This is a genomic window from Streptomyces sp. Inha503, assembly GCF_047215865.1.
GTDB classification, from domain to species: domain Bacteria; phylum Actinomycetota; class Actinomycetes; order Streptomycetales; family Streptomycetaceae; genus Streptomyces; species Streptomyces lycopersici.
In genome coordinates, this window is the sequence record NZ_CP178360.1 from 11124355 (window position 1) to 11180079 (window position 55725).

The window sequence follows — 55725 nt, forward strand, 5'->3', positions numbered from 1 at the left end:
GTTCGGCGAACAGCCGCTCGGCCGGAGCGGTTTCCACGACCTGGCCGGTCCGCATGACGGCCACCCGGTCGCAGATGTCCGCGACCACGCCGAAGTTGTGTGTCACCAGGATGAGACCCATCCGCCGCTCCCGCTGCAACTCCCGCAGCAGATCGAGCACGTCCGCCTGGACGGTGACGTCCAGCGCCGTGGTGGGTTCGTCCGCGATCAGCAGGTCGGGGTCGCAGGACACGGCGCCCGCGATGAGGACCCGCTGCGCCATACCACCGGAGATCTGGTGCGGATAGGCCTGGTAGACGCGCTCCGGCTCGGCGATGCCGACCCGCTCCAGCAGGGCCAGGGCCTTCTCCCGCGCCTCCCGTGCCGTCAGCTTCAGATGCCGCCGCATCGGGTCGATGAGCTGGGTGCCGATGCGGAAGGCCGGGTCGAGGTTGGACATCGGCTCCTGGGGGACGTAGGCGATGCGGCAGCCGCGCAGCGCGTTCCGTTCCTTGCGCCCGAGCCCCCGCAGATCGCGGCCGTCGAAGCTCAGCCGGTCGGCCTCGCTCCGGGCTTCCGGGGGCAGCAGTCCGAGGACCGCGAACGCCGTCTGGCTCTTGCCCGAGCCCGACTCGCCGACCAGACCGACCACTTCACCACGGCGTACGGTGAGCGACACCCCGTCCACCACGGTGCGCTCGCCGTCCCGGGCGGGGTAGGTCACCCGCAGGTTCTCGACCGCGAGGAGGCTTTCGTCCCCGCCCTCCGGGCGAGCGCTGGGCCGTGCCGCCCTGGGGCGTCCGGGCCGCCGCGCCGCCGGGGCGCCCGTCTCCAGGAGCGCGTCCCGCAGGGCGTTGGCCAGCAGACCGAGCGCCGCCACGGTGATTACGATCGCCAGGCCCGGGGCCACCAGCAGGGAGGGCTTGGTGTACAGGTTGGCGAACGCGTCGTTGAGCATCGCGCCCCAGCTGGCCTGCCCGGCCGAGCCGAGGCCGAGGAACTCGATGCCCGCCTGGATGACCACGGCCACGCCGAACATCTGCGCCGACTGGACGATGGTGGGCGCCTGCACCACCGGCAGGATGTGCCGGCGCACGATACGGGTGTCGCCGAGTCCGGAGACCCGGGCGGCGTCGACGTACAGTTCCTCACGGACCGAGGTGACCGAGGCCCGTACGAGGCGGAAGACCCCGGGCGCGAGGATGATGCCGAGCACCGCCATCGTCGCGTTGGTGTCGGGGCCGATCGCGGCGATGGAGACCAGCAGCACCATGATGGCGGGCGCGGCCATGACGAGGCTCGCCAGCCAGCTGATGACGGCGTCGGTCCGGCCCCGGTAGTAGCCGGCGAGCAACCCGGTCGGCACACCGATCAGCAGGGCGACCGCGACGGCGATGAACCCGCCGAGCAGGCTGACCCGGCCGCCGTACAGCAGCCGCGCGAGCACGTCCCGTCCGACGCTGTCGGCGCCGAGGAGGTGGCCGCCGCCGGGTGCGGCGAAGGCGTCGGCCAGCGTGGCGCGGGTGGGACTGGCCGAGGTGAGCAGGGGCGCGCAGACACTGGCCGCCACGATGAGGGCCAGCAGGACCAGGCACACCACCGCCATCGGATGGCGGAGCAGCCGGCCCAGCGGATAGCCGCGTCCGCGGGTGGTGCCCGGCGTGGAACCGGGTGTGCCGGGGGTATCGCCGGTCGCGGAATGTGTCATCGGACACGCACCTTCGGGTTGAGCCAGCCGTAGGCGAGGTCCACCAGCAGATTGACCGCCACGACGATGAGGACGAGGTAGACCACGACGCCCATGACCAGGGGCGTGTCGCCGTTGACGGTCGCTGTCACCGCGGCGGAGCCCACTCCGGGGAGTCCGAAGACCTTCTCGATGACGACGGCGCCGCCGACCAGGGAGATGAACTGGAGGGAGAGCACGGTCAGCGCCGGGGGCGCCGCGTTGCGCAGCACATGCCGGAAGAGCACCCTCCGCTCGCTCAGCCCCCGGCTGCGCAGCGTGCGCACGAAGTCCTCGCGCAGTACGTCGATGACCGCCCCGCGCACCTGCTGGGCGGTGGCGGCGATGGCGCCGATGGCGAGTGAGACGGCGGGGAGGGTGATGGACCGGAGCCAGTCGGAGGGGGAGGAGGCGAGCGGCACGTATCCGGTGGCGGGGAGCCAGCCCAGCTGGACGGCGAGGGTGGCGGAGAGCATCAGCGCCATCAGGAAGCTCGGCACCGCGTACCCGACGATGGCGGTCGCCTGGACCACCCGGTCGAGCCATCCGCGCCGTACGGCGGCGGCGATGCCGAGCACCGCGCTGAGGACGGTGGCCAGCAGGAGCCCGCTGACCACGATGGACAGGGACACCGGTGCCTTGAGCACCAGGCTTTCGGAGACGGAGTCACCGCCGAACCAGGAGGTTCCGAAGTCGCCCCGGACCGCGTGGGACAGCCACTGTCCGTACTGGCTGATCCATGGCCGGTCCAGGCCCAACTCATGTCTCTTGGCGGCGATTTGCTCTGGTGTCGCCATCGTGCCGGCGATGGTGCGCGCGGCGTCGGCCCCGGTGAGGCTCATCATCGCGTACGCCGCCGTCGCGAGCACATAGAGGAGCACCAGACCGGCCGTGACGCGGCGTACGAGAAAGGTCAGCATCGCGTTCGTTCCTTCCGCGTCAGCCGGCGGGGGCCATGTTCGAGATCGGTACCGCGGAGACGAAGGCCCGGGGCGTCACCTTGATCTTCTTGGAGTTGCCCTGGACGGCGTCGAGCACATCCCAGGGCGCGTTGAAGGCGTTCTCCTGGAGGTGGGAGTTGATCTCGCGGAACGCCGCGGTCTGCGCCGCGCCCCGGGCCTTCTGCGCCTTGTCGATCATGCGGTTGAGCTTCGGGTCGAAGTCCTTGGCGGGATTCCAGGCTGCGCCCTTGGTCAGCTCGGACTGGATGAAGTCCCAGGGCTGGCCGGACTGGAGCTTGAACCATGACATCGGGTACTCGCCGGACTGGAGGGCCGTGAACAGCCGGGTGAACGGGATCTTGTCCACCTTGACCTTGATGCCGATGTCCTCCAGGGCCTGCGTCATGACGACCTGCTGGCTCGGCGCCACGGAGGAGACGTCGGGCATGGTGACGGTGAAGCCGTGCGGGTAACCCGCCTCGGCGAGCAGTTTCCTGGCCTTTGCCGGGTCGTAGGCATAGTTGCTCTCGAGGGACTTCTCGTACCAGGTGGAGCCCGCGGTCGCCAGCTGCGAGGTGGCCGTGGCATAGCCGAGGTTGAGCTTGTCGACGATGGTCTTCCGGTCGAAGGCGTGGTTCAGGGCCTGGCGCACCTTCACCTTGCCCAGGGCGGGCACGGTCCTGCCGGTGCGGTCCCAGATGTAGAGGCCCTCGACGCTGTCGGCGTGCGCCCGCACCTCAAGGCCGCGGCTCTTGGCGTACTGAGCGGTCTGCGGGGTGATACGGGCCCAGTCGACCTGCCCGCTGAGCAGGGCGTTCAGCCGGGCCGTGGGATCGGTGATGTTCTTGATGACGATCTTGTCGAAGGGGTACGCCTTCGGGTTCCAGTAGTCCGGGTTGCGGGTGAAGGCGTAGGTGCTGCCGTTGGTCGTGGCGGCCTTGTCCAGGACATAGGGGCCCGAGCCGACCGGACCGCCCTTCGCCGTCAGGTCCCTGGGGCTGGCGATCATGCCCGAGGGGTCGCCGAGGTTCGCCACGAGCTGGGGGTCGGGCGCCGACAGATGGAGGGCCACGGTCCGGGGGTTCACGACCTCGACCGAGTCGATGGCGCGCAGTTTGCCGGCGGCCTCGTTGGTGCCCTGCTTGGTGTGGAGCAGGTTCTTCTTCACGGCCGTCGCGTCGAGCGCGGTGCCGTCGGTGAACCGCACGCCCTTTCTGAGCCTCATGGTCAGCGCGGTGCGGTCGCGGTCATAGGACCAGGAGGTGGCCAGGTTCGGGTGGGGACGGGCCTCGGGGTCCAGCCGGACCAGGGAGTCGAAGACGGGCTCGTAGTACTGGATGTTGTCGCCCAGGGCGGCGGAGGCCAGGTCCCAGCCGGTATGGGCGTTGCCGATGGACAGCGTCAGCGTGTCGGCTCCGGTGGCGGACGCCGTGGCGCCGGAGCGGCCGCACGCCGACACGGCCACGAGGGTGAGGGCCACCCCTGCCATGACCATTCTTCGCATGTCGTCCTTCTGCTCTCGGGTGCCGTGCTCAGCGCTGCCGCCGGGCCCACTCGCCGCAGAGCCGCACACTCTCCTCGGGGGTGGCCTGGGCGCCGCGGTCGACCTCGATCACCAGCCAGCCGTCGAACGTGGCGGGCAGCGCGGCGAGGGTGGCGGGGATGTCGACCGAGGCGTGGCCGGGCTCGGCCCACAGACCGGCCAGCACGGTCTGCTGGTAGGTCCATGCCCCGGCGCGGCCCCGCTCGGCGACGTCGGCGTGGAAGTCCTTGATGTGGAGGGCGGCGACCCGGTCGCCGTAGTCGCGGATGAGGCCGATGACATCGGCACCGGCCCAGCCGAGGTGGCCGATGTCCGGGCCGAAGGAGAGGACGTCGGCGTCCACGCCGTCGAGGATGAAGCGGGTCTCCTCCTCGGTCTCCGCCCAGGTGCCGATGTGGGGGTGGAACGCGGCGGCGACACCGTTCGCCCTGGTGGTCTCGCCCATGCGGGCGAACACCTCGCGCACCCGCGCCAGCCGTTCGGGAGTGGCCTCCGCGCCCACGGCCGGGCGGTGCACACGGGGGGCCTGCTTGTTCATACCGGTGGCCACGAAGACCGTGGGCAGGCCCAGTTCGGCCATCTGGGTGCTGACGCGGTCGGTCTTGTCGAGCAGTTCGCGCAGGCTGCTCTCGTCCTCCGGGAGGGGGCCCGAGATATAGCCCGGGGCGGGCGCCAGACCGTGCTCGGCGAGCAGCCGGCCGTATTCGGCGGCCGTCATCCCGGCGGGCACGTCCGCGTGTACGGCGGCGATGCCGGCCTCGCGGATGACCTTGAGGCGCTCTGGCAGCGGCGGCGCCAGAGCGGGGTCGATCCAGCCGTCGTCGGTGGCGATCCACTGGAGGGGGTTGATCGCGATCCTGTCGTGGCGGATGGTCATGAGGGTCCTTTCCCTGAGGGCGGGGCGGTGGGACGGGCGGGTGTCAGACGGTGAAAAGGGGCTGGGGGCGCTCGCAGGAACTGCTCAATGTCACGGACCGGCCCCGCTGGGCGGAGCCCTCCAACGCGCAGAGCCCTTCGAGCACATGGAAGGCGAAGGCGGCGTTGGCGCGGTGCGGGCCGCCCTCGACGGCGTTGGCGAGGTCGCGGACGCCGAGCCCGCGGCGGGCCTGTTCGCGGGTGCCGACGGCGCCGAAGAGTTCGAGGGCCGGTTCCAGGACCGTCCAGTCGCCGTCCCCGTGCCGCCGGAGCCGCACATCGCCGTCGAAGTGGTTCGGGTTGGCCAGCGAGAGGGTGCCCTCGCTGCCGTAGACCTCCAGGTACGGCAGATCGCTGTCCCAGACGTCGAAACTCATCTGGGTGGTGGCGATGACACCGGAGGCGAAGGTGAGCACCGCACCGGTGTGGGTGGGGATGGTGACCTCGACGGTGTCCACGGTCCGTTCGGGCGCGGTGACGGTGCGCTCGGGCACGCCGATGCGGGCGGCCGCCGAGACAGTGGAGACGGGGCCGAGGCAGTTGACCAGGACGGCCAGGTAGTACGGACCCATGTCCATCACCGGGCCGCCGCCCGGCTGGAACAGGAAGGCCGGGTTCGGGTGCCAGGTCTCTGCCTTGCTGTGCCCGATGAAGGCGGAAGCACCGATGGGCGTTCCGATCAGGCCCGAGTCGATCGCTTTGCGTGCCGTCTGGGCGGCGCTGCCGAGGAAGGTGTCCGGCGCGGATCCGAGGACACGCCCGGTGCGGGCGGCCGCCGCGAGGACCGCTTCGCCGTCCGTGACCGTGGTGGCCAGCGGCTTCTCGACGTAGACGTGTTTGCCCGCTTCCAGGGCCGTGATGATCGTACGGGCGTGGTGGACCGGCGGCGTCAGGTTGACCACGATGTCCACCGAGTCGTCGGCGTACAGCTGGCGGTCGTCACCCCAGGCCGGGATGGAGTGGTCGGCGGCCGCCTGCTTCGCCCGTGCCACATCGATGTCGGCCACCCGCACGATCTCCAGCTCCGGGTAGCGGGCGAGACCGGTGACATACCGGCCGAATATGTTGCCGCTGCCCAGGATGCCGATGCGATGGGTCTGTTTGGCCATGGAGGTGGGTTCCTCTCCCGGGAGTGGTGCGGGGATGGTCGGGTTTGCCGGTGATCCGCGAACGTCCGTGGTGCGGTGGTGCCTTGCCGGGCCCCGCGGTGTCGCGCCGGGCGGTCCACCGCCCTTGACTTCGGGAACGGGGGCGCCAGGGGACCGCCCGCTGCCTGCCGTTGAGTAAGGCGTGTTCGCGTCGCCTAACACCTTCGTTTAGTTCGGTTACCCCAAACAAGAGGCGGTTGTTAATTTTTCTTGCAAACTAATAACGTCTTAAAGGAGGGCTGTTCCGGGGTGATCCACGACGGCTAGGTTGGGGAAATGCGTGAAGGTGACGGTTATTCCGCCGATCAGACGCTGCTGCCCGCGGTTCCCGCCGGACTGCGCAGGGTGCTGGACCTCGTGTTGGCCGGTGAGGCGACCAACCGGGCCGAGATCGCGCGCCGCAGTGGTCTGGCCCGCTCCACGGTCGGCCAGCAGGTGGACCAACTCCTCGGCCGCGACATCCTGGAGGAGATGGAGTCCGGCGAATCGGTGCGCGGCCGGCCGCCGCGGCTGCTGACCCTCAGCCCGCACGCGGGGACCATCGCCGTCGCCGACGTGGACACCCTGGACACCAGGATCGCGATCGCCGACCTCGGCGGACGTCTCATCGCCCAGGACACGGTGGCCGTGCGCATCGACACGGGGCCGGAGACGGTCCTGGAGGTGGTGTGCGACCGGCTGCACGCCCTGTTGGAGCGGTCGGGGCGCGACCCGGACCGGGTGCGTCAGGTGGTCATGGGGCTGCCGGCTCCCGTGGACCGGGAGCGCGGTTGCCCGCTCAGGCCCAACGGCATGCCGGGCTGGGACGGCTACCCGGTCGCCGAACGGCTGCGCGCACGGTTCCGGGCCCCGGCCCAGGTGGACAATGACGCCAACCTCATGGCCCTCGGCGAGGCCGTTCAGGCCCGGGCCGAAACCCCGGTGCTCTGCCTCAAGATCGCCAACGGGATCGGAGCGGGGCTCATCAGCGCGGAGGGCGGGATCTACCGCGGCGCGGACGGCGCGGCCGGCGATGTCGGCCACATCCGGTCCCTCGGCGGCGGCACCGCCCTGTGCACCTGCGGCAATGTCGGCTGTGTGCGCGCCATCGCCTCTCACCGCGCCGTCCTGCGGACCCTGGACATCCCCGAGTCCACCGAGGAGGACCCGCTGCACGGGGTTCACGAGCTCGCGGAGCGCGTCGCGAACAACGACCCGCCCGCCGTCCGGGCCCTGCGGCAGGCGGCCACCGAGATCGGCGAACTCGCCGCCATGCTCGTCTACATGTACAACCCCCGCACCCTGATCCTCGGCGGCCCGCTCAGCGACCTGCGCGACGACCTGCTCTCCGGGGTGCGCGCCGTGGTGTACCAGCGCGCCCTGCCGCTGGCCACCCGGAATCTGATCATCACCACGACACGGCTCGGCGCCGCCTCGGCCCTGCACGGGGCGGTGGCCCTCGCCACCGGGGACGTCTTCAGCGAACGGGGGATAGCCCGGCTGCTCGTCGACTGAGAGCCTGTGTGACACAGGCTCTGAGGGCTACGGCTCGGTGCGGTACGCCTCGATGACCGCGAGACGGGTGGTGACGGCCTCCGAGGCGTTCCGCAGCGCCGCCAGCGTACGGGGGGCGTTGTGGCGTGCCGTGGCGGCGACGACCGACAGCGCGCCCAGATAGGCGCCGTCCCGTGGCCCGCGCACGGGCACGGCCACGGCGGAATAGCCGAGCCGGTGCTCCTCGGAGTCGGTGGCGTAGTCCTGCTCCTTGATGCGGGCCAGTTCGCCCGGGAGCCGGTCGGCGGTGAGGGTGCGGGCGGTCATCCGGCGCATATGGGGGGCCAGCCGAGTCAGCGGGTACTGGTCGGGCAGCAGGGCCAGGGTGAGTTTTCCCGGGGCCGTGCTGTGCAGCTGGAGCAGCCGTCCGCCGATCGAGGCACCGGCCCGGTTGCGGTGGCGGCCGGCGTTGTCGATGCACAGCAGGTCGGTGCCGTTCGGCACGGACAGGCTCACCGGGCTGTCGAGGGCCTGCGCGAGGTTCTCCATCACCGGCCGCGCGGCGTGGCGCAGGGTGCGCTGCCGGGGTGCGCGCAGGCCGATCGCGTACAGCAGCAGGCCGAGCCGGTAGTGGGAGCCGTCCCGCTCCAGCAGCTCGCTGGCGACGAGATCCTGGCACAGCCGGTGCACCGTGGCCTTGGCGACCCCGGTGCGCGCCGTCAGCTCCGTGAGGCTGAGGGAGAGGTCGCCGTCGCCGAAGGCCGACAGGATCAGCCCGACCTTGCCGAGGACGGACTTGGGGGACCGCCCGTCCGGCTCGGCCTCCTCGCCGTTGCCACGAGGCACCGCCGCAGTCGTCACGACATGCCCTCCTCACCTGCCGGTGTGCCTCGATCAAGGCCGCCATATGTGCTGAGGATGGCCAATATAGATATCTTTTTGCCTGGTAGGAATGGTGGAAGGGGTCGGAGTTCGGCGGGGGGCAACCCGGTCTCGCGGCCGGTGACCCGCTCACCGGCCCGCCACCAGGGCCGTGTCCACACCCAGCGGGCCGACCGACCCGGCGCCACCGGGGGTGCCCAGCGGGGTGTCCCGGCCGGGCAGGGCCTCCTCGAAGAACCGCCGGTTGTCGGCGCGGTGCTCGGGGTCCGCCTTGCGGTCCACGGTGATCGCCTGCTCCGGGCAGGCGACCTCGCAGGCGCCGCAGTCGATGCACTCCACCGGGTTGATGTACAGCTTGCGCTCACCCTCGTAGATGCAGTCGACCGGGCACTCCTCCATGCAGGACCGGTCCATGATGTCCACACAGGACGCGCCGATGACGTAGGCCATGTCAGTTCTCCTTCTCGGTGGAATGCCCGGGGAACAGCGCCGCCTCCGGGTCGATGACCGTGGCGGCGTTGTTGACGGCGGTGGCGGCCTCGCCGAAGCCGACGGATATCAGGCGCACCTTGCCCGGGTAGTCGGTGATGTCGCCGGCCGCGAAGACACGGGGCAGGTTGGTGGCCATGCGGGTGTCCACGGCGATCCGGCGCGCCTGGAGTGCCAGGCCCCACTCCCGCAGCGGGCCGAGGTCCGCGAGGAAGCCGAGCGCCGCCACCACGGTCTGTGCCGGAAGGCGCGTGGTGTCCTTGGTGGTCCGGTGGCGGATCTCGACCTCCTCCAGGTGTGCGGCGCCGTACAGGCCGCTGACCTCGGAGTCGGTCAGAATGTCGATGCCGAGCGCCTGGACCTTCTCCACCGACGCGCGGTGGGCGCGGAACCGGGCGGTGCGGTGCACCAGGCGGACCGAGCGCGCCACCGGGGCCAGCAGGGCCGCCCAGTCGAAGGCGCTGTCGCCACCGCCGACGACCACCACGTCATGACCGGCGTGGGCGGACGGGTCGGGCACGAAGTACACCTGACCGCGGCCGAGGAAGTCCTCCCCGGCGGGGAGCGGGCGGGGGGCGAAGGTCCCCACGCCTCCGGTGATCACCACGGCCCCGGCCCGTACCTCGGTCCCCCGGTCGCTGCGGACCACGGGCAGGCCGTCACCGTCGTAGTCCAGCGCCACCGCGCGGTGGCCGAGGAGGTAGCGGGCACCGTGTGCCTCGGCCTGCGCCACCAGGCTGTCCACCAGGTCACGGCCACGCACCGAGGCGAATCCGGCGATGTCGAAGATGGGCTTCTCCGGATACATCGCGCTGATCTGGCCGCCCCGCTGGGGCAGCACATCCATCACGGCCACGCGCAGGCCCCGGAAGCCCGCGCAGTACGCGCCGTACAGGCCCGACGGTCCGGCGCCGATGATCAGGATGTCCGTCTCGACCACCGCCGCGTCCTCCGCGGCGACCGGCTCATCGTTGAGAACGCTCATGGTCGAGGAGCGTAGGCAGGCCGCGATCACGGTCCAATGGAATCGGTCCGCCTGCCGGGACAACGCCGCGGAACCCGCTCGGGCGCCGCGCTCCGGACACGCGGAAGCGGCCCCGGCCACCGAAGCGGCCGACATACCGAAGCGGCCCCGGACACGCGGAAGCGGTGGCACCCAAGGCCCCCCGCAGCCCTGAGTGCCACCGCTCCCGCGCCCGTACGCGCCGGGCCGTCACCCCGCGCGCGTCACCTCCACCGTCCCCGTGACGCACTCCGAACCGTCGGCCCTGAGGATGCGCGCGTCGAGCCGGATCCGCGCCCCCTCGACCGACGACACCGTCGCGGCCCAGGTCAGCAGCTCACCGGCCACCGCCGTGGCGACGTTGCGCCACGCCACCGACTCCAGCCGGGCGCCCGGCCCGGCCCACTCCAGGGCGTGCCGGGTGAGCATCTCGCCGTGCAGCGTGGACTGCACGACCGCGTCGGGAAACCCCTCCGTTGCCGCGTACGCGGCGTCGTAATGGATCCGGTGGGCGTTCCACGACACGGCGCTGAAGCGGAACAGCTGCACACTGGTGTGGGCGTACCGTCGCCGCGGACACTCCGCCCCGACAGCGGGCGCCGTCATCGGTCACCTCCGGTGGCGTCGAGCACCACGATCGTCTCGTCCACGGCCGTCAGCTCGCTCCCGTCCGGGGACAGGAACCGGGTGCGGACGCCCAGCAGGACGAACTCACCCGACCGCCCGCGCTTGTGCCGCGCGGAGACGACCGCACGGGCCGCCGTGATCCGCGTCCCGGCCACCGGCGGGCGGACCAGACGCACCGACTGGCCGCCGTGCACCTGGCGCACCGGTAGCCCCTCGGTGCACGGCGACTCCCGCAGCGCCAGGCCATCCGGCCGCAGTTCGTCCTCCGGGGGACCGTCCTCCCAGCTCATGGTGGCCGCGAGGAACAGGTCGGGCGCCTCGACGGGCATGCCGTCCGCCTCCAGGGCGCGGGCCCGGCGGATGTACCCGCCGTCGTTGAGGGCGGCCGCGTAACGGCAGAAGTCCTTGACCGTCGGGGTGCCGCAGTCCTCGTCCCGCCACCGGTCGATCAGCTCCCGCGCCCGTGCCAGCACCTCTTCCAGGGCGGGGGAGGACACGACGGGGGCGGTCACAGCGCCGACCTCAGCGAGCGGCTGATGCCGAGACCCGCCGTACGCAACGCGCTGGCGTGGGCGATCGCGTCGACCCGGTAGGTCGGCGCCGTGATCGACAGGGCCCCGGCGAGGGTGTTCTCCCGCCCGAAGACAGGTACCGCCATGCTCATATAGCCGAGCCGCACCTCCTCCGCCTCCGTGGCGATGCCCTGCTCGCGGACGCGGTCCAGCTGGCCGCGCAGCCGGCCCGGCGAGGTGATGGTGTGGCGGGTGAACGGCTTGAGACCGTTCCTGACCACCTCGCCGAACAGGGTGCCAGGGGAGTGGGCGAGGATCGCCTTGCCGGTGGCCGTGCAGTACAGCGGAAGCCGTCCCGCCACCCGGGACTCCTCGCTCAGCCCCCGGTGGGGCAGGATCTTCTCCAGGTACACCACGTCCAGCCCGTCGTGGATGGCAAAGTGGATGGTCTCCCGCGTGGCCAGCAGCAGATCCTCCATATACGGCTGCGCCACCTCCCGCAGGATCCGCTGCCGGTGCACCCGCTGCCCGATCTCGAACAGCCGCAGCCCCAGCCGGTAGTTGCAGCCCGCCCGCTCCAGCAGCCCCCATGCGACCAGCTCCTGGGACAGCCGGTGGACGGTCGCCTTCGCCACGCCCGAACGGCGCACCACATCGGCGAGCGACAGCGAGTCGTCGTCGGGTGTGAACGCCTCCAGGATGGACCGGACCTTGCCGAGGACGGAGTTCATCGAGTCGGGACAGGCTCTGGTGGCGTGGTCGATGGGGACGACGGTCATGGCAGGCACCTCACGATCAGGTGGTGGAGGACGCGGCGAGGAACTCCAGGCTGAGCGGGTTGTACAGATCCGCCTTCTCGTGCTGCGGCCAGTGGCCGCACTCGTTGAAGATCTCCAGACGGGCGCCGGGGATCGCGGTGGCGATGGCCTCGGCCTCGGGGACGTCCCCGAACGGGTTCTTGTTGCCCCAGACCACCAGCGTCGGCGCCTTGATCCGGGCCATCCGGTCAGGCCGCAGCAGATTGCGCTCGCGGGTGTCCGTCTCCTGGAGCGCCAGCAGATTGTGCAGGTTCCGCTGGAAGTCGGGGTGGTGGTAGATCTCGTAGCGGATCCGGGTCAGCTCCTCGCCCAGCTCCTCGTCCCAGTCGGCCCACAGCAGCCGCAGCCGGTCCCGGGTGAAGGAGATGTCGTCCTCCAGGGAGGCGCTGCGGGTGGACTTCTTCAGCCGCTCCATCACCGCCGGATTGACCTTTGTGCCGCCCATGCACAGCAGCTGGAGGGAGGCGACCCGGTCCGGGTGCTCGCTCGCGGCCCACGACGCGACCCAGCCGCCCAGCGACTCGCCGACCAGATGGGCGCGCTCGGCGCCCACCGCGTCCAGATAGGCCATCAGGTGCTCGACATACGCCGGGATCTCGCCCGGGCGGTCGGGCTTGCCCGTGTAGCCGTGGCCCAGCATGTCGATGGAGTGGCAGCGGTAGCGCTCGGCGTGTGCCGGGATGTTCCGTACGAACGCCTCCAAGTGGCCGGTGGTGCCGTGCAGGAACACCACGTGCTCGCCGTCCTCCGGGCCGGCCTGGAGCGCGCGGGTCGTGATGTCGCCGGTCTTCACATAGGCGTGCCGGTAGTCGATGCCCGACAGCTCGGTCCAGATGCTCATGACTGCCTTTCGCTGTTCTGTGTCTGCGCGGGGTCGAGCACGGCGACCCCCATGCCGGTGAGCCACTCGGGCATCGGCTCGTAGGCCAGACGCCGCCCCGGAGCGTGGTCGAGCAGCGCGGCCATCATCAGCCAGGTGCGCAGCTCCTGTGCGCCGTTGCCGGCCGCCTTCTCCAGCTCCGCGGTGGTGTACTCGGTGAGGCGGTGGGCCTGTCCGCGTTCCAGCCAGGACAGGAACTCCTCGTCGAACTCCGGGTTGAGCGCCGCCTCGGCGGCCCGGATGATCTCGCGCCGCCGGACGTCGTAGTCCTGCCAGTTCTCCCGGCCGTTGAGCCAGGCGCCGACCATGAACTCCTCGTCCTCGCCCCGCGGGTCGCGCCAGTCCGGCCAGGGCAGCCGGTGCGACAGCCCGCCGGAGCCGATGACCGCCACCCGGCGGTCGCCGGGGAACGCCAGGACCGCCTCCCGGATCGCCCGGCCCAACCGCTCGCAGCGGTCGAGGGTGGGCAGCGGGGGCGCGAAGACGTTCACGACGAGCGGTACGAGGTCGACGTCGAGCCCGTCGAGCAGATACTGCACGGCGTGCGACTGGCCGTGGTCGATCTGGAGCCGGGCGGAGAACGCCACATCGAAACCGGACCGCTCCACCAGCGCGTTGGCCAGGTACAGGGCCAGCTCCCGGTCCACCGGCTGCGGGCCCTTCGGGGTGCCGGACTCGCCACTGGCGAGACACTCGTCCACCCCGAGGGTGAAGCTGGGGATCAGGTCGAGCCAGAATCCCCGGAAGTGGTTGGAGCCGATCAGGACCACCGTGTCGGGGCGGGCCGCGGCCAGCGCGCCGCGCGCCTCGCCCAGCGCGTCCCGGAACCGCTCGGCGCGGTCCTTGTGGTACGTCTCCTCCCAGTGGGTGTTCATCAGCGTGCTGTGCGACGCCCCGACCCCCAGCACGATCTCCGTCATGCCACGGCTCCTTCCTCCGCCTCGGCCACCTCGGCGCGGGTCCGGGTGACGGTGTCCACGGCCGTGCGGATCAGATGGCGGGTCAGCCTCTCCATGGCCCGGAGCGACACCGTGTTCATGCCGCGGGCGAAGTCGATCTCGAAGGGCGCCTCCGCCACCTTGGGCATGCCAATGCGCACCGTGGGGATGCCGCGGCCGCGCAGGATATTGGCGTCGGTGGCCCCGCTGTTCCCGGCGATCACCTCGTGTGCGCGCCCCTCCAGGGCCTCCCAGGCGGCCGTGGCACTGCGGTGGATCCACGAACCGCGAGGGGTACGGGTACCGGGGATGGCCAGCACCATCTCCGCCCGGACGTCGAGACCGGGCGAGGCGGCCCGCAGCGCGGCCAGCGCCTCCATGAACTCCCGCTTGGCCCGCATCGGTGTGATGTCCGGGCTGATCCGCAGGTCCACCATCAAGGTGCACACGGCGGGGGTGACCGCGGCCATCCGCGGCCAGCCGCCACGGATCGAGGAGACGATGCCCTGCGGCGCCACCGTGCCCGAGGTGTGCCGCTCGGCGTACTCCTCGAACCACTTCTCCAGATACCCGGCCACCTCCCCGGCGCGGGCGATGGCGTTGTCGTACGGGAGCCGGTGGCGGGAACCCGCGTAGGTGTGGGTGCCGCCGACCGTCACCTCGAACCAGACCAGTCCGACCTCGTCCCACGAGACGGTCCAGCCGGGCTTGGCGATGACCGCGTAGTCGGTCCACACGCCCTGCTCCAGCAGGAACGAACACCCGGCGCCCTGGCCGGTGTTGCGGCGCGTCCCCACGGGCCGGGCGTTGGTGGGCATCCCACCCGCGCCGAAGGCCGCCACCAGGTCACCGGTGAGCGGGACACCGGCCCGGGAGATCGCCTCGGTGGCCATCATCACGCATGCCGCGTGCCCCTTGGGGTTGGAGGCGCCGAGCCCGGTCACCAGGTCGTCGTAGACGGTGGCCGAGGGCCGCATGTCCTCCCGCAGCTCCGGGCCGATCCACGGCACGTCCTCGCTCTCCTCGCCCACCGTCAGGGTGTCGATGGGGGCGTAGAGCATGAGGTCGGGGCCGGTGCCGTCACCGGTCAGCCGCCCCCAGGCGTTGGCCTGCCGGTCGTCGAGGGGCTGGGCGGCCGCCCGGCAGCCGGTGGCGCGCAGGGTGTCGGCGATATGGGTGGCCAGCGGGCCCTCGTCGCCGGTGGGGCTGGGGATGTCCACCAGGCCCGTGATCAGTTCGCGGAGCCGGTCGGCGCTGATGTGGCGGGCGGCGTCGAGCGCCCAGGAGCGCCGCCGTTCGTCCAGGCCCGCCAGGCCGTCGGCGCTCACTGGTTGATCCTGTGGACCTGGGTCATCGTGGTCCGCGCGACGCGCTTCGTGGCCAGCGGGATCCCGACGGCGATCGCCGCGCCCAGCAACAGGGTGAACAGGGTACGGAACATGTCATGCCCTCTCTTCGGGTGCGGATGCGCCGCCGACCGCGGCCAGCTTCTTGCCGTACTCCTCCTCGCTGAGGTTCCGCCAGGCGGTGAGCGAGATATCGGGCCGGTAGAGCTTCTCCGGGGGCGCGTCGGTGACATCCACCATCCACGCGTCCTGGCCGGAGAACTGGCCGTGGAACAGCCAGCGGATCGCCCCCAGGTACTTGGCGTAGAAGCGCAGGGTGTCCCAGCCCTCGGTGAAGTTGACCATCACCCCGACATAGCGGTGGTTGTCCTCGTCCACCGGGACGTAGAACTCGTAGTGGATGAACTTGGGGTAGGCGATGCGCAGCACGCCCGGCATCGACAGGGACGCGAAGCCGGGGAACTCCTGGGCCTCGATCGTCGGGTCGACGCTGTCGGCCTTGCCGGTGTTGCCGATGTTGAAGGTTTCCTTCGGCGGCTGCATCTTCCACCAGCGCTTGTTGGTCCAGCGGCCCACGCCGGGGTACTCGGCCTCCCAGTGGACCTCGTCCTGGACCCGGAAGATCCACCGGCCGCGCGGCACGATCCGGGTGATGTTCCACGTCGGCATGGGCTTGAACAGCCGCCACAGCGCCGTGCGGTGCAGATACTTGGCGTGGCCCTCGTCGAAGCCGTTCTCGCAGGCGAACCGCCAGTTGCCACCGCGCGGCTCGATCCGTCCGCCCATCACGAACGCGTTGCCGACCAGCTCCTCCGGAAGCTGGGAGTCGATCGGATGCGGCTCCTCGTCGGCGATCGGGACGTACACCCACACCATGCCGAGGCGCTCCTCGACCGGATAGGTGCGCACGCCCAGCTTCCCGGTCAGCCGGCAGCCGGGGCCGTCGGTGATGACCGCGGAGAGCCGCCCGGTGGGCAGGTCGAAGGTCCAGCCGTGGTACGGGCAGCTGACCGTGCCCGGAAACTGCTGATTGCCCTCCGAGAGCGGCACACCGCGGTGCGGGCACCGGTTGTGCAGGGCGTACGCGGTGCCGTTGTCGCGGATCAGCGCGATCCGCTCGCCGCAGATGGTGAACGGCAGCGGCTTGCCGGTGATCTGGCTGGACCAGGTGACCGGGTACCAGTAGCCGCGGAAGCCCGCGGCCGCACCGTCGTAGTGGGGCCAGGACGACCAGTCCTGGCGGCCGGGCTCGGCCGGTTTTCCGCGGCGGCTCCGGACGGGGGTGGCCGTGTCGGGAGAGTCCTCGACCGTCATCGTGCGTGTCCTCCTGCTGCCGGTGTTCGGTGGACCCGAGCATCCGGCCCGGCGCGGATCCGCCCAAGGGATCCGGTCCGCTGAGCAGACCGCGCCCGTCCCGGCGGACGGTCGGACGCCGGGCGACCGGACGGCGGGCCACCGGAACGGGGCCGGTGCCGGGGCGTCCCGCTGAGCGGACCCCGCCCGGTGCGCGGACCGTGGGGCGCGGTCTAGCGTGCGCCGCGTCCGTCCCCTCACCGAACCGGGCCGCGAGCCCGTGGATACGGAGCGAAAACGTGAGCCACCCGACGTCACAGTCCCTGGTGCTGGAGGAGTTCGGCACCCTGCCGCGGCTCGTCGAGCGGCCGGTGCCCGAGCCACGCCCCGGCCACACCCTGGTGCGGATGAAGGCGGCCGCCGTCAGCCACCTCGATCTGAACGTCGTCGACGGCAGGTTCGGCATCCTCCCCGACCTGCCGTCGGTGCCCGGGACCGAAGGCAGCGGCACCGTCGTCGCCTCCGGCACCCACCCCGAGGGGAGCCTCGTCCGCCTGCGCGGCAAGGCACTCGGACTGCGCCGCGACGGCACCTGGGGCTGCCACGCACTGGTCCCGGACGCCGCCGTGGAGGCCGTGCCCGACGGTACGGCCCCCGCCCTGGCCTGTAGCTTCTTCTCCCCCGCGGGCACGGCGTGGGCCTCGGTGCACACCGTGGCGGGCGTCCAGCCGGGGGAGCGGGTCCTGGTGACCGGGGCGGCCGGTGCGGTCGGAGCGCTCACCGTGCAGGTCGCCGCCCGGGCCGGGGCCGAGGTGATCGGAGTGGTGGGCCGCCCCGCCAAACTGCCGCACGTCCCGGCCCCCGCCAAGGCGCTGCTCGCCGCCGACCTGTCCGCCGACGCGATCGGCGGCCCGGTGGACGTCGTCGTCGACACCGTGGGCGGGCCGGTCCTGCGCGACTCCCTGCCGCTGGTGCGCCCGCGTGGCCGGGTCGCCCTCGTCGGCTATACCGCGGGCCGTGAGTTCACCGTGGACCTGGCCGACTTCCTCCTCGCCGACGTATCGCTGCTGCCGGTGAACCTGATGACCCGCGGGCAGGAGGTGGCCGCCGACACCCAGCGGCTGCTCGGCGACCTCAACTCCGGTGAGCTGACCCTGCCCGTCGAGCGCCATCGCATCGACGGGCTGGCGGACGCCGTGGCACGTCTGCGGTCCGGGGAGGCGGTGGGCAAGGTCGTCCTCGACCTCGGCTGAACGGCCCCGCGCCCGCGCGGGGCGGTTGAGAGCCTGTGTCATATCCCCGGCCGGGCGTGCGACGCCTGGCCGGGGATATGACAGGCTCTCACCCCATCAGCACCACGGACCGGCCCCGGCAGCACACCACATCGCCCCGCCCACCGTGCTCGACCAGATCCAGGGTGACCCGGCCCGACACCGGATCGACAGCGCCGACGGTGCCGCTCACCACGAGCCGCTCCCCGGCCAGGGCCGGTGCCCGGTTCTGCCATTCGACCTCCAGCACCTGCCCGTCCGGACCCGCGAACGACATGGCGGCGCGGTGCATCAGACAGCCGTGCAACTGCGCCATGACGACCGGGCCGTCCAGCCCCTCGGACCGCGCGAACCCGGTGTCGTAGTGAATGCGATGGGCGTTGCGGGTGACCGCCCCGAACCGCAGCAGCGTGACGGCGTCCGGGGTGAACTCCACCGGTGGTACGGGCTGTCCTGTGCGCATCCTCATCGGACGATGAACCTCTCCCGCACCCGGGCGAGCGTGCCCCGCTCGGCCGAGTACGTCTTCTCGACGGTGAGCAGCAGGAACGGGGCACCGCTGCCCTTGCGCTCGACGTCCGTGAGGACACGGCGGACCGCGATCCGGTCGCCCGCCCGCACCTCGCCGGTGAACCGGACCTCCTGGCCGCCCGCCATGAGCCGTACGTCCAGGCCGTCGGTGCCCGGGACCTCGTCGCGGTACATCCCGTCCGGCCGGAACTCGCCCTGGCCGGCGCCGCCCGCCCCTCGCAGCAGACTCACCACGTACAGCGGGTGGACGGTGAATCCGGGGTGGCCGGGGTCGATCAGTCGCGGGCTGGTCTCCCCGGCCGCGCGCGCGAACTCCGCCGCGTCCTCGGCCCGTACGACCCCCAGATCCCGGTGTTCCGGGCGGCCGACCACCGTCCTGGCCCGTTCCTCGGCCACTTCCCACGCGGACATGTGCCGCCTTTCTGCTTTCTGCTCTTCTGCGGAAGCGAATCATCGGGGACCCGATGAGCCGGGAGGCTAGCCACCGCCCGAAGGCCCTCACCACGGGACCGGCCCGCTCAGCGGACCGGTCCGCTTGGGCGGAGATCACCGGACGCACACCATCGGAACATGGACCTCATGACCATCCAGAAGCCGCCGGAGGGCGCCCACGCGGAAGCGGACGGCGTCACGTACCACTACCTCGAACTGGGCACGACGGGCAGGCCGACGGTCTTCCTCCACGGCGGCGGCCCCGGGTGCACGGGCTGGTCCGACTTCGGGCAGGTGGCACCGCTGTTCGCCGAGGACCGCCACTGCTACCTCGTGGACATCCTCCAGTACGGCAAGTCCGCCAAACCCGTCATCGAGGGCCCGATGTGGGACTACCACGCCGCCAAGACGGTCGCCCTGCTCGACACCCTGGGCATCGAGCGCGCCGACTTCGTGTGCAACTCATGGGGCGGAACCATCGCGCTGAACCTGGCCGCGAAGTACCCCGAGCGAACCCGGTCGCTGACCATCACCGGCAGCATGCCCGTGTTCCACGGCCCGCTGGCCCCGCTGCCGGAGGGCGGGCGGCGCGGCCGCAACGCCCGCGATGTGTACTACGGCGGCACCGGCCCCTCCTGGGAGAAGATGCGGGAGCTGATCGCCCGCCTGGAGTGGTACGACCCCGCCGCGATCCCCGATGGCACCGTCACCCTGCGCTATGAGCAGAGCCTGGACCCGGAGGAGACCGCCCTCGCCGGAGCCTCCGACAACCCGCGCGGCGACTGGCAGGACCTCACCGCCGAGCTCGGTGCCATCCAGGCCCCCACCCTCTTCGTCTGGGGCATGTACGACGCATTCCTCACCCCGGACTATCCGCTGATGCTCGCCCGCATGGTGCCCAAGGGCAATCTGCACGTCATGCACCACGCCTCCCACCACCCCCAGGAGGAGCGGCCGCACGCCTATTACACCGCGGTCACCGGCTTCCTGAACCAGCAGCACGACTGAGCATCCCGCGGAGGACAAGTGAGCAACCCGGCCGTACGCGTCGTCGAACTGTCCAGCCCCTTCACCCGGTTCGCGGGCCGGCTCCTGGTCGGCCTCGGATACGAGGTCGTCCTGGTCGAGCCCGAGGAGGGCGATCCGACACGGCGCGAACGAGACGGCGACGCCTTCGTCCACTGGCACGCCGGCAAGCGGTCCGTCACCCCCGCGTCCCCGGAGGAGCTGCGGCACCTGGTGGCGGGCGCCGACGTCCTCCTCGACGGGACACCGGACGGCGCTCCGGAGGCGGTCGCGGGACTCGGCCACCTCGTCCACGTCCGCGTCACCCCCTTCGGGACCGTGGGCCCCCGCAGCCACTGGCAGGGGACCGATCTGGTGGTCGCCGCGCTCGGCGGCATGCTCGCGCAGGTCGGCGACCCGGACGGCCCGCCCCTGCGCCTTCCGGAGAACCAGGCGGAACAGCTCGCCGGGGTGCACGCCGCGATCGCCGCGCTGCTCGGGCTGCGGGCCAGGCGCACGGGGCCGGGCCAGCTCGCCGACGTGTCCGCCCAGGCGTGCGTGGCCGCTGCCCTGGAGGCGGGTGCCCTCGCCTATCTGCACGAGGACCGGGTGCCCGCGCGCCCCGGCCGGGTGCATCCGCTGGTGCCGCACGGGCTGTTCCGGGCCGCCGACGGCCACCTCGGCGGTGGCCTCGGCGGCAGCCCCCGCATGTGGGACGCGCTGCTCGCCTGGCTGCGCGAGGAGGGCGCCGAGGCCGACCTCGCCGAGCCGCGCTGGCAGGACCCGGTGGAGCGCAAGAAGCACCAGGAGCATGTCTTCGCGGTGGTGCAGGAGTTCGCGGGCCGGTGGCCGAAGGCCGAGTTCGCCGAGCTCGCCCAATCCAGGAAGCTGCCGTGGGCGGCGGTCGACCTGCCGCACGAGCTGCCCGGCAACCCGCAGCTCGCCGCCCGTGACTTCTTCCTCCGCGCCGGGGACCGCACCGACCTGGGGTTCCCCTTCGCCTTCCCCGAAGGCCACCGGGTCAAGGAGCTGGACGTCCCGGAACGGGGCGCGGACCAGCGGCTGCTGCACGAGCACCGCCCGGCTCCGAAGGTGCCCGCGGCGGTGTCCGCGGAACCCGCGCGGCCCGCCCTGCACGGCGTCCGCGTCCTGGATCTGACCTGGGTACTCGCCGGGCCGTACTGCACCAAGGTGCTCGCCGACCACGGCGCCGATGTCATCAAGGTCGAGTCCCTGGGCCGTCCCGACCCCACCCGGTTCGCGCCCTTCATGCACCTCTCGCGCGGCCCGCACACCGATCCGAACACCAACGGCTACTTCAACGAGGTCAACCGCAACAAGCGCAGCCTGGCCCTCGACACCCGCACCGAGGACGGCATCGCCGTACTGCGCGACCTCATCGCCTCCTGCGACGTCCTGGTGGAGAACTTCAGCGCCACCGTGATGACCAAACTCGGCCTGGGCTACGACACCCTCCGCGAGATCAACCCCCGGCTGGTGTACATCAGCATGTCCGGCATGGGGCACACCGGCCCGCGCAGCGGCTGGGTGTCGTACGCGGACACCGTGTCCGCCGGCTCGGGGCTCACCGGCCTGACCGGGTGGGGCCCGGACGACGTGGTCGGGGTGATCTACGGCCACGGCGACATCGTCGCGGGGTTGCAGGCCGCGCTCGCCACCGTCGCAGCCCTGGAGCACCGGGAGGAGACCGGCCGCGGACAGCACATCGACCTGTCCCAGCTCGAGGCGATCGCCTCCCATATGGGCACCAGCCTGCTCCACCCCGTCGAGCCCGCCGGGAACACCGATCCGCGGTGGAGCCCGCAGGGCGTGTACCGCTGCCTCGGCGCCGACAGCTGGCTGGCCGTCAGCGTCCGCGACGACACCGAATGGGCCGCGCTGTGCACGGTGATCGGCCGCCCCGACCTGGCCGCCGACGACCGCACGCGTACGGCGGAGAGGCGCGCACACCACACCGAACTGGTCGACGGCGCCCTCGCCACCTGGGCCAGGACCCTGCCGGCCGACGCCGCCGCCGAACTCCTCCAGGAGCACGGCATACCCGCGGGCCCGGTGCGGGACGGCCGCGACCTCGTGGAACACGATCCGCAGTTGCGGGCCAGGGGCTTCTACGTCCGCGCCGAACACCCGGTGGCGGGGGCCTTCCTGCACGAGGGGCCGCCCGTGCGGCTCATCCGCACACCCGGGGGCATCGTCAAGGCGGCGCCCGTGCTCGGCGCCGACACCGACGATGTGCTGCGCGACGTCGCCGGCCTGTCACCGGAGCGGATCCGCGCACTGCGCGAGCGCGAGGTGCTGCGGTGACCACCCTGACGATTCCCGGGCTGCTCCAGGCCGCGGCCCGGGACCACGGGGACCGCCCCTTCCTGCGGATCGGGACCACGGTCCGCACCTACCGCGAGACGCGGGAGGCCGCCGCCACCATGGCGGGGGCCCTCGCGGTCCAGGGCTGCCGTCCGGGCGAGCGCATCGCGGCGATGACGGGCAACCGGATCGAACTCGTGGATCTGTTCCTCGGCGCCGCCTGGCTCGGCGCCGAGCTGGTCCCGCTGAACACGGGGCTGCGCGGCGGCGGGCTGAGACACGCCCTGGACCAGGCCCGCGCCACCCATCTGCTCGCGGAGGACGAGACGGCCGAGCGCGTGCGGGCGGCCGGGTACCGGGGGACGCTGTGGCGCGCGGGTGCGGACGGCACGCCCCGGCCGGACGGCGGCCCGGCCTTCCCGGCGGCCCCCGTCCGCCCGGAGGACACCGCGTGTGTCCTGTTCACCTCCGGGACCACCGGCACCTCGCGCGGGGTGCGCTGCCCCCACGCCCAGTTCGTCTGGTGGGGGCGCAACGTCTCCGACGCCTTGCGCCTCACCGCCGACGACGTCCTCCACACCTGCCTCCCGCTGTTCCACACCAACGCGCTGAACGCGCTGGCACAGGCGATGACCGTGGGGGCGTCGATCACCCTCGCCCCCCGCTTCTCGGCCTCCCGCTACTGGGCCGAGGCGGCCGAGACCGGGGCGACCGTGGTCTATCTGCTGGGCGCCATGGTGCCGATGCTGCTGGCCCAGCCGCCGGGCCCGTACGACCGGGCGCACCGGGCCGTCCGCGGCCTCTCCCCGGCGACACCGGCCCACGCCTGGGGGCCGTTCCGCGAACGGTTCGGCGTCACGCTGATCGACGGATTCGGCTCCACCGAGACCAACCTGGTCATCGGCGCGACCCCCGAGGAGCAGCGGCCCGGCTACATGGGCACCCTGCGCGAGGGTTTCGACGCCCGTGTCGTGGACGAACTGCTCACGCCCGTCCCCGACGGCACCCCGGGTGAGCTGGTCGTGCGCAGCCACCGGCCGTACGCCTTCGCCACCGGCTACCTGGGTGAGTTGGCGGAGCCGGTGGACGCGTGGCGGCACACCGGGGACCGGGTGGTCCGCGAACCCGACGGCTGGTTCCGGTTCGTGGACCGCATCAAGGACGTGATCCGCCGCCGGGGGGAGAACATCTCCTCGTGCGAGGTCGAGACGGTCGTCCGTGGCCATCCCGAGGTGGCCGACGCGGCCGTCTTCCCCGTGCCGTCCGAGCTGGCGGAGGACGAGGTGATGGTCGCCGTGGTGCCCCGCGCGGGCGGCACGCTCGACCTGGCCGATGTGATCCGCCACTGCGAGCGCGAGCTGCCCCCGTTCGCCGTGCCCCGCTATGTGGACATCCTGGGCGAACTGCCGCTCACCGAGACCGGCAAGGTGCGCAAGGCGGCGCTGCGGAGGCGGGGCGTCACCGGGACCACGTGGGACCGGGTCACCGCCGATGCCGGTCCACCCACGCGGTGACGACATCGGCGAACTCCCCGGGCAGCTGCTCGGGCGCCGGTACGTGGCCGCCGGACAGGACCGCGGTCTCACAGCCGAGCGTCGCCGCGAACCTGTCCAGCGCGGGCAGCGAATAGTGGTCCTCCGGCGCGCACACGGCCAGTACCGGGGCGGTGATGTGCGCCAGCCGCTCCTCCATCCGGTACCGGTACACCGCCTCGTGCCCCTCCTCCACCCGGTCCAGTACGGTCAGGGCGTCGATCACATAGCGGTGCAGCGCGGCCTCCTCGCCCGCCCGGTAGAAGGCGCGGCGCCGGTTCCACACCTCCACCAGATGTGAGCCGTCCGGCTCGGGGTCGACGTGGTCGACGGGCGGGCGCGCGGGAGCCGCCGCGCGCTTGGCCTCGTCCACGAACGCCGTGGCCGAGAGCAGCAGACTGCTGACGCGGCCGCCCAGCCGGGCGGCCACCTCCACGGCCACCACACCGCCCGTGTGATGGCCCACCAAGTGGAACGCGTCCAGCCCGAGCGCGTCGGCCAGCGCCTCCACCCCATCGGCGAACCGCTCGATCGAATGCGGCCCCTCGGGCTTGGCCGAGGCGCCGAACCCCACGGTGTCCATGGCGATCGCCCGGTGCGCCCGGCCCACCAGGGGCAGCACATCGGCGTACTCGGTCCAGGAACGTGGCGTCTGGTGCAGAAGCAGCACCGGCTCGCCGGACCCGCACTCCGCGTAGTGCAACTGCCCGAAGGGGCTGGGCGCATAGCCCCGCCGCACCGTGTCCGCCATCGCTGTGCCCCGCCTTCCGGTTGACGTGAACCGCCCGCCCACTCTCGTCGCCACCGAGCGGGCGGGGCCAGGAGGACGGTCCGCTGTCCGGACCCCGGGCGGCCCCGGCGTCCGGCGGGCCGCTTACTTCGGTGAGGCGGCGAGCCGCACGGCCAGCCCCGTGAACACCGTGCCGGTGAAGACGTTGAGCCCCCGCGCCACCCGGCGGCTGCGGCTCAGCAGCCCGGCGAGCTTCCCCGAGAGCAGGCCGATGGACCCGTCCACGCAGAAGCCCATGACCACGAAGGTGATCCCCAGGAGCATGAACTGGCCCGGCACATGGCCGAGTCCGGGGTTCACGAACTGCGGCAGAAAGGCGATGTTGAAGAGGATCACCTTGGGGTTGAGCAGGTTGATGAGAGCCCCCTGCCAGAAGGCACGCCGGTGCCCGGGGCCGGCGTGTCCGCTCTCCTCGCCCGGCAGCGAGCGGTCACGGAACGCCTTGACGGCCAGGTACAGCAGATATGACACCCCCACCCAGCGCAGTAGGTGGTAGAGCGTCGGCAACGCGGCGAACAGGGCCGAAAGCCCCATCGTCGCGGCCACCGCGTGCACGAACATCGCACACGCCACCCCGAACGCGGCCATGACCCCCGCGGTGGGGCCGCCCCGGCCGCCCATCGCCACGATGAACATCATGTCCGGGCCGGGGACGACGCAGAGGACGAAGGCGGCGAGGAGGAACGCCGCGTACGAGGATGTGTCAACCATGGGGCCATGGTTCGGGGCGGAGCCGGAGGTGGCGAGCGAATTTCGGAACGCTTCAGTGGGGCCGCGCGCGGCGGCCCGACCGGCCGGTGGCCCGCGCGGGCGTCCCGGACTCCCGCCACCCGCCCGGGACCTCGGCCATGACGAGGCCGAGGACCAGCCAGAAGAGCATGGCGATCCGGTCCAGATTGGCCGGGTGGTCCACCGTGGCCGCGAGGAAGAACCCCGTCAGGGCGGCCAGCCCGACGACACCGGCCACGGACTTCTCCCGGGCGGCGCGGACCGCCGAGGCGACGGCGATCACGGTCACCAGCAGGATGCCGAGCAGACCGGCCACGCCCGCTTCGGCCAGCCAGTTCAGCCACATGTTGTGCGCGTGGACGAACGTCCTGCCGCCGGGTACGGCGGCGGAGACGGCGTCGCCGGCCCGCCCAAGACCGACCCCGAGCGGATGGTCCACGGCCAGGCCCACGGCCGCCTTCCACGCCTGGCCCCGAACCCCGAGCGCGTCACCGGCCCGCGACACCACCCACAGCGCCACCGTCACCGCCGCCAGCCCGGCCAGTCCCACGGTCGTCAGCGTCCGCACCTCCCATCGGCCGAGGCGGGGTGCGAGCCAGTACGCGCCACCGAGCACCAGCAGACCCGCCGCGGCCGCGACGCAGCCCGCCCGGGAGAAGGTGGTCAGCACCGTGCCGTACGCGAGGAGGCCCATGGCCACGACGGCGACCCGGGCCGTGCGCTCGGCCACCGTCACCGCCGTCAGCAGGGCGATCGGGGTGAGCAGCACCAGGAACGCGGCGAGCAGGTTGGGGTTGGCGAAGGTGCCCGTGGCGCGGATCATCGCACCGGCCCCGCCGCGGTCGCAGTCGACGTCGGTGAAGAGACCGGTGCGGCAGAAGCCGGTCGGCACCTCATTGGTCACCTGGGCGAACGCCGAAGTGCCCGCGGCCGCCACGCAGACCAGCGCGAGCAGCGCCACCGCCCGCCAGGACTCGGGCTGCGACCGCCGCACCCCGACCAGCAGATAGAAGGTGGCGAGGGCGGTCATCAGGGCGCGCAGCGGCGCGTCGGGGTGTCCGCCGACGTAGGTGGTGGCGATGGCACTGAGCAGGAGCAGCGCGATGGCGAGGTCGAGCCGGGTGCGGAACGTGGCGGGTCGCGGGGCCGTCACCACCGTCGCGACCAGCCCCGCCAGTACGGCGAGGCGCACCGGTGTGATGACGCCGACCAGCGGGGCGTCCGGGAAGAAGTCGGTTGCCGCGTCGAGCATGACGATGGCCGTAGCCACCAGCGGAACGGCCTGGACTGTCGCGCGCACAGGTGCCATGGCGCCCCAGCGTGTCCGGCGGCGGGTACCGGCAGATGGCACCCACACGAACACCGGACAGCGCCTTCACGTCCGGTGCCCCGTCGGCCATTTCCGACGGGGCGGCCACGGTACCGGACCGTGTGCCCGCGCCTCAGGTGGCGGTGGCGTTCCCGGCAGCGCGGGCGGCGAAGGGGCGCAGCGGGACGATGCCCACGCTGTGGCCGTCGCGGTCCAGCAACCGGCCCATGTGCTTGACGGTGCGCAGCACCACCGAGCGGTCCTCGATGGTCAGCCGAGGCAGCCGCCTCGACAGATGCGCCTCGAAGGCGTGCACATCGCCGGACGCGCGCAGCCAGACGTCGATGACGAGGTTGTGCGGGCCCGCCGTGATCGCGCAGGACCGCACCTCCCGCACCCCGGCCAGCGCCCGGCTGGTCTCCTCCAGGCGCTCGGCCGGCACGGACGCGAAGTACACCGCGGACAGCGGCCACCCGGACAGCGGCCGGGCCAGGTCGCAGCGCAGTGACACCCGTGAGCAGAGCAGTGTCCGCAGCCTTCGGCGGATCGTGGTCAGGGGCGCGTCGGTGTGCTCCGCCAAGTCGCTGATCGCCATGCGGCCGTCGACGCTCAACAGTTCCAGCAGCCGGACATCCAGGGGGGCCCAGCCGGTCGTCCCCGACGGGAGCGGCTCCGTCGGCGGAAGCGCCTCCTGGAGCCGGGCGCACTGCGTGGCGTCCAGGGCGCGCAGCCGCCACCGGCTGCCCTCGAAGGGCAGGGCCGTCGTCACATGGGTACGTGTCGCCCGCACCCCCGGGGCGCCCCGGAAGAGGAGGGCGCTGAGCTGGGAGAGCTCACCCAGGTCGGAAGCCTGGAGAGCGATCACCAGATCCCGGCTTCCGGCCGTGACCTTGACGTTCGCCACCGAGGGGTCGGCCGCCAGGGCCTCGGCCACGTCCTCGCCGACCCCGGGCTCGGTGTCCACCTCGACGATGCCGGTCACCACGATCCGGGAGTCGGACAGCCGGGGGTAGGCGGTCACCCAGGCCAGCCCCGCCTCCTGGAGCCGGTGCCAGCGTCGCGCGGCCGTCACCGGGTTCACCCCGAGGACGTCACCGACGAGAGTCCATGGGGCCCTGGGGTGGATCTGCAATGCGTGTATGAGGCCGCGATCCAGCTCGTCCAGGTCATGCGCGGCGAAATCCTGCGTGTGCATGGGCGGCGCTTTTCTGCGTATCGCATGTGAATCTCGATGGAATGCTGCATGATAACACCCGAAACACTCGATGGATCGACACTCCTCCCCACCAGTTCTCTCAACGAGGAGTGAGATCGAGCTCATGACGGAACCCACCACGTCCGAGACCACCAGGACCGCTCTGCGCGTGGAGAACGCCACGTTGGTCGACGGTACCGGGTCGGCCCCGATCGCGGACGCCGTCGTCATCGCCGACGCCGAAGGAACCATCACCTACGCGGGCCCGGCGGCCACCGCGCCCCCGGCCTCCGGCGAGCCGTTCGCCGGCCGTGTCATCGACGCGGGCGGCCGCACCGTGCTGCCGGGTTTCTTCGACTGCCACACCCACCTCGCCTACGGCCATGCCACACCGCCAGGACGCCGCGGTGAACTCGACCCGGTCCTGGTCACCTTCGACACCGCCACCCGCATGCGGCAGACCCTCGACGCGGGCATCACCACCGCCCGGGACCTGGGCGGCCTGTCCAGCGGGTACCGCACCGCCGTCGAGACCGGGCGGATCGAGGGCCCCCGGCTGCACACCGCCGTACGGATCATCAGCCACACCGGTGGCCACGCCGATGTGCGGCTGCCCGACGGCACCGACCTCAGCGGCGGTGAGATGTCCGAGCTCGCCGACACCGAGGACGAGGCGCGGCTGGCCGTGCGCAAGGTGCTGCGCGCGGGAGCCGACCTGGTCAAGATCTGCGCCACCGGTGGCATGGGCAGCCCCTACGACCAACCGGACGACGAGGGGCTCCTGGAGGAGGAGATCCGCGCCGTGGTCGACGAGTGCCGGCGCCACGGCGGCAAGCCGGTGGCCGCCCACGCCCAGGGCAACGCGGGCATCCTCAACGCCATCCGCGGCGGGGTGACCAGCATCGAGCACGGCTACGGGCTGGACGACCGGGCCCTGGAGATGGCGGGGGAGCGCGGCGTCTTCGTCGTCCCGACCCTCTCCACCGTCTACGCGGGCATCAACAAGGCCACGATGGAGCACTATCACTACGAGAAGAAGGTGCGCTGGTCCGGCATCACCAAGGAGAACATCTCCCGCGCCATCGAGCAGGGCGCCAGGATCGCGCTCGGCACCGACGCCGCCGTCTGTCCGCACGGACAGAACCTGATGGAGCTCTCCTACCTCGTGGACCTGGGCATGGACCCCATGGACGCCATCGTGGCCGGCACCCGGACCGCCGCCGAACTCCTCGGCGTCGCCGACCGGCTGGGCACACTGGCCCCCGGCCGCGTCGCCGACCTGATCGTCTGCGAGGGCGATCCGCTCGCGGACATCGGTGTGCTCGGCGACCCCGCCAACGTGGTGTGCGTCGTGCAGGACGGACATGTCCGCAAGGACACCAAGGGCCTCCTGCCCTCGGCCGCGCCAGCCGGAGGGCGGCCCTGATGCCCGCCGTGACCGGGCTCCCCGCCCCCGGGGGCACCTCGCCGGACAAGGAGCGGCGTGGCGGGCTCGACCGTGTCCTCTCCTTCATCGAGCGCGCCGGCAACGCCCTGCCCAATCCCATCGTCCTGTTCGCCGGGCTCTTCGTACTGCTGGCCGTCGTCTCCACCGTCCTCTCCCTCGCCGGTGTCTCCGTCACCGTCCCCGGCACCGATGACACCAAGTCCATCGGCGGGCTGCTCACCGGTGAGGGACTGCGCTGGCTGCTGGAGAACCTGATCCCCAACTTCGCCACCTTCCCGCCGATCGGTGCCGTGCTGGTGCTGATGATGGTGGTCGGGCTCGCGGAGAAGACCGGTCTGCTGGAGACCGCGATGCGGGCCACGCTGGCCCGGGTGCCGCGCGCGGTGCTGCCGTACGCGGTGGCGATCATCGCCAGCCAGGCGCACATGATGAGCGACGTCGGCGCCATCGTGCTGCCACCGCTGGCGGCCCTGGTGTTCAAGAGCGCCGGACGCCATCCCGTGGCGGGCCTCATCGGTGGCTTCGCCTGTGTCACCGCGGGCTACGCCGCCGGATTCACCATCGGCTCGCTTGACGCCCTGTACGTGGGCATCACCCAGCAGGCGGCCTCGGTGCTCCCGGCCGCCGAGGGCCTCCATATCCATGTGCTCATCAACTACTTCTTCACCGCCGCGAGCAGCGTCGTCCTGGGATTGCTCGGCGGGTTCCTGATCAGCCGCGTCCTCGAACCACGCCTGGGCACCTACCAGGCGGCCGACGGCGACGCCACGGAGGATGACCTGACGCTCACCCCGGTGCAGCGCAAGGGGCTCGCGGTCACCTGCGCGGTCGTCGGGGTGTATCTGGCGGCGGTCCTCGCGCTGTGGCTGCCGCCGGGCGCCCCGCTGCGCGGGGAGGGCGGTGCCTTCGTGCCCTCACCGGTGCTGAACGGTGTCGTCCCGGTGCTCTTCGGCGCCTTCCTGCTCGCCGGGCTCACCTACGGCTTCACGGTCAAGCAGCTCACCGGCACCGAGGACGTGGTCACCGCCATGACCGACTCGGTGAAGAACATGTCCGGCTACATCGTGATGATGTTCGTCGCCGCCCAGGTCATCGCGGTCTTCACCTGGTCCAACCTCGGGGTGCTGATGGCGGTGAAGGCGGCCGCGCTGTTCAACTCCATCGGCGTGACCGGTTTCTGGGCGATCATCGCGTTCGTCCTGCTGGCCTCCTGCCTCAATCTGGTGATCCTCTCCGGATCCGCCCTGTGGTCCCTGGTCGGCCCCGTCTTCATCCCGGCCTTCATGCTCATGGACATGAGCCCGGCGCTCAGCCAGGCGGCCTTCCGCATCGGCGACTCCGCGACCGGCGCCATCACCCCGATGAACCCGTATCTCCTCCTGGTCCTGGCGATGGTCCGCGAATACGAACCGGAGGCCCGCCTCGGGACCCTCATCTCCCGGCTCGCCATCTTCGTGGTGCCGTTCCTGCTGGTGTGGCTGGCGATCCTCGGCATCTTCTACGGCCTGGACCTGCCGCTCGGCCCCGGAGCGCACATCGGCGTCAAATGACGCCGTGCGATCACATGGTGGCTGCCGTTCCCATGGCCCGGCCGTTGGGAACGGCAGCCACCATGTGGGGGGTCAGTACGCGGTCGGCCAGCCGCCGGACCAGCTGAGCAGGTTGACGCCCAGCTTGGGCGTGCCATTGTCCTGGCCGTCGTAGTAGTGGTACACGAGCAGATCACCGTCGACGTCGCTCATCACCGACTGCCCGCCCGGGCCGATGTAGCGGCCATGGGACTCGAGGACCGGGGTGCCGCCGTTGTTCATCATGTTCACCCCGCTCTTGTCGTAGTACGGGCCGGTGGGGCTGGTGGCGCGGCCGACCTTGATCTTGTACGTGGAGCTGGTGCCCGCGCAGCAGGTGTCGTACGACGCGAACAGGTAGTAGTAGCCGTTGCGCTTGACGACCGACGGGCCCTCGATCGCCTTGGTGCCGGTGGGCCGGGAGGCGATGGCGTAGACCGTCCTGTCGCCCGCGTACTGCTTGCCGGTGGCCGGGTCCAGACGGATCATCTTCAGCCCCGACCACCACGAGCCGAACGACAGCCACCACTTTCCGTCGCCGTCGACGAAGAGGTTGGGGTCGATGGCGTTGTAGTCGCTGGAGCCGGTGGTGGAGTGCACGATGCCGCGGTCGGTCCAGGTCCCGGCCCTGCCGCTGGGGGAGGTGGCGAGGCCGATGGCGGAGTTGCTGGAGCCGAAGGACGAGACGGCGTAGTACATCAGATAGCCGCCACCCTGGTACGAGATGTCCGGCGCCCAGGGGTCGTTGTCGGCGGAGTACGTCCGCCACCAGGAGGGCGGGGTGGTGAAGGCGCTGCCCGAGCGGCTGAAGGCGATCCGGTCGGTGGAGGTGCGGGCCTCCAGGCCGCCGTGGGTGGAGTAGAGCAGATAGGTGCCGTCGGTGGCGCGGACCATCGACGGGTCGTGGACGACGGTGTCGCCCGTCACCCGGCCGGGGTTGGGGTACGCGGAGGCGCTGGTGGGGAGCAGGGCGAGCAGGAGTGCGGTGGGCAGTGTGAGCCATCTGGTGCCGCGGTGCGCTTTCATGGGCGGTTCTCCTCTCGTGGGCCTGGGGCGTGCGCGTTCCGTGAACGGAACTGACGGGGCGTCAATCCTAGCCGTGGGATACGCGTGTGGGCCCTGGGCCGAGGCCCAGGGCCCTTCCGGGCGAGGAGGTGTTCTACGCCTGTCGGTGTTCCTTCTCCCAGTTCGCCCTGGAGACCGGGGCGGGCCGGGGCAGCGGCCGGCCGTCCAGGAAGAGGTCGACCTTCTCGTTGTAGAAGGCGACCAGCCCCGCGATGGGGGACACCTGGCGGGTCGGGAAGTCATAGGTCCAGGCGAGGTCCGGGTGGGTGGCGGTGTCGGTCCGGACGGACCAGTAGCCGCTCGTCATGCCCTTGTACGGACAGCTGGTGACGGTCTCGGTGGGCTCCATGCGCGACCAGTCCAGATACACCCGGTCCAGGTAGTAGCGCGTCGGGAGCCCCGTCTCCAGCACCATCACCGAGCTCGGGGCGTCGGCGATCACGGCGCCGTCCAGCTCGACGCGCACGGCGCGGCCCGACCGGAGCGCGTCGACGCGGGTGTACGGGCTCCTGGGGTGGACGAACACCTGCTCGTCCTCCTCGAACCAGGCGTCGATGGCCTCCCACCGGAAGCTGACATGGCCGACGATGCCGGAGGGCGCGTCCTCACCCCATTCCCGGGCCGCGCCCGGGCGGGTGAGCGAGCCCATCTGGAGGGTGTGGCGGCGCGCCCCGCCGACCTTCAGCGCCATGCTCCGGCCCTCGTCGACGAGCGCCCCCTCGGCGATGTCGTCGCGGGGCACGCAGTACTGCGGATAGCCCGGCCAGAGCCATACATAGCGCGCCCGTACGGTGTCGAAGACGGGGCGTCCGGCCACGAAGCCACGGATGCGGCGCGGTACGGGCTCCACATGCCCGACCGGAACGATCATCGCGGGGTAGTCCGGCGTGGCCGGCGTTCCCGGCGTGTCCGGTGTCTGCTGTGTCATGCCTCTTCCAGGGCCTCTCCGAACTCGCGCAGCGCCTTGCCGTGCTGGCTGTGGGCCAGCCCGTGCCCGACCGCTATGGCCGCCGCCACCGGCCATTCGATGATCCCGATGGCGGCGAGGACGCCGAGCCCGGCGAGGAAGCAGAGCTGCTCCTGAGGCGGCAGCTCCACCCGCCGCCCATCGCACTGGACGGTCACCGAATGGCGCGCGGACACGTCCTCGGCCGCCGCGCGGGGGCCGCGGGATCGTCTCCTCGCGGCTGGAGCCGATGTCTGTCCCCGGGGGGACGCGCTGGTACGAGGGGCTGTCTTGGTCGCTTCGGCCATTGCTTCGATCCGTTCAATCCGCTCATCGGCCTGTGGCGGACGTCCGCGCGATGACCCTTCCACCGTAAGCCCGCTTCCCCGGCTCATGCGCGTTGCGGGATCTCGAAGCGTACGGCGGCCCCGGGGAGTTGGGCCGCCACCGGCCCGTTGCGACAGAGATATGGCCACATTGACTGTTTGCTATAGCAGAAGTACTCTCATCGGCATGAGCGCTGACGCCCTGGGTTCCATGGAGACCACGTCGCTGGCCGACCAGGCATACCGTCGGCTTCGGGACGCGATCCGTGGGGGTGTCCTGCGGCCGGGTGAGAAGATCACCGAACGCGACCTGGCAGCCCGCCTCGGCGTCAGCCCGACCCCGGTCCGTGAGGCGCTGCGGCAGTTGGTGCACGAGAAGGTCGTCGAAAGGGCGGGTCCGCGCGCCCTGCGGATCGCCGAGCACTCCTCGGCGGCCCGCTCCGAGATCGTGGAGGCCGAGGTCCGCCTGTCCGCCCTCATGGCGCGCCTCGCCGCCCGCAACGCCACCGCGGAGCAGCTCACCGGCCTGGTTTCACTGCTCGCCCGGACCGACCGGATCGTCGCCGGGATCGAGAAGACCGTCGCCGGGCAGGGCGTGGAGGCCGATGTGAGCGACGGGCTCGCGGCCGTCCTCCAGGAGCTGCGCCTGTTTCACCGCCAGGTGGAGGCGTGTGCGGGCAACCCTGTCCTGGAGGGCCTGCTGGATCAGGCGCGGGCCTTCAGTGACGAGGAGCGGCTCGATCTGACGATCAGGCTCGCTCCCGAGCATGCCGAGGCGTTCCGTGCCCGCTACCACGAGCATCGCGCGTTGCTGGACGCTCTCCTCGAACGGGACGAGGACCGCGCCGAGGAGCTTGCCGCGCGGCACCACCGCGCCGCCCTCGTCCAGCTGTCCGACGGCTGACCCTCGATCCGCCTGCCTCCCCGACGTACGGGATACGTCGAGGGGCAACTCTCCGCCCACGTCTCGCTTGCTATAGCATATAGCGTAGGAGTCACTATCCCATGCCGCTTGATTTCCCGCCCGCCTCCAACCCGGCCACGACATCGCCCCGCCCGGCGGTGGGCGAGCGCATGAACCGCGGTGCGGTGCTCTGGGTGACCCTCGCCGTGTTCGCTCAGGAAGCGGTCTGGAACTTCTACGACGCCCAGGTCCCCGAGCAGTTGCGGCACTACTTCTCCTCCGCGGGCGCCATCGGGCTGATCATGGGCCTGGACCACTCCTGGGGCATCTTCACCCAGCCGTCCGTCGGATTCCTCTCCGACAGGCTCGCCCGCCGCCGTACCGGCCGATGGCCGATCGTCCTGGCCGGCGCCGCGCTCGCCACCGTGCCGTTCGTCCTCATCCCCTGGGCGACGAACCTGCCGGCGCTGATGGTGTGCGTGGTCGGATTCGCCGCGGTCGCCAACGCCTTCAAGGGCGTCACCGAGACCTTGGTGTCGGACTATGTCGCGCCGTCCGCCCGCGGCAGGGCCCAGGGCTTCATCAAGGCCGGTGTCAGCCTGACCGTCGTCGTCTCTTCCCTGATCAGCCTCCTGGTCGTCGACCGGTCCCTTCAACTCGCCTTCGCGATCCCCCCGCTGCTGATGCTGATCGTGCTCGGGCTGTCCTGGACCTTCCTCGGCCGCCGCCACACCGAGGTCCTCCTGCCCGACGAGGAGACGGCGGAGGACGGGCGGGAGTTCGGCTCTCCATGGGCGGTGCTGAAGGACGCGCTGCGCTCCCCGTCCAGCCCGACGCCGCTGCTGATGGTCGGCATCTTCTGCTTCGCCGGGATGTGGTCCGCGCTGCGCTCGCTGATGACCCCGTACGGTACGCAGGTTCTCGGCCTGACCCGCGGTGAGGCCGGTGGCCTCGTCCTGCCCGGCGCGGTCGCGTTCCTGGTGTCCGTGCTGCCGATCGCCTACGCCTCCAACCGGCTCGGGCAGTTGCGCGCGGTGCGTTACGGCGTCGTCCTGTTCATCGCCGGGGTCCTGGTCGGCTTCACCGTCCCCACCGCCCCGGGCACGGTCACGGCGATGGTGCTCTCCTCCCTCGGGTACGCGTCATTCGCGGTCAACGCGCTCGTCGCACTGTGGAACCTCGCGCCGACGCAGAAGGTGCTGGGCACCTACACCGCCCTCTACACCATCGCCTCCGCGTCCGGCATGGCGCTGGGCCCGGCCATCCTCGGCACCACGGTCGACCTGACCAGCTGGCGCTACATGTTCTTGAACGGTGCCGTCTTCGCCGCCGTCACCTTCCTCGTCTTCACCCGCCTGGCCCGACGCGTCCCCGACCACGTCACCGCCTGAACCGCCTGACACCCCACGACTTCCGCCCCCTCGGGCATGAGGAAAGGCTCCACACTCATGGAACTCCGCATCCTGGCTCCCACCGGCGCGCTCGGTGCCGGGTTCGACGCCGACGCGCTCGCGCGCGGCCTCGCCGCCCGCCCGGACGTGATCGCCTGCGACGCCGGCTCCACCGACTCCGGCCCCGCCGCCCTCGGCTCGGGCACCCCGAAGCTGTCCGCCCAGGCGGTCACCCGCGATCTGCGGCTGCTTCTGAAGGCCCGTGACGAGCTCGGCGTGCCGCTGATCATCGGCGCCTGCGGCACCGCCGGCCGCGACCGCGGAGTGGACCAGGTCGTCTCACTCGCCCGCTCCCTCGCCACTGAGGAGAATCTGCGCTTCAAGCTCGGCCTGATCTACGCGGACCAGCCCGTCGAGCGCCTGAAGGAGCTCTACGACACTGGCCGGATCCGGCGCCTGGCGAACGCGCCTGAGATCGACCGGGAGCTGTTCGAGCGCAGCCACACCGTCGCGATGATGGGCGTCGAGCCCCTCCAGGAGGCCCTACGGAACGGCTGCGACGTCGTCCTCGCCGGCCGGGCCAGCGACACCGCCCTGTTCGCGGCACTGCCCCATATGCGAGGTGCCGACCCGGGCCTGACCTGGCACATGGCCAAGACGATCGAGTGCGGCGCCGCCTGTGCCATCCCGCCGTCCGCCAACGGCCTGCTCGTCACGCTGCGGGAGGACCACTTCGACGTCACCACACTCGCCTCCGGCACCCGGCTGACCCCCAGGTCGGTCGCCGCCCACACCCTGTACGAGAACGCCGACCCGTATTACATCGCCGAACCCTCGGGTGTGCTGGACACCACCCAGGCGACCTACGAGCCGGTCGACGAGCGCACCGTCCGCGTCCGCGGCGCCCGCTACGTCCCGGCCGACGGCTACACCAACAAGCTCGAAGGCGCCGAACTCGTCGGCTACCAGACGGTCATCTTCGGCGGTGTGCGCGACCGCGTCGTCATCGACGCCCTCCCCAAGCTCCTGCCGACGGCCAAGGAGTACTTCGAAGCCAAGATCCTCGACGTCTTCGACGGCCGGGTCGACCCGGCCGACATCGACATCGACTACCGCCTCTACGGCGCGGGAGCCGTCCTCACCGGCAGCGAACCCGCCCCGCTCAACCCACATGAACTGGGCGTCCTGATCACCATCACCGCACCCGACCAGGAGACCGCCCACACCATCGCCACATTCGTCGCCCACGCCAGCAGTCACCTGCCCATCGCCGAGTACGACGGCCTGGTCTCCACCCTCGCCTATCCGTACTCGCCGCCCGAGATGGACCGCGGAGCCCTGTACCGCTTCACCCTCCACCACGTCGTCACCGACGTCACCCCCACCGAACTGTTCCGCACCGTCACAGAGGAGCTCTGACCCCATGGCCACCTTGCTCGACTACTGCTCCCTGGTCCGCTCGAAGAACGCCGGCCCCTTCACCCTCACCTTCGACTTCATGTGCCACGACGAGGCCGCCTACGACGCCCTCGTCGCCACCGGCTTCCTCGACGAGCAGCTCTTCGCCACCCTTTACGGCACCGAGCCCGACCGGGTCCTCGTGGTCAACCACCCCCTTGCCCTCGCCGTCAAGGTCTCCCTCCCACGGCCCACCGTCCAGGGCGACCTCCATGACACCGACTGCTACGCCGGCCAGCAGTACGCCCCGCTCATGGACATGGAAATCACCTAGACATAATGCGGAACGATCACTCCCCTTGACGGGGTACCGGGAGGCTTGGCCTCCCCGCCGCCTCGGAAGGACACGCAGATCATTCCGGGGACGCCGGACCATGAAGAACCATTGAGAAAGTGTGAGCACATGGGAATGACCAGGTCGAAGAGGAACGTTGTCGGCTGGATCGCCGGCATATGCGTGATGGCCGCGGTGCCGGTTCTCGCGGGGTGTTCGGCGGACTCGACGAAGACGAAGGACACGGACGACGCGAAGGACACGAAGGGCTCGACCTCGACCACCCCCAGGGCCACTCCAACCCCGGAGGGGCAGTCCGGTGATCAGTCCACGGTGCAGGGGGTGGTGGCCACGTGGGTGACCGCGGTCGTCGAGGACCGTCCCAAGGACGCCTGCTCGGTCATGGCGCTACCGGCCACCGACGGGTCTCCCGCGAAGCCCAGCACCGAGGCGATGTGCTCGGGCAAGGGGCCGCAGGCACAGCAGATGGCGGATCAAATCCATCGCATGCACACCTCGTTCACGCCCGACCAGCCGAAGAACCCCCCGACGGTGAAGGTCGCCGAGGTCCCGGTCAAGGACAAGAAGGCGACGGTCGACGGTGAGCAGATCACCGTGGACGGTCAGACATTGAAGGCCATCGTCCTGTCGCACTCCACCGGAGTGGAGGAGGACCAGGTCGGTATCAGGATCGAGGCCGGTGTCGTGGAGGGTCGCTGGTATGTGACGGACCTGGGCCTCTCCATCGGCTGACGGGTCATTGGGCCCGCTCCCGGTCGGCCGACGTCGGCTTCGCCGGGGACCTCACTTCGGTCGCGGCGATAGAGGCGCTGCGCGGGGCACAGCGGGCGATCACCGTCACGGCCTGCTCGATCTGGTCGTCGGTGAGGTCGCCGCGTGCGGTGAGTCGTAGCCGGGAGTGGCGGTCGGGCGTGGACGGCGGGCGGAAGCAGCCCACCGCCACGCCTGCCTCCCGGCAGGCTCGCGCCCATGCCACGGCGGCTTCCGGCGAGGGCGCGCGGACGGACACCACGGCGGCGTCCGGCACGCTCGCTTCCAGCCCGGCGGACGCCAGGCCCGCCGACAGCCGCCGGGCCACCTCGCGGGCTCGTGCGGCGCGCTCCGGTTGCTCGCGCAACAGTCGCAGCGCGCCCAGGGCCGCGCCCACCCCGGCCGGGGCGAGCCCGGTGTCGAAGATGAAGGTGCGGGCCGTCTCCATGAGGTGCCGGATGACCCTGCGGGGGCCCAGCACCGCCCCGCCCTGGGAACCCAGCGACTTCGACAGTGTCACGGTGGCCACCACATCGGGGGAGCCGGCCAGACCGGCGGCCGACAGCGCGCCGCTGCCCCCGTCGCCGACAACTCCGAGGCCGTGCGCGTCATCCACCAGCAGCGCGGCGCCATGCGCACGGCAGGCCTCGGCCAGCTCCACCAGCGGCGCGGCGTCGCCGTCCACCGAGAAGACCGAGTCGGTCACCACCAGTGCACGGCCCCCGCCGTGCCCGGTGAGCGCGGTGCGCACCGCGCCCGGCTCGCGGTGCGGCACCTGCGCGACCTTCGCCCGGGAGAGTCGGCAGCCGTCGACCAGGGAGGCGTGGTTGTAGGCGTCGAAGACGATGAGTGTTCCCGGCCCGGTCAGAGCCGTGAGGGCGGCCAGGTTGGCCGTATATCCGGAGGAGAAGACCAGCGCGGCCTCGAAGCCGCAGAAGTCCGCGAGTTCCTCCTCGAGTTCCTGGTGCAGCCGCGTGGTGCCGGTGACCAGACGTGAGCCGGTGGCGCCGCCGCCCCAGCGCGCCACCGCTTCCGTGGCCGCCCGCACCACTCGCGGGTGGCGGACCAGGCCCAGGTAGTCGTTGCCCGCCAGATCCAGTACGGGCTCGTCGGCCGGTCGAGGGCGTACGTCACGGGTCAGTCCGGCGCGGCGGCGCAACTCGGTGCGCCGGTCGATCCAGTCGAAGACCGCCGCCGGGGCGGGTGTGGTCGGCTGGACGGGGTGCTGGGCCATGACCGCTACTCTGACACGCGCCTGGTGGCCGGTCGGCGGGTGGGGAGGCTTCCGGTGCGGTCCACCGGCGCGGCCGCCGGGTGTCCGAGTGATACCGCGCACAGGGTGGCGGTGCCGGGGCGGCCACGTGTTAGCGTCCGTCCGTGCACATCCCGGTTCTGGACACCTCCGCACCTGGTACGGAGGTCCGCGACGGCGGACCCGGCAGCGGAGCGGCGGGGCCTCTACCGCCCGGCGCGGACGGTCCGCTGCACGGTCTGGACCTGTTCGGGGACGGCTTCGTCCGCGACCCCTACCCCTGGTTGGACCGGCTACGCTCCCAGGCGCCCGTGCATCATGACGCGGGCACCGGTCTGTGGCTGGTCAGCCGCCACCGGGACATCCGCCGGGTGCTGCTCGACCCCGCCACCTTCCGACCGGACAACGCCCAGCACGCGGTCACCCCGCTGCCCGTGGCCGTGCTGCGGGTGCTCGCCCGGGCGGGCTTCCAGCTCCCGCCCGCGCTCGCCAACAACGGCACCGACAGCCACCCCGGCCTGCGCCGGGTGGTCACCCGGTTCTTCAACGCCCGGCGCGTCGCGGCCGCCGTACCGGTGATCGAGCGCCTGGCCGCGGAACTGCTCGATACGGCGCGGGCACGCATCGAGGCCGACGGCGAATACGACCTGTTCACCTCTTTCGCCCAGGTCCTTCCCTGCCGGGTGCTGATGGAGCTGCTGGGTATCCACGACGTCGACCCGGCCACGCTGATCCGCTGGAGTGACGCCTCACTGGAGCTGTTCTGGGGCAGGCCCGCACCGGACCGACAGCTGGAACTGGCCGAACAGGCGGGTCAGTTCCACCAGTGGCTGAGCACCACCGTCCGCACCACCAACGCCACCGCCGACACCTTCATCGGAGCACTCGCCCGGCACCGTCTGCCCGACGGAACACCTCTGGACCCGCAGACGGCGGTCGGCGCCTGTTTCTTCGTCTTCATCGCCGGCCAGTCGACCACCGGCCAGCTCATCGCCACCGTACTGCGCCGAGCGCTGAGCGAGCCCGGGCTGTGGCCGCGCGCGGCACAGGAGACGGAAGCGGCCGGCGCCTGGGTGGAGGAGGTGCTGCGGCGCGAGCCACCGGTGACCACCTGGCGCAGGGCCGTGGCACGACCGGTGGAACTGGGCGGAGTCGAGCTGCCCGCGGGCGCGCAGCTGCTGTTGATGCTCATGGGCAGCGGCTCGGATCCGGAGGTCTTCACAGAGCCGGAACGGATGTGCCCCCAGCGGGCCAACATCCGCCACCACCTGGCCTTCGGCATCGGCCGCCACCGCTGCCCGGGTGCGTCATTGGCCCGGACGGAAGCGGCGGTGGCCCTGCGGGCAGCGGCTCGCAGCCTGCCGAAGGCACGCCTCGTGGAAGGCGCGGGGAGTACACCGATGCTGGGGCTGCTGTCCTTCCGGGCGCCTCTGCGCGTGGCGGTCGCCGACGGATGAGCAGGGTCGCATCGCTTCTCAGGACGGTGGCGCTTCTCAGAGCGGTGGTGGGAACGGGCGATTGGCTACTTGGGAGACTGGTGCGATACCAGCCCGGTTCGGAGCGCCACCGCCACAGCCGTGGTGCGGTTCCGGCAGTTGAGCTTGGCGAAGATACTGGCGACGTGCCGTTTCACGCCGTGCTCCGTGATGCCCATGTCCCGCGCGATCTGCCGGTTGCTCATGCCGGAGGCCATGAACCGGAGTGTCTCCGCCTCCCGTTCGGTGAGCGAAGGCGAGGGGGCGGCCGATGCGGTCGAACTGCTGGCGAGGTGGAACAGTTGGCGTACGGCCTGCCGGGATACGACGACCGTGTCCTGCGTTCGATGCGCCAGGACTTCGGCCATCGCCGGACCGCAAAGGTCCTCCCCGTGCATGACGGCGTCCACGGGGAAGCCCGCGAGGTCCTCGAAGCGTTCGCGGGCCCGCATGCGCAGGACCACGACGATGCGGGTGTCGGGTTGGGCCAACAGGTCTACGAGTGGAGCCACCTCGTGGTGGTCCACCTCTGAGGACAGGACCAGGGTCAGTGGCGCGCCGAGGCCGCCGACGGGAACGCTCGCCGAGGTCGCGACCGAGGTCACCGACGCGCAGACGTCGCAGTCCTCCAGGGCGCGCTGAATCAGGGTCCGGGATCCGGGATCCGGGTCGATCAGCAGGATGTGGCCGTCGGAGCGCTCGTTCGAATGCGGGCCGTGCAGCTCGGACGTTGTGTTGCGGCCCCCCGTGGCCGCCCTCATAAACGCTGGGCCTGAAGGCAACAGGAACGGTCTTCCCCCATGGCGATGTCCCTTCCGCCAGACAACGAACGATGGTCGCCGCTGCGGAAATACTATCAATCGCCGTAGTTCACTAGTCAAGCGGTCTTGACGGGACCCGTCACCCGGACGAGGCGGGGGATCGACGTCCGGGTGACGGGAGTCGGGGTTCGCGGGGTGCTGGAATTCAGTGCGCGAAGACCGGTCCCTGGGAAGGGTCGGGCCTGCCGCGGGGGAGCAGCAGGGCCGCGGCCACCGCCGCGCCCAGTGAGATCAGCGCGGAGGCCAGGAACGCGCGGTCGAAGCCACTTGTCGGCACCGAGCCGCCGCCGGTTTCCAGGCTCGCGCCGGCGAGCGTGGCCACGACGGCTACACCGAGCGCCGCGCCCAGCTCATGACAGGTGTTCACCAGACCGGATGTGAGGCCCATGTCCTCGTGCGGGACGTCGCTCATGGCGCTGGTGGTGGCGGCGACGAATCCGGTGCCGAGACTCGCCGCGGCGATCAGGAATCCCGGTAGGACCTGTGTCCACGCGTTCCCGTTCTCGTCGACGCGTGACAGCAGCAGGATGCCGATCGCGGCGAGCACGAATCCGGAGGCCGCCACGGGACGCCAGCCGAACCTGCCGACCGCCTGCGAACCGAAGTGTGCCCCGAGGGTGATGGCGACGGCCACGGGAAGGAAGACCAGACCGGTTCGCAGGGCGCTGAGTCGCAGAACTTGCTGGAGGTAGAGCGAGCAGAGGAAGAACAAGGAGATCAGAAGGCCGGAGGCGGCGAGCATGACCGTACTGCCGCCGACCAGGTTGCGGCGGGTCAGGACGGACAGCCGGACGAGCGGCGCCCGGACCGACCGCTCCACGGCCACGAACACCGCCGCGCAGACGACCGCACCCGCCAGCGGCAGCAGGGTCGAGGCCGAGCCGAATCCGTGATCGCGAGCCTGGACGAGGCCGTAGATCAGCAGGCCCGGCGCGGCCGTCATGGTGAGTGCCCCGGCCGCGTCCACGCCCTTCCGGGGCGCTTGATGGTGTCCCGGGGCGGGCTCGTCCCGCTCCTTCAACAGGACGGCCACGCTGACGAAGACCGCCGCTCCGATCGGGACGTTGATGAAGAAAATCCATTCCCAGCCCAGGCTCGTGGTCAGCAGGCCGCCGAGCAGCACGCCGAACGCCGCGCCGCTGCCGCCGATCGCCGCCCAGACTCCCAGTGCGCGATGTCGCTCGGGGCCGTCGAACATCGACGTGATGATCGCCATCGCGGCAGGGGAGAGCAGGGCCGCGCCCACGCCCTGGGCGGCGCGCGCGGCGATGAGGGTGCCGCCGCCGTCGGCCAGGCCGGACAGCAGGGACGCGGTGGTGAAGACCAGGAGGCCGGTGAGGAACGTGCGCTTGCGGCCCAGGGCGTCCCCCGCCCGGCCACCGAGCAGCAGCAGGCTGCCGAAGCACAGGGTGTACGCCGTTACCACCCAGGTCAGTTGGCCGGGGCTGAGGTGAAGCGCGTCGCCGACGGTGGGTAACGCGACGTTGATGACCGTGACATCGACGATCAGGAGGAACTGCGCCATGCAGAGCAGAGCCAGGGTCGTCCACCGCCGCGGCACGGGTGGACTCTGCCCGTGCCGAAGGTGATGGGCGGGGTCATGGGGAGGGCTCTCCTGGGTCACCGATCACTCCTGATCTTGAACAGTGCTGTAAGGGCTACCGTAGCGGCGCCTCGGTCGAAAGTGAACAGTGCCGTAAAGGTTAGAGGTTGGGCCGGGGGGTCTGTGCGCGCTCTCCGGTGTCGGGACTTGCCCGGTTCAAGCGCTCGTTTAAAATCGGGCCATGGCTGAGAAGGGCGGATCCGTGTCCGCGGGAACCAAGGACCGGATCCTCGGCGTCGCCGAGCGGCTGTTCGGGGAGCGCGGATACGCGGCGACCTCGCTGCGCGCGGTGACGGACGCGGCCGGAGCCAACGTGGCCGCGGTCAACTACCACTTCGGATCGAAGGAAGGGTTGCTGCGAGCCGTCGTGGACCGGGCCATGAGGCCTGTCAACGAGGAGCGGCGGCGCCTCCTGGAGGAATTTCTCGCCGATGGCGGCAGGCCCGACGTGGCCGACCTCGTCGAGGCGTTCGTGCGCACGGGTGCGAACCTGGCGCGCCGACGCGACGGTGACGGGCCGGCCGTATCGCGCTTCCTCGGCCGGGTGATGTGTGAACCGGACCCCGAGATACGACAGTTGTTCGCCGACGAGGTCGGAGGGGTGGAAGGCCGCTATCTGGAGGAGCTGAACCGGGCTCTGCCGGGCGTGTCCGCGCCCGACGTGGCCTTCCGCTATCGCGTCATGGTCGGTCTGCTGGCTCTGCATCAGGCGGGAGCTCTGGCCGACCTGGCTCCGCACGGGGCCTCCGGCGAAACCGCGCCGACGGACGCCGACGCGGAGACGGATCGGCTCGTCGCGGCGGTGCTCGCGGTCTTCCGGGCCCCCTGACGCCCGGGATTCGGGAAACGGTCCGGGCCGGCGCTCAGTCGAGGTCGAGTGTGTGGCCCGCTGCCACGGCTCCGGCCATGATCTTCCCCGCGTAGTCGGTGTCGGTGTATTCCCTGATGGCCGTGATGCGGCCCTGGTGGATCTCGTACACGTGCGAGTACTGGTTGCTGTACACCGCGCCGTGGCGCAGCCGGCCGTAGCTGACCATCTCGGCCGAGACCATGTCGCCCTCGGCGATCATGCGGGTGATCTCGGTCTTCGGCTCGCCCGGTTCGAAGATGGCCATCGCGGCCGGGAGGACGCGGCCGAGCACGGTCTTCTTCTCGTGTGAGCCGGCGCCGGGAATGTCGCGTGCGCACACCGTCCAGGTGGCGTCGTCCGCGAGAAGCGCGCCCAGGCCGTCGAGGTCCTGGCGGTTGAGGGCGTCGATGAACGCCCGGACCGTCTCCTTGTTCCGTTCCGTGATCTCCTGCGAAGCCATGTCTGCCTTCCGTTGTGTCTCGAAGTGACGTCTGTGTCTCGAAGTGACGTCGACGTGCGTGGTTGCGGTGCTCGGTGCGCCTCACTACGGTGGTCTCAAGCGATCGTTTGAATCAATCGTTTGTATGAGGCGGTCGGGCCTCACACGGGGACGGCCGCGCAAGGGAGCGGAAGATGGAGAAAACGCAGCAGGAGGGCACCGCGCCCCCCGCGGCGGGCGCGCGGCCCGGGCTGATGCGCAGGCGCGTGGTCCTGGCGGTCATGTGTGTGGCCCTGATGATGATCGTCAGCATGGTCGTCGGCCTCACCGTGGCGCTGCCGGACATCGCCGGGGACACAGGGGCCAGCCAGTCACAGCTCCTGTGGATCATGAACTCCTACGGTCTCGTGTTCGCCGGGTTCCTGTTGCCGGCCGGGGCGCTCGGCGACCGCTACGGGCGCAAGGGACTGCTGCTGGCCGGGGTGTGCCTCTTCGGAGCGGCGTCGGCCGCGGCGATGTGGGTGGACGATCCCGGTGTGCTGATCCTCTTGCGCGTGGTGGCGGGCCTGGGGTCGGCCATGATCATGCCGATGACCCTGTCGATCGTGACCACGATCTTCCCGCCCGAGGAGCGGGCCCAGGCCGTGGCCGTCTGGTCGGCGGTGGCCGCGGGGGGAGCCCTGATGGGGCTGCTGATCTCGGGTGCGCTGCTCGAGGCGTTCTCCTGGCGGTCGATCTTCGGACTCAGTGCCGCACTCGCGCTGCTGTCCCTCCTCCTCGTTCTCGTGATCGTCCCGACCTCGAAGGATCCCGACGAGGTTCCGGTCGACGTGCTGGGCGCGCTGCTGTCGGTCGTGGGCCTGTGCGCGGTGGTGTACGCGATCATCGAGGGGCCGGAGCGTGGCTGGAGCGACGCCGTGGTGATGCTGGCGGCGATCGGCGGTGTGGCGGCCCTGGTGGGCTTCGTGCTGTGGGAACTGCGCGTCGGCCATCCGCTGCTCGACCCCCGGTTCTTCCGGATCGGGGCCTTTGCCTCGGGCTCGATCGTGATCGTCATGGCCAGCGTGGCGACCTTCGGGCTGTTCTTCGTGATGCTCCAGTACCTCCAGTGGCTGAAGGGGTATTCACCCTTGGTGGCGGGCCTTTCCCTGATGCCCATGACCGTCGCCGTCGCCGTGGTCTCGCCGTTCGCTCCGATGCTGGTACGGCGAGCGGGACTGCGGGTCGTACTGACCGCGGCCATGGTGATCATGGCCGCGGGCATGGGAGTCCTGACCACGCTGGACAAGAACTCCTCCTACATTCCCGTCTTGGTCGGCACGGTCGTGGTCGGAGCCGGTATCTCCCTGTGTCTCGCACCGGCCACCGACGCGATCGTCGCTTCGCTTCCGGCGGCGAAGCAGGGCGTGGCTTCCGCGGTGAACGACGTCACCCGTGAGGTCGGCGGAGCGCTGGGGGTCGCGATTCTGGGCAGCGCCTTCAACAGCGGGTACCGCGCCGGTGTCGGCGACCGCGGCGACGCGATCCCCGCGAGTGCGATGGGCACCGTACGCAGTTCCCTCGACGCCGCGTTGGCCGCTGCGGAGCGGATCGGCGGCACGACCGGAGCGCGGGTGGCCGATGCGGCGCGTACCGCCTTCGCCGACGGCCTGGACCGGGCGATGCTGGTCGCCGCGCTGGTCGTGGCGGTCGGCGCGGCAGCGGTTCTGCTGCTGGCTCCGGGGCGGGCGGAGAGCGTTCGTTTGCAGGAGGAGAAGCGGCCCGGCTGACCGGGTGCCGATGTACCCGCGCCCCGTCGGCACTGGGGAGCCGTCATCAGATCGACATCCCGCCGTCGACGGGGAGCACGGTGCCCGTGACATAGCCGGCCTGGTCCGAGGCGAGAAAGCCGAGGGCCCCGGCGATCTCGCTCGCCGGGGCGAAGTATCCGGCGGGAATGATGCTCTGGAGCCTCTCGCGCTGCTGGTCGGGGAGCGAGGTGATCATCCGGGTCTCGGCCACCGGGGAGACGGCGTTGACGGTGACGCCGAACCGCACCAGTTCCTTCGCGGCGGTCTTGGTGAGGCCGATGATGCCCGACTTCGCCGCGGAGTAGGCCGTCTGCCCGACGTTGCCGTGGATCCCGGCGTACGACGTCACGTTCACCACCCGCCCCCAGTACTGGCTGCGGAAGTGCGGTGTGCAGGCCCGGATGAAGCGGAAGGGGCCGCCGAGGTGTACCGCGAGCACCGAGTCCCAGTCCTCGTCGGTGAGGTTCCACAGCATGCGGTCGCGGAGGATTCCCGCGTTGTTGATGAGGATGTCGACCCGTCCGGTGTCGGCGACGACATCCGACACGACGCCCTCGACCTCGGACGTACGGGATACATCCACTTCCGCGAACCGCGCGCCGTCCAGATCGTCCGCCGCCTCCTTCAGGCGTGTGCCGTCACGGCCGACGAGCCAGACGACGGCTCCCGCGGCATGGAAGAACCTGGCGGCCGCCAGGCCGATGCCTCGGCCGGCGCCGGTGATGACCACGGTGCGCCCCGTGAAGTCGTAGGTGACATTCAAGAGTTGGACCCTTCCCGGATGAAACTCACGGAGTGTGTGTCACGAAGTCGTCCGGCCCGCACCAGCGGACGAGGGTGGCCCCGTAGTTGAGTCCGCCGCCGAACGCGGTCAGCAGGGCGAGCCGCCCGGGGCGCAGCCGGCCCGAGTCGACCGCGTCCCGCAGGACGAGGGGCAGCGATGCCCCCGAGGTGTTGCCGAACCGTTCGATGTTCGTCAGCGTCTTGGCGCGTGGCTGGCCGAGCGCGTCCAGGATGCCGTGCACCAGATTGCGGTTCGCCTGGTGCAGGGCGAAGAAGTCGATGTCGTCCAGCTCCAGCCCTGACTTGAGGACGAACTCCCGGATGAAGTCGGGGATGACGCCGAGGACGAACTGCTTGATGTCTTTGCCCCGCATGGTGGTGAAGTTGTCGCCGAACGCGGACTTCTTCGGACGGCCGTGCCCGTCGACGCGCGCCTCGCGGGCCGCGTACACGGAGGTGTAGTGCTCGGGGTCGCTGCGCAGCAGGGCCTCTCCCACCCCCGTTCCGGGCAGCGTGGGCTCCAGGATGTAACAGGCGGCCGCGTCGCCGAAGAGGACGCCGACGGTGCGGTCCTCCGGGTCGAAGAGTTTGGAGCCCACGTCGGTGAGCACCACCGCGACGCGCGGATACCGGCCGGAGGCGACGTATTTGGCGCCGACGTCCAGGGCGAACACGGCCCCGGGACAACCACCGCTGTTGACGTCGAACCCGGGCGTGCCCGACATCCCCGCCTTGCTCATGATCGCGGCTGCCGTGTTGGGCAGCAGATGGTCGGGGGTGTAGGTGCCGCAGATGACCAGGTCTATGTCGCCCACGGCCAGGCCGAGCTGCTCGCAGGCATCGGCCAGGGCCATTGCTCCCAGATCGGACGACCACTCGTCCGGCGCCGAGAAACGGCGCTCTTCGATGCCGATGCGTTCACGAATCCAGGCGTCGTTCGTCGGCAGCCGCCCCGCCAGTTCCGCGTTGGTGACGATCCGCTCGGGGAGATGACGTCCGATCGCCCTTATCCCCACCCCCGGCCGGCCTTCCGGATGATACGGCGCGTACCTCACCATGGAGTGCTCTCCTTCCTCCGGGAGACAGTGTCGGAAATGATCTGAACGATCAGAGTGGATTCACGCTGTACAGCGGGAAGTACGAGTCGACCTTTCCGGAGGAATAGTCCGCCGCGAGTTGACCGACCTTGTCGAATTCATAGACGGCGGCCGGGTCGATCGATGGCATCCACGCCGTGTTCTCCTGGTGGTCGCGAATGGTCGCGCAATCGTCGTACCGCCAGACATGCGTGTTCACGTGCAGGTGCCGGTTGATGCACTCGCTGGCGCGCAGATGGAAAGTGCGCATTCCATGCTTCCAGCCGACGGTGGTCACGACTCCCTGCCGTGCCATCGCCTTGATCGTAGCCTTGTAGAGGGGTGCCCCTATGTTGTCGACGAATATGGCCGCGCCGGCACCGTCGCTGAGGGCGCCGATGGTCCTGAGGAATTCTTTCTCCGATGCCCGGTAGCGGGCCATTTCCTCGGCGTCGAGGGGCGGGTGCTCGGGGTCCAGGGCCAGATGGGGAAAGAGCCGGCGGTCCACCGCCGTGATGCCGAGGCGGGTGAGTTCGGCGAGACGTCCGTCGGAGCCGGCCGTCATGGCGACCCGGAATCCGGCCCGCTTCGCCAGCTGAAGCTCCGCCAGCACCACTCCGCCGCCCCAGCCGAAGACCAGGTGCTCGCCGGGATCCTGCTCCGGCATCTGCGTCGACCAGCACTGATGAGCGACCCGCCAGTTGTCCCAGGCCGTGAAGTAGCGGGCGTAGGCGGCCCACTGGGGCAGCGAATACGCGCTGTTCCCTGGAATGGGCAGAAGAAGGTCCGTCGCGATTTTGGTGCGCTTCGCGAGCAGCCCGATGGTGCGCGGCGCGTCATAGGCGTAGATGAGTTCCGCGTAGCCGTACCGGTCGCGTTCCGCGAACGGCATGACCATGCAGATGTCGCCTTCCTTGAGGGACGAAGAGCCTTTGGGGTCGAGAACCCGCACGATGCCCAGGTTGCCCAGGACCACCGCTTCCTCGTGGCGCAGATGGCACACATCGATCGGCCGGCGGGACAGCGCGTGCTCTATGTTCGCTTCCCAGGATCCGTACAGCGGTTCGACCAATGCCTCACCGTCGCCCGGTGCGGCGAAGGAATGGCGTCCGCGACAGAGATTCCCTGGCGGGCGGGCCTCCGGGGGGACTCCTTCGGGCCCCGTGTGGAGTATCCACGCATCGGTATGGATCATGTTCGCCTCCCTGTGCAACGCGAATTACCGTAGCCGCGAAAACATGGGAGAAGCAACAGTTCCTCGCTTTTCTACGCATGCGTAGTTCTACCCTTCCGTAGAAATTCAAATCGCCTATTGCAGTCCCCGGTTCGGCGGTCTAGAGTCGCCCGGCATGAACAGTCGCGTGTCATATATGCTCGCCCGGCAGTACGATCGCCTCTCCGAAAGACTGGAAAAGGGATTTGACGGACCCCGTCTGCGGACCACGGTGGTCGGCGATCTGACCGGTCGGGTGCTCGAAATAGGGGCGGGCACCGGGCGTAATCTTCCGTATTACCGCAAGGCGGACCATGTGGTGGCCGTCGAACCGTCCGCAGGAATGCGGGCCCGGCTGACGGGAAAGCTCGACGGAGTGGTGCCGACGGTCGAGGTGATCGACGCGACGGGCGAACAACTCCCCTTCCAGGACGGAGAGTTCGACGCCGCCGTGTGCTCCCTTCTGCTCTGCATGGTGGACGACCTCGACGGAGTGCTCAGGGAAATTCACCGGATCCTGAAACCGGGCGGGGCGCTGTCCTTCTTCGAGCACGTCCGTGACGTCGGCAGGCGCGGCCGGGCCCAGGACCTGACCAGTGGGCTGCTGCGGCGCGTGCAGTTCGGCTGCCGCCCCAACCGCCGGTCGTTCGAGCGGATGGAGGCCCACGGTTTCGATGTGCGGCTCTCCGATCCCGTACGGATCAAGCCCAAACCGCCGCTCAGCGGGCCCTACTTCACCGGAACGGCGCGGCGCCGGTGAACGAGCCGACGGTGTTCGCGGACGCGCTTCAAGAGGTGCAGTTCCGGGTCCCGTACAGCAGCGCCGCGTCGTACCACGAGTACTACGGGGCGGGCGCACCGCCGTGGCGGCTCGGGCGCGCCTGCGGCTGGCAGATCTTCGAAGTGGCGCGGCTGGTCGAGGAACGTTGCGGAGCCCGGTCCACTCACCTGTACGCCGGTGGTCACTCACCGGCGATGTACTTCGGCCACGGTGAGATCACCGTCCTCGACCCCTATCTGCCGCACCTCGAACCGCTGCGGCTGTGCCGCGCGGACGCCGTGTCCGGGACGGTGCGAGCGGCCACCGACGCCTACCCGATCAGGGTCCGCGCCGACGGGGCACCGGTGCCCGCACGACTCAGCGGAACCTGGTGGCTCGCCGACGGCGTGCTCCTGCTGGAATACGCCCGCTACAGCCCTCGCCGGGCGGCCATGGTGACGCATCGCGCGTTCACCTATCACCTGGCGACCGAACTGCCGGCCTTTCCGGTGCCGACGGGGTTCGCGCGACGTCTGCTGCTCGAGCCCATGCAGAACAACCTGTCCATCCGGACCCTCCACCGAGGTGAACGCCGGATCGGCGAACTCGTCCTGCCGTTCACCGGACGCCCCCGGGACCAGCTGATGGATCCCGACTTCCTGATCACCAAGGACAACCAGGGCAGGGTCAGCCGGGCCGGGACCCCCGAATTCGCCCGCGACCTGGATCTGATCGCCGACGCGGTGGACGGCACACCGGCCGAGGTCACGGCGTACGTCATGGACGCCGCGGCGATCTACCACAAGGTCGTGCCGCCCGAACAGAACTGGCCCGAGTACTCGACGGAGGACGAGTGAGTACGAGTTTCTTCCTGGCCGGCGTCATGCAGGGCAGCCGGCGGGCCATCGACGCGAGCGACCAGTCCTACCGCGTACTGCTCCGCCGGACGATCGAGCGGCTGCGTCCCGACGCGGTGGTACACGACCCCCATGAGCTCGTCCTCACCCGATACGGCGAACGGGTACCACAGCTCCGGCGGGCGCTGGAGGCCGTCGCCGAGGAGCCCGTGGTGGCCCGTGACCGGCTCGCCCCCGAGGTGCTCGAACTCCTCGGCGTCTTCCACGAGATGACCCGCCTCGCCGCTGACAGCGACGTCTGTGTCGTCTGGCTGCCCGGACACGAACCGAGCATGGGCACCGCCGCCGAGATGTACGGCGCCTTCACGGCCGGACGCACCGTCGTCACGATCACGGACATGCGCTACAACGTGGCCGTCCTGTCGTGCTCGACGGTGATCCTCCCGGACGTGGCGGCGTTCTCCGACTGGCTTGCCAAGGACGGTGATCCGTTGTGCACGACATCCTGACGCCTGCCCTGCGGGAAGAGGTCGCCACCCTCGATCGCGGACTCGCCGCGGCGGTACGGCAACGGGCCGCGGAGCGCCCCGACGCGCTCGCCATGGCCTTCCTCGATCACGAGACCGACTGGGCGGGCCGGACCACCCGGCTGACCCGCGGCGAACTCGACACCAGGGCCCGGGCCATGGCCGGGCTGCTGCAACGGCGGGCGAGTCCCGGCGACCGGGTGGCGATTCTCTGCCCCAACGGGCCCGAATACGTGGCCGCGTTCCTCGGGTCCCTGTATGCCGGGCTGCTGCCCGTGCCCCTGCTCCCCCCTGAATTGCAGCGCCGCACCGAGCGCCTGGCGCCCACCCTGGAGGACTGCACCCCCGCGGTGGCGGTGACGCTCACCCGGTACGCGGACTCGGTCAGGACGGTGCTCTCCGCCGTCGGCGGCGGCACATCCGGCGCTCATGTGGTCCTCGCCGACCAGGTGGGGGACGCACACGCGGACGCGTGGACCCCCGTGGAAACCGACCTCTCCGGAACCGCGTACCTCCAGTACACCTCCGGCTCGACGCGGAAACCGGGCGGCGTCGAGGTCACCCACCGCAACATCGCCGTGTCGGTCGCCCAGCACGTCGACCGCCAACGCGTGGACGAGCGGTCGGCGATCGTCAACTGGCTGCCCTTCTTCCACGACATGGGACTCGTCTTCGCGCTGATCATGCCGCTGGCCGTGGGGGTCCCGGCGGCGCAGATGACGCCGTACGCCTTCATCCAGCAACCACTGCGCTGGCTGCGGCTGTTCGGCGAGTACCGCGGTACCCACACCATGATCCCCAACTTCGGTCTGGACGTCTGCGTGGACGCGGTTCCGGCGGCGGAGCGGGCCGGACTCGACCTGTCCTCGGTCCGGTACTTCGGCAACGCCTCCGAACCGGTCCGGGCGCACTCCATGGAACGCTTCACCGAGGCGTATGAGCCCCACGGCTTCCGGCACACGGCGCACTCGCCCTGCTGGGGGCTGGCCGAGGCCACGCTGATCGTGACCGGGATCAGCGCGGAGGCCGAACCCGTGGTCACCGGCTTCGACCGCGAGGCCCTGACCGCGGGACGCGTCGAAGTGTGCGCGGCCACGGATCCGGCGGCCCGCCGTCTCGTGGGGTGCGGGCCGGCCTTCCAGGGCCAGGACGTCCGCGTGGTGGATCCCGCCACGGGCCTGGAGGCACCCGCCGGTGAGGTGGGCGAACTGCTGGTTCGCGGCGGGAACGTGTGCCGCGCCTACTGGCGGCGTGCCGACAGCGACGAGACCTTCGGGCGCCGCCTCGACGGCACCGCCGACTGGCTGCGCACCGGCGATCTGGGCTTCTTCCACGACGGGGAACTCTTCATCGCCGGGCGGGCCAAGGACATCGTCATCGTGGACGGCCGCAACCACCATGCCATCGACATCGAGGTCACCGTCGAACAGGTCAGCCCCGCGGTGCGCCGCGGTCATGTCGCCGCCTTCCCGGTCGAAACGGACGAACGGGAGCTGGCCGTCGTGGTCGTGGAACTGCGCCCGGAGGCCGAGACCACCGTCGACCTCGGAGAGCTGCGCACGGCGATCCGCGCGGCCGTGGCGGAGGCACACGACATCGAGCTCCACGACGTCGCGCTCGTCACCCGCGGCACGATCCCGAAGACTTCCAGCGGAAAGCTGCGCCGCCGCATCTGCCGCGACATGTACTCCGACGGTGAACTCGCCGCGCAGACCGTGGCGGCCGATCGGACGGCACCGTGATGGAACTGCGCCAGTGGCTGGTGGAACGACTCGCCGGACTGTGTTCCGTCCCCGCCGACCGGATCGACCTCGACCGGCCGTTCCGCGACTACGGACTGACGTCCAGGAAGGCGGTCGCCCTCTCCGGTCAACTGGCCGGGCACCTGGGCCGGCCGGTCGCCCCGACGATCATCTGGGAACACCCCACCATCCGGCGGCTCTCCGACCGGCTGACGGCCACCGCTCCGCCCGTGCCGGGGCCCCGGCGGGACTCCGGGCGGACCGTCCCTCAGGACGGCGCGGCCGAGCTCGCCGTCGTCGGGGTCGGGTGCCGGCTGCCCGGCGGGATCTCGTCCCCCCACGGCTTCTGGGAGTTTCTCCGCTCCGGCGGTGACGCGATCCGTGAGGTGCCCGAGGACCGCTGGGAGGCGTACCGCCGCACCTCGCCCGGCCACGCCACGGTCCTCGACCGCACCACCCGCACGGGCGGCTACCTCGACGACATCGAGGGCTTCGACGCCGAGTTCTTCGGAATCGCGCCCGCCGAGTCCGCCGAGATGGACCCGCAGCAGCGGATGTTCCTGGAGGTCGCCTGGGAGTCCCTGGAACACGCGGGGATCCCGCCGGACGGGCTCGCGGGCAGCCGCACCGGAGTCTTCGTCGGGGCGAGCGGCGACGACTTCGCCCGACAGCGGATGGAGGACCTGCCGGGCATCAACGGCTGGTCGCTGCCGGGCACCACGCTCAGCGTCATCGCGGGCCGGCTCTCGTACCTGCTCGACCTGCGCGGACCGAGCCTCACCGTGGACACCGCGTGCTCGTCCTCCCTCGTCGCCCTGCATCTGGCCCGGCAGAGCCTGCTCACCGGGGAGAGCGATCTCGCGGTCGTCGGCGGGGTCAACGTCCTGCTCGCACCGGGCGGCACGGTCTACGCCGATCAGGCCGCCGCATCCTCGGCCGGGGGACGCTGCCGGCCGTTCGACGCGGCCGCGGACGGCATCGTGCGCGGCGAGGGCTGTGTGAGCGTCGTGCTCAAGCGGTACGACGACGCGCTGCGCGACCGGGACCGGGTGCTCGCCCTGCTCCGCGGCACCGCCGTGAACCAGGACGGCCGGTCCAACGGGCTGACCGCCCCCAGCCCCGCCGCACAGCGGGCCCTGCTGACACAGGCGTACGGCACGGCCCGCATCACCCCCACCGACGTCGGATACGTCGAGGCCCATGGCACCGGAACCCGCCTCGGCGATCCCATCGAGGCCGGCGCCCTGGCGGGCGTCCTCGCCGGCCCCGCCCGGACCGGCACCGGCCCACTGCTGATCGGGTCGGTCAAGTCCAACCTCGGCCACCTGGAAGCGGCCGCCGGACTGGCGGGGCTCGTCAAGAGCGTTCTCGCCCTGCACCATGGGAGGATTCCCCCCACCCTCCACTTCACCCGGCCCAATCCCGCCCTCGCCCTCGACGACCTGGGCCTGGAAGTGGTCGCCCGGCTCACCCCCTGGCCCGCGGGCGAGGGCGAGCGCGTGGCCGGGGTCAGCTCCTTCGGCATCGGCGGGACCAACGCACACGCCGTCCTGACCGACCTGCCCCGCACCGTAAGCCCGTGACTGTGAGGTCCTCATGAAGTTCGGACTGCTGTCCGTCGTCACCGACTTCTCCCTCGACCCGGCGGAACTCGGCCGCCAGGCGGAGGAGCGGGGCTTCGACGCCCTCTTCGTACCGGAGCACACGCACATGCCCGTGCGCATCGAGAGCCCGCGGCCCGACGGCGGACCGGTCGTCCCCGAGGCGATGCAGGGCCTCGACCCCTTCGTGGCGCTGTCCGCCGTCGCCGCCTCGACCTCCCGGCTGCTGATCGGCACCGGGATCTGTGAGGTGCCCACGCGCGATCCCATCATCCTGGCCAAGCAGGTGGCCAGCCTCGACGTGCTCGCACAGGGCCGGTTCCTGTTCGGCGTGGGAACCGGCTGGGTACGCGAGGAACTGCTCAACCACGGGGTCGACCCGGCCACCCGAGCCGCGCGCCTCATGGAGTACCTGGAGGTCATGCGGACCATCTGGACCGACCACGAGGCCTCGTTCGCCGGGGAGTTCGTCAAGTTCGACCCCATCGTCTCGCTGCCGAAACCGGTGCGGCGGCCGCATCCGCCGATCCTCATGGGCCTCACCGGGGCCAGGGCCCTGGACCGGGTGACCGAGGCCAGGGCCGAGTGGATGCCGATGTACGGCCTGGAGGGCGCGGACCTCGCCGACCGCATCGCCCTCCTCAACGAGCAGGCCGCCGAGCTGGGGCTGGGGCCCGTTCCCGTGACCGTCGTGGAGGTCCCGCCCGAGGAGGAGGCGGTCGCCCACTGCATCGAGGCGGGAGTGAGCCGGTGTGTCTTCACCCTGCCGCCGGGCGAGCGGGAGGACGTACTGCCACTCCTCGACTGGTACACCGAACTCAGTGAACAGGCCGAGTACCTGTGATGGGCGAGCAGAGGCCGGCCCCGCTGCTGTTCCCCGTGTCGTGCCGGTCGGTGAAGGGGGCGAGGGCACGCGCCGGGGCACTGGCCGACTGGCTCGAAGCGTCCGAAGCCGCGACGGACCTCACCGACGTGGCGTACACGCTCGCCCGTCGCCGCCCCCACCTCCCGGTACGCGGCGCCGTCCTCGCCCACGACCGGCCGCGGTTGGTGGACCGGCTCCGTGCCCTCGCCGCGGGGGAGAGCGGAGAGGGGATCGTCGCGCCGGAGGAGCGGGGGCAGCCGTCGCCCGACGTGGTCTTCGTCTTCTCCGG

At 71.0% G+C, this 55725-nt stretch carries 53 protein-coding genes (2 of these 53 cut by a window edge); 22 read left to right on the forward strand and 31 right to left on the reverse strand.

Annotated elements, in window-relative coordinates; translation table 11 throughout:
• The 5 genes in view from ACJX2R_RS46020 to ACJX2R_RS46040 are tightly spaced (at most 43 nt apart) and all read right to left on the reverse strand, a layout consistent with a single transcriptional unit that may run on beyond the window.
• Nucleotides 1–1687 carry the 5' portion of a dipeptide/oligopeptide/nickel ABC transporter permease/ATP-binding protein gene (locus ACJX2R_RS46020; protein WP_413104963.1) on the reverse strand. It extends 113 nt beyond the left edge of the window, so the window shows 1687 of its 1800 coding nt (coding positions 1–1687); the start codon lies at nt 1685–1687; its stop codon lies off the left edge, out of view.
• On the reverse strand, nt 1684–2625 hold the full coding sequence (locus ACJX2R_RS46025) for an ABC transporter permease (protein ID WP_413104964.1): 942 nt from the start codon (nt 2623–2625) through the stop codon (nt 1684–1686). Before ACJX2R_RS46025 ends, ACJX2R_RS46020 begins: the two co-directional genes overlap by 4 nt.
• Nucleotides 2626–2644: 19 nt before the next feature.
• A complete protein-coding gene (locus ACJX2R_RS46030; RefSeq protein WP_413104965.1) occupies nt 2645–4150 on the reverse strand; it encodes an ABC transporter substrate-binding protein in 1506 nt (501 codons plus the stop codon).
• 28 nt (nt 4151–4178) lie between these two features.
• On the reverse strand, nt 4179–5066 hold the full coding sequence (locus ACJX2R_RS46035) for a sugar phosphate isomerase/epimerase family protein (protein WP_413104966.1): 888 nt from the start codon (nt 5064–5066) through the stop codon (nt 4179–4181).
• A gap of 43 nt (nt 5067–5109) precedes the next feature.
• Nucleotides 5110–6213 carry a Gfo/Idh/MocA family protein gene (locus ACJX2R_RS46040; protein WP_413104967.1) on the reverse strand — a complete coding sequence of 368 codons (1104 nt, stop codon included), beginning with the start codon at nt 6211–6213 and terminating at the stop codon, nt 5110–5112.
• A gap of 315 nt (nt 6214–6528) precedes the next feature.
• Here ACJX2R_RS46040 and ACJX2R_RS46045 point away from each other — a divergent pair, with 315 nt between their 5' ends.
• Nucleotides 6529–7746, forward strand: a complete 1218-nt coding sequence (locus ACJX2R_RS46045) for an ROK family protein (protein WP_413104968.1) — start codon at nt 6529–6531, stop codon at nt 7744–7746.
• Nucleotides 7747–7773: 27 nt separating this feature from the next.
• Here ACJX2R_RS46045 and ACJX2R_RS46050 read toward each other — a convergent pair whose 3' ends face one another.
• The 10 genes from ACJX2R_RS46050 to ACJX2R_RS46095 all read right to left on the reverse strand — a co-directional run bounded on the left by ACJX2R_RS46050 (nt 7774) and on the right by ACJX2R_RS46095 (nt 16534).
• The gene (locus ACJX2R_RS46050; RefSeq protein WP_413104969.1) at nt 7774–8586 is read right to left on the reverse strand and encodes an IclR family transcriptional regulator; all 813 of its coding nucleotides are present in this window, start codon (nt 8584–8586) and stop codon (nt 7774–7776) included.
• A 150-nt stretch (nt 8587–8736) separates the two neighbouring features.
• Entirely contained in the window at nt 8737–9057 is a 321-nt protein-coding gene (locus tag ACJX2R_RS46055) for an indolepyruvate ferredoxin oxidoreductase subunit alpha (protein WP_413104970.1), read from the reverse strand.
• Nucleotide 9058: 1 nt separating this feature from the next.
• Nucleotides 9059–10081 (reverse strand): NAD(P)/FAD-dependent oxidoreductase, encoded by a 1023-nt coding sequence (locus ACJX2R_RS46060; protein ID WP_413104971.1) that lies wholly within the window; start codon nt 10079–10081, stop codon nt 9059–9061.
• 228 nt (nt 10082–10309) lie between these two features.
• Nucleotides 10310–10705 (reverse strand): acyl dehydratase, encoded by a 396-nt coding sequence (locus tag ACJX2R_RS46065; protein WP_413104972.1) that lies wholly within the window; start codon nt 10703–10705, stop codon nt 10310–10312.
• A complete protein-coding gene (locus tag ACJX2R_RS46070; RefSeq protein WP_413104973.1) occupies nt 10702–11238 on the reverse strand; it encodes a hypothetical protein in 537 nt (178 codons plus the stop codon). Before ACJX2R_RS46070 ends, ACJX2R_RS46065 begins: the two co-directional genes overlap by 4 nt.
• A complete protein-coding gene (locus ACJX2R_RS46075; RefSeq protein ID WP_262697468.1) occupies nt 11235–12017 on the reverse strand; it encodes an IclR family transcriptional regulator in 783 nt (260 codons plus the stop codon). Before ACJX2R_RS46075 ends, ACJX2R_RS46070 begins: the two co-directional genes overlap by 4 nt.
• A 16-nt stretch (nt 12018–12033) precedes the next feature.
• Nucleotides 12034–12897: an alpha/beta fold hydrolase gene (locus ACJX2R_RS46080; RefSeq protein WP_137981651.1), complete on the reverse strand. Its 864-nt coding sequence runs from the start codon at nt 12895–12897 to the stop codon at nt 12034–12036.
• Nucleotides 12894–13856 carry a catechol 1,2-dioxygenase gene (locus ACJX2R_RS46085; protein ID WP_413104974.1) on the reverse strand — a complete coding sequence of 321 codons (963 nt, stop codon included), beginning with the start codon at nt 13854–13856 and terminating at the stop codon, nt 12894–12896. Before ACJX2R_RS46085 ends, ACJX2R_RS46080 begins: the two co-directional genes overlap by 4 nt.
• A complete protein-coding gene (locus tag ACJX2R_RS46090; RefSeq protein ID WP_413104975.1) occupies nt 13853–15202 on the reverse strand; it encodes a M20 family metallopeptidase in 1350 nt (449 codons plus the stop codon). Before ACJX2R_RS46090 ends, ACJX2R_RS46085 begins: the two co-directional genes overlap by 4 nt.
• 114 nt (nt 15203–15316) lie before the next feature.
• Nucleotides 15317–16534 carry an aromatic ring-hydroxylating oxygenase subunit alpha gene (locus ACJX2R_RS46095; protein WP_413104976.1) on the reverse strand — a complete coding sequence of 406 codons (1218 nt, stop codon included), beginning with the start codon at nt 16532–16534 and terminating at the stop codon, nt 15317–15319.
• Between the two features lie 278 nt (nt 16535–16812).
• Between ACJX2R_RS46095 and ACJX2R_RS46100 the strand changes: the two genes are divergently transcribed.
• Nucleotides 16813–17766 carry a quinone oxidoreductase family protein gene (locus ACJX2R_RS46100; protein ID WP_413104977.1) on the forward strand — a complete coding sequence of 318 codons (954 nt, stop codon included), beginning with the start codon at nt 16813–16815 and terminating at the stop codon, nt 17764–17766.
• Nucleotides 17767–17854: 88 nt separating this feature from the next.
• Here the strand turns inward: ACJX2R_RS46100 and ACJX2R_RS46105 are convergent, their stop codons facing one another.
• Together ACJX2R_RS46105 and ACJX2R_RS46110 are read right to left on the reverse strand one after the other, a co-directional pair.
• Nucleotides 17855–18253, reverse strand: a complete 399-nt coding sequence (locus ACJX2R_RS46105) for an acyl dehydratase (RefSeq protein WP_413104978.1) — start codon at nt 18251–18253, stop codon at nt 17855–17857.
• The gene (locus ACJX2R_RS46110) at nt 18250–18726 is read right to left on the reverse strand and encodes a MaoC family dehydratase N-terminal domain-containing protein (RefSeq protein WP_413104979.1); all 477 of its coding nucleotides are present in this window, start codon (nt 18724–18726) and stop codon (nt 18250–18252) included. Before ACJX2R_RS46110 ends, ACJX2R_RS46105 begins: the two co-directional genes overlap by 4 nt.
• A gap of 159 nt (nt 18727–18885) precedes the next feature.
• Here ACJX2R_RS46110 and ACJX2R_RS46115 point away from each other — a divergent pair, with 159 nt between their 5' ends.
• Genes ACJX2R_RS46115 through ACJX2R_RS46125 form a run of 3 tightly spaced genes read left to right on the forward strand, consistent with a single transcriptional unit; the run spans nt 18886 to nt 23591 of the window.
• A complete protein-coding gene (locus ACJX2R_RS46115) occupies nt 18886–19755 on the forward strand; it encodes an alpha/beta fold hydrolase (RefSeq protein ID WP_413104980.1) in 870 nt (289 codons plus the stop codon).
• 18 nt (nt 19756–19773) lie between these two features.
• Nucleotides 19774–22077, forward strand: coding sequence for a CoA transferase (locus ACJX2R_RS46120; RefSeq protein WP_413104981.1), 2304 nt, complete (start codon nt 19774–19776; stop codon nt 22075–22077).
• Nucleotides 22074–23591 carry an AMP-binding protein gene (locus tag ACJX2R_RS46125; RefSeq protein ID WP_413104982.1) on the forward strand — a complete coding sequence of 506 codons (1518 nt, stop codon included), beginning with the start codon at nt 22074–22076 and terminating at the stop codon, nt 23589–23591. The genes ACJX2R_RS46120 and ACJX2R_RS46125 overlap by 4 nt, the downstream gene beginning before the upstream one ends.
• On the opposite strand, the gene ACJX2R_RS46130 is transcribed toward ACJX2R_RS46125, so the two are convergent.
• The 4 genes from ACJX2R_RS46130 to ACJX2R_RS46145 form a co-directional block, all read right to left on the reverse strand.
• The gene (locus tag ACJX2R_RS46130; protein WP_413104983.1) at nt 23560–24360 is read right to left on the reverse strand and encodes an alpha/beta fold hydrolase; all 801 of its coding nucleotides are present in this window, start codon (nt 24358–24360) and stop codon (nt 23560–23562) included. The genes ACJX2R_RS46125 and ACJX2R_RS46130 overlap by 32 nt on opposite strands.
• A 123-nt stretch (nt 24361–24483) precedes the next feature.
• The gene (locus ACJX2R_RS46135; RefSeq protein ID WP_413104984.1) at nt 24484–25110 is read right to left on the reverse strand and encodes a LysE family translocator; all 627 of its coding nucleotides are present in this window, start codon (nt 25108–25110) and stop codon (nt 24484–24486) included.
• A gap of 52 nt (nt 25111–25162) precedes the next feature.
• Nucleotides 25163–26437 carry an O-antigen ligase family protein gene (locus ACJX2R_RS46140; protein ID WP_413104985.1) on the reverse strand — a complete coding sequence of 425 codons (1275 nt, stop codon included), beginning with the start codon at nt 26435–26437 and terminating at the stop codon, nt 25163–25165.
• Between the two features lie 133 nt (nt 26438–26570).
• Nucleotides 26571–27632 (reverse strand): Lrp/AsnC family transcriptional regulator, encoded by a 1062-nt coding sequence (locus tag ACJX2R_RS46145; protein ID WP_413104986.1) that lies wholly within the window; start codon nt 27630–27632, stop codon nt 26571–26573.
• Between the two features lie 124 nt (nt 27633–27756).
• Between ACJX2R_RS46145 and ACJX2R_RS46150 the strand changes: the two genes are divergently transcribed.
• Entirely contained in the window at nt 27757–29058 is a 1302-nt protein-coding gene (locus ACJX2R_RS46150; protein WP_413104987.1) for an amidohydrolase family protein, read from the forward strand.
• Nucleotides 29058–30629, forward strand: a complete 1572-nt coding sequence (locus ACJX2R_RS46155) for an AbgT family transporter (protein ID WP_413104988.1) — start codon at nt 29058–29060, stop codon at nt 30627–30629. Before ACJX2R_RS46150 ends, ACJX2R_RS46155 begins: the two co-directional genes overlap by 1 nt.
• A gap of 72 nt (nt 30630–30701) precedes the next feature.
• Here the strand turns inward: ACJX2R_RS46155 and ACJX2R_RS46160 are convergent, their stop codons facing one another.
• The 3 genes from ACJX2R_RS46160 to ACJX2R_RS46170 form a co-directional block, all read right to left on the reverse strand.
• Entirely contained in the window at nt 30702–31673 is a 972-nt protein-coding gene (locus tag ACJX2R_RS46160; RefSeq protein WP_413104989.1) for an arabinan endo-1,5-alpha-L-arabinosidase, read from the reverse strand.
• 133 nt (nt 31674–31806) lie between these two features.
• Nucleotides 31807–32640 carry a DUF427 domain-containing protein gene (locus ACJX2R_RS46165; protein WP_413104990.1) on the reverse strand — a complete coding sequence of 278 codons (834 nt, stop codon included), beginning with the start codon at nt 32638–32640 and terminating at the stop codon, nt 31807–31809.
• Entirely contained in the window at nt 32637–32855 is a 219-nt protein-coding gene (locus ACJX2R_RS46170; RefSeq protein ID WP_413104991.1) for a hypothetical protein, read from the reverse strand. The genes ACJX2R_RS46165 and ACJX2R_RS46170 overlap by 4 nt, the downstream gene beginning before the upstream one ends.
• Nucleotides 32856–33171: 316 nt before the next feature.
• On the opposite strand from ACJX2R_RS46170, the gene ACJX2R_RS46175 reads away from it, so the two are divergent.
• From ACJX2R_RS46175 to ACJX2R_RS46195, 5 genes are all read left to right on the forward strand, one after another.
• A complete protein-coding gene (locus tag ACJX2R_RS46175) occupies nt 33172–33888 on the forward strand; it encodes a GntR family transcriptional regulator (protein WP_413104992.1) in 717 nt (238 codons plus the stop codon).
• 101 nt (nt 33889–33989) lie between these two features.
• On the forward strand, nt 33990–35279 hold the full coding sequence (locus tag ACJX2R_RS46180) for an MFS transporter (protein WP_413104993.1): 1290 nt from the start codon (nt 33990–33992) through the stop codon (nt 35277–35279).
• A 57-nt stretch (nt 35280–35336) separates the two neighbouring features.
• Nucleotides 35337–36698: an acyclic terpene utilization AtuA family protein gene (locus ACJX2R_RS46185; RefSeq protein WP_413104994.1), complete on the forward strand. Its 1362-nt coding sequence runs from the start codon at nt 35337–35339 to the stop codon at nt 36696–36698.
• Nucleotides 36699–36702: 4 nt separating this feature from the next.
• Nucleotides 36703–37011: a DUF4387 domain-containing protein gene (locus ACJX2R_RS46190; RefSeq protein ID WP_413104995.1), complete on the forward strand. Its 309-nt coding sequence runs from the start codon at nt 36703–36705 to the stop codon at nt 37009–37011.
• 135 nt (nt 37012–37146) lie between these two features.
• Entirely contained in the window at nt 37147–37764 is a 618-nt protein-coding gene (locus ACJX2R_RS46195; protein ID WP_413104996.1) for a hypothetical protein, read from the forward strand.
• A gap of 4 nt (nt 37765–37768) precedes the next feature.
• Here the strand turns inward: ACJX2R_RS46195 and ACJX2R_RS46200 are convergent, their stop codons facing one another.
• Nucleotides 37769–39016, reverse strand: coding sequence for an 8-amino-7-oxononanoate synthase (locus ACJX2R_RS46200; protein WP_413104997.1), 1248 nt, complete (start codon nt 39014–39016; stop codon nt 37769–37771).
• Between the two features lie 143 nt (nt 39017–39159).
• On the opposite strand from ACJX2R_RS46200, the gene ACJX2R_RS46205 reads away from it, so the two are divergent.
• Nucleotides 39160–40491 (forward strand): cytochrome P450, encoded by a 1332-nt coding sequence (locus tag ACJX2R_RS46205; RefSeq protein WP_413104998.1) that lies wholly within the window; start codon nt 39160–39162, stop codon nt 40489–40491.
• A gap of 65 nt (nt 40492–40556) precedes the next feature.
• Here ACJX2R_RS46205 and ACJX2R_RS46210 read toward each other — a convergent pair whose 3' ends face one another.
• Both ACJX2R_RS46210 and ACJX2R_RS46215 read right to left on the reverse strand, forming a co-directional pair.
• Entirely contained in the window at nt 40557–41270 is a 714-nt protein-coding gene (locus ACJX2R_RS46210; RefSeq protein WP_413104999.1) for a response regulator transcription factor, read from the reverse strand.
• A 205-nt stretch (nt 41271–41475) separates the two neighbouring features.
• Nucleotides 41476–42855 (reverse strand): MFS transporter, encoded by a 1380-nt coding sequence (locus tag ACJX2R_RS46215; RefSeq protein ID WP_413105000.1) that lies wholly within the window; start codon nt 42853–42855, stop codon nt 41476–41478.
• A gap of 259 nt (nt 42856–43114) precedes the next feature.
• On the opposite strand from ACJX2R_RS46215, the gene ACJX2R_RS46220 reads away from it, so the two are divergent.
• Nucleotides 43115–43762 carry a TetR/AcrR family transcriptional regulator gene (locus ACJX2R_RS46220; protein WP_413105001.1) on the forward strand — a complete coding sequence of 216 codons (648 nt, stop codon included), beginning with the start codon at nt 43115–43117 and terminating at the stop codon, nt 43760–43762.
• A 34-nt stretch (nt 43763–43796) separates the two neighbouring features.
• Here the strand turns inward: ACJX2R_RS46220 and ACJX2R_RS46225 are convergent, their stop codons facing one another.
• On the reverse strand, nt 43797–44243 hold the full coding sequence (locus ACJX2R_RS46225) for a nuclear transport factor 2 family protein (protein ID WP_413105002.1): 447 nt from the start codon (nt 44241–44243) through the stop codon (nt 43797–43799).
• A gap of 173 nt (nt 44244–44416) precedes the next feature.
• On the opposite strand from ACJX2R_RS46225, the gene ACJX2R_RS46230 reads away from it, so the two are divergent.
• Nucleotides 44417–45991, forward strand: coding sequence for an MFS transporter (locus tag ACJX2R_RS46230; RefSeq protein WP_413105003.1), 1575 nt, complete (start codon nt 44417–44419; stop codon nt 45989–45991).
• Between the two features lie 46 nt (nt 45992–46037).
• Here ACJX2R_RS46230 and ACJX2R_RS46235 read toward each other — a convergent pair whose 3' ends face one another.
• The 3 genes from ACJX2R_RS46235 to ACJX2R_RS46245 are packed head-to-tail and all read right to left on the reverse strand — an operon-like array spanning nt 46038 to nt 49066.
• Nucleotides 46038–46775: an SDR family oxidoreductase gene (locus ACJX2R_RS46235; RefSeq protein WP_413105004.1), complete on the reverse strand. Its 738-nt coding sequence runs from the start codon at nt 46773–46775 to the stop codon at nt 46038–46040.
• Between the two features lie 25 nt (nt 46776–46800).
• On the reverse strand, nt 46801–47853 hold the full coding sequence (locus ACJX2R_RS46240; protein ID WP_413105005.1) for a 3-oxoacyl-ACP synthase III family protein: 1053 nt from the start codon (nt 47851–47853) through the stop codon (nt 46801–46803).
• Between the two features lie 49 nt (nt 47854–47902).
• Entirely contained in the window at nt 47903–49066 is a 1164-nt protein-coding gene (locus ACJX2R_RS46245; protein ID WP_413105006.1) for a zinc-binding alcohol dehydrogenase family protein, read from the reverse strand.
• A gap of 154 nt (nt 49067–49220) precedes the next feature.
• Here ACJX2R_RS46245 and ACJX2R_RS46250 point away from each other — a divergent pair, with 154 nt between their 5' ends.
• The 7 genes in view from ACJX2R_RS46250 to ACJX2R_RS46280 are tightly spaced (at most 13 nt apart) and all read left to right on the forward strand, a layout consistent with a single transcriptional unit that may run on beyond the window.
• Nucleotides 49221–49844, forward strand: a complete 624-nt coding sequence (locus ACJX2R_RS46250; protein ID WP_413105007.1) for a class I SAM-dependent methyltransferase — start codon at nt 49221–49223, stop codon at nt 49842–49844.
• Nucleotides 49841–50701, forward strand: a complete 861-nt coding sequence (locus tag ACJX2R_RS46255) for a hypothetical protein (protein WP_413105008.1) — start codon at nt 49841–49843, stop codon at nt 50699–50701. Before ACJX2R_RS46250 ends, ACJX2R_RS46255 begins: the two co-directional genes overlap by 4 nt.
• A complete protein-coding gene (locus ACJX2R_RS46260) occupies nt 50698–51210 on the forward strand; it encodes a hypothetical protein (protein ID WP_413105009.1) in 513 nt (170 codons plus the stop codon). Before ACJX2R_RS46255 ends, ACJX2R_RS46260 begins: the two co-directional genes overlap by 4 nt.
• Nucleotides 51195–52970: a fatty acyl-AMP ligase gene (locus ACJX2R_RS46265; protein ID WP_413105010.1), complete on the forward strand. Its 1776-nt coding sequence runs from the start codon at nt 51195–51197 to the stop codon at nt 52968–52970. Before ACJX2R_RS46260 ends, ACJX2R_RS46265 begins: the two co-directional genes overlap by 16 nt.
• On the forward strand, nt 52970–54553 hold the full coding sequence (locus ACJX2R_RS46270; RefSeq protein ID WP_413105011.1) for a type I polyketide synthase: 1584 nt from the start codon (nt 52970–52972) through the stop codon (nt 54551–54553). The genes ACJX2R_RS46265 and ACJX2R_RS46270 overlap by 1 nt, the downstream gene beginning before the upstream one ends.
• 13 nt (nt 54554–54566) lie before the next feature.
• A complete protein-coding gene (locus tag ACJX2R_RS46275; protein ID WP_413105012.1) occupies nt 54567–55415 on the forward strand; it encodes an LLM class F420-dependent oxidoreductase in 849 nt (282 codons plus the stop codon).
• On the forward strand, nt 55415–55725 hold the 5' portion of the coding sequence (locus ACJX2R_RS46280) for an SDR family NAD(P)-dependent oxidoreductase (protein ID WP_413105013.1). The gene runs 3673 nt beyond the window's last position; only the first 311 of its 3984 coding nucleotides appear in the window; its start codon is at nt 55415–55417; the stop codon falls past the right edge of the window. Before ACJX2R_RS46275 ends, ACJX2R_RS46280 begins: the two co-directional genes overlap by 1 nt.

What these genes read in the sequence shown, in the direction of transcription:
- ACJX2R_RS46230 (WP_413105003.1), top strand. Translation starts at nt 44,417, where the DNA reads ATGGAGAAAACGCAGCAGGAGGGCACCGCGCCCCCCGCGGCGGGCGCG.
- ACJX2R_RS46045 (WP_413104968.1), top strand. Translation starts at nt 6,529, where the DNA reads ATGCGTGAAGGTGACGGTTATTCCGCCGATCAGACGCTGCTGCCCGCG.
- ACJX2R_RS46215 (WP_413105000.1), bottom strand. Translation starts at nt 42,855, where the DNA reads ATGGCGCAGTTCCTCCTGATCGTCGATGTCACGGTCATCAACGTCGCG.
- ACJX2R_RS46150 (WP_413104987.1), top strand. Translation starts at nt 27,757, where the DNA reads ATGACGGAACCCACCACGTCCGAGACCACCAGGACCGCTCTGCGCGTG.
- ACJX2R_RS46060 (WP_413104971.1), bottom strand. Translation starts at nt 10,081, where the DNA reads ATGAGCGTTCTCAACGATGAGCCGGTCGCCGCGGAGGACGCGGCGGTG.
- ACJX2R_RS46065 (WP_413104972.1), bottom strand. Translation starts at nt 10,705, where the DNA reads ATGACGGCGCCCGCTGTCGGGGCGGAGTGTCCGCGGCGACGGTACGCC.
- ACJX2R_RS46025 (WP_413104964.1), bottom strand. Translation starts at nt 2,625, where the DNA reads ATGCTGACCTTTCTCGTACGCCGCGTCACGGCCGGTCTGGTGCTCCTC.
- ACJX2R_RS46240 (WP_413105005.1), bottom strand. Translation starts at nt 47,853, where the DNA reads ATGGTGAGGTACGCGCCGTATCATCCGGAAGGCCGGCCGGGGGTGGGG.
- ACJX2R_RS46180 (WP_413104993.1), top strand. Translation starts at nt 33,990, where the DNA reads ATGCCGCTTGATTTCCCGCCCGCCTCCAACCCGGCCACGACATCGCCC.
- ACJX2R_RS46175 (WP_413104992.1), top strand. Translation starts at nt 33,172, where the DNA reads ATGAGCGCTGACGCCCTGGGTTCCATGGAGACCACGTCGCTGGCCGAC.
- ACJX2R_RS46210 (WP_413104999.1), bottom strand. Translation starts at nt 41,270, where the DNA reads ATGAGGGCGGCCACGGGGGGCCGCAACACAACGTCCGAGCTGCACGGC.
- ACJX2R_RS46085 (WP_413104974.1), bottom strand. Translation starts at nt 13,856, where the DNA reads ATGACGGAGATCGTGCTGGGGGTCGGGGCGTCGCACAGCACGCTGATG.
- ACJX2R_RS46140 (WP_413104985.1), bottom strand. Translation starts at nt 26,437, where the DNA reads ATGGCACCTGTGCGCGCGACAGTCCAGGCCGTTCCGCTGGTGGCTACG.
- ACJX2R_RS46250 (WP_413105007.1), top strand. Translation starts at nt 49,221, where the DNA reads ATGAACAGTCGCGTGTCATATATGCTCGCCCGGCAGTACGATCGCCTC.
- ACJX2R_RS46220 (WP_413105001.1), top strand. Translation starts at nt 43,115, where the DNA reads ATGGCTGAGAAGGGCGGATCCGTGTCCGCGGGAACCAAGGACCGGATC.
- ACJX2R_RS46080 (WP_137981651.1), bottom strand. Translation starts at nt 12,897, where the DNA reads ATGAGCATCTGGACCGAGCTGTCGGGCATCGACTACCGGCACGCCTAT.
- ACJX2R_RS46040 (WP_413104967.1), bottom strand. Translation starts at nt 6,213, where the DNA reads ATGGCCAAACAGACCCATCGCATCGGCATCCTGGGCAGCGGCAACATA.
- ACJX2R_RS46095 (WP_413104976.1), bottom strand. Translation starts at nt 16,534, where the DNA reads ATGACGGTCGAGGACTCTCCCGACACGGCCACCCCCGTCCGGAGCCGC.
- ACJX2R_RS46115 (WP_413104980.1), top strand. Translation starts at nt 18,886, where the DNA reads ATGGACCTCATGACCATCCAGAAGCCGCCGGAGGGCGCCCACGCGGAA.
- ACJX2R_RS46030 (WP_413104965.1), bottom strand. Translation starts at nt 4,150, where the DNA reads ATGCGAAGAATGGTCATGGCAGGGGTGGCCCTCACCCTCGTGGCCGTG.
- ACJX2R_RS46195 (WP_413104996.1), top strand. Translation starts at nt 37,147, where the DNA reads ATGACCAGGTCGAAGAGGAACGTTGTCGGCTGGATCGCCGGCATATGC.
- ACJX2R_RS46270 (WP_413105011.1), top strand. Translation starts at nt 52,970, where the DNA reads ATGGAACTGCGCCAGTGGCTGGTGGAACGACTCGCCGGACTGTGTTCC.
- ACJX2R_RS46275 (WP_413105012.1), top strand. Translation starts at nt 54,567, where the DNA reads ATGAAGTTCGGACTGCTGTCCGTCGTCACCGACTTCTCCCTCGACCCG.
- ACJX2R_RS46145 (WP_413104986.1), bottom strand. Translation starts at nt 27,632, where the DNA reads ATGCACACGCAGGATTTCGCCGCGCATGACCTGGACGAGCTGGATCGC.
- ACJX2R_RS46110 (WP_413104979.1), bottom strand. Translation starts at nt 18,726, where the DNA reads ATGTCCGCGTGGGAAGTGGCCGAGGAACGGGCCAGGACGGTGGTCGGC.
- ACJX2R_RS46075 (WP_262697468.1), bottom strand. Translation starts at nt 12,017, where the DNA reads ATGACCGTCGTCCCCATCGACCACGCCACCAGAGCCTGTCCCGACTCG.
- ACJX2R_RS46035 (WP_413104966.1), bottom strand. Translation starts at nt 5,066, where the DNA reads ATGACCATCCGCCACGACAGGATCGCGATCAACCCCCTCCAGTGGATC.
- ACJX2R_RS46185 (WP_413104994.1), top strand. Translation starts at nt 35,337, where the DNA reads ATGGAACTCCGCATCCTGGCTCCCACCGGCGCGCTCGGTGCCGGGTTC.
- ACJX2R_RS46225 (WP_413105002.1), bottom strand. Translation starts at nt 44,243, where the DNA reads ATGGCTTCGCAGGAGATCACGGAACGGAACAAGGAGACGGTCCGGGCG.
- ACJX2R_RS46130 (WP_413104983.1), bottom strand. Translation starts at nt 24,360, where the DNA reads ATGGCGGACACGGTGCGGCGGGGCTATGCGCCCAGCCCCTTCGGGCAG.
- ACJX2R_RS46200 (WP_413104997.1), bottom strand. Translation starts at nt 39,016, where the DNA reads ATGGCCCAGCACCCCGTCCAGCCGACCACACCCGCCCCGGCGGCGGTC.
- ACJX2R_RS46055 (WP_413104970.1), bottom strand. Translation starts at nt 9,057, where the DNA reads ATGGCCTACGTCATCGGCGCGTCCTGTGTGGACATCATGGACCGGTCC.
- ACJX2R_RS46135 (WP_413104984.1), bottom strand. Translation starts at nt 25,110, where the DNA reads ATGGTTGACACATCCTCGTACGCGGCGTTCCTCCTCGCCGCCTTCGTC.
- ACJX2R_RS46190 (WP_413104995.1), top strand. Translation starts at nt 36,703, where the DNA reads ATGGCCACCTTGCTCGACTACTGCTCCCTGGTCCGCTCGAAGAACGCC.
- ACJX2R_RS46165 (WP_413104990.1), bottom strand. Translation starts at nt 32,640, where the DNA reads ATGACACAGCAGACACCGGACACGCCGGGAACGCCGGCCACGCCGGAC.
- ACJX2R_RS46160 (WP_413104989.1), bottom strand. Translation starts at nt 31,673, where the DNA reads ATGAAAGCGCACCGCGGCACCAGATGGCTCACACTGCCCACCGCACTC.
- ACJX2R_RS46105 (WP_413104978.1), bottom strand. Translation starts at nt 18,253, where the DNA reads ATGAGGATGCGCACAGGACAGCCCGTACCACCGGTGGAGTTCACCCCG.
- ACJX2R_RS46245 (WP_413105006.1), bottom strand. Translation starts at nt 49,066, where the DNA reads ATGATCCATACCGATGCGTGGATACTCCACACGGGGCCCGAAGGAGTC.
- ACJX2R_RS46155 (WP_413104988.1), top strand. Translation starts at nt 29,058, where the DNA reads ATGCCCGCCGTGACCGGGCTCCCCGCCCCCGGGGGCACCTCGCCGGAC.